The organism is Methylobacter sp. Wu1, assembly GCF_036553575.1.
GTDB lineage: Bacteria > Pseudomonadota > Gammaproteobacteria > Methylococcales > Methylomonadaceae > Methylobacter.
Window position 1 is genome coordinate 1 of sequence record NZ_JAZHOC010000046.1, and the last position, 47,533, is coordinate 47,533.

General features: G+C 51.7%; 44 protein-coding genes. 16 read left to right on the forward strand and 28 right to left on the reverse strand.

Annotation, left to right across the window (positions count from 1 at the left end; genetic code table 11):
• The 4 genes from V2P20_RS07170 to mnmG all read right to left on the reverse strand — a co-directional run.
• Nucleotides 1-254 (reverse strand): hypothetical protein (locus tag V2P20_RS07170; RefSeq protein ID WP_331817537.1); only part of this gene is annotated, 254 nt, incomplete at its 3' end.
• Between the two features lie 3 nt (nucleotides 255-257).
• A complete protein-coding gene (locus tag V2P20_RS07175) occupies nucleotides 258-1,025 on the reverse strand; it encodes a ParA family protein (protein ID WP_194971749.1) in 768 nt (255 codons plus the stop codon).
• A gap of 17 nt (nucleotides 1,026-1,042) precedes the next feature.
• Nucleotides 1,043-1,663 carry a 16S rRNA (guanine(527)-N(7))-methyltransferase RsmG gene (gene rsmG / locus V2P20_RS07180; RefSeq protein WP_331817539.1) on the reverse strand — a complete coding sequence of 207 codons (621 nt, stop codon included), beginning with the start codon at nucleotides 1,661-1,663 and terminating at the stop codon, nucleotides 1,043-1,045.
• A complete protein-coding gene (gene mnmG / locus V2P20_RS07185; RefSeq protein ID WP_331817541.1) occupies nucleotides 1,663-3,534 on the reverse strand; it encodes a tRNA uridine-5-carboxymethylaminomethyl(34) synthesis enzyme MnmG in 1,872 nt (623 codons plus the stop codon). The genes rsmG and mnmG overlap by 1 nt, the downstream gene beginning before the upstream one ends.
• An 81-nt stretch (nucleotides 3,535-3,615) precedes the next feature.
• On the opposite strand from mnmG, the gene V2P20_RS07190 reads away from it, so the two are divergent.
• Nucleotides 3,616-3,867, forward strand: a complete 252-nt coding sequence (locus V2P20_RS07190; RefSeq protein WP_331817543.1) for a hypothetical protein — start codon at nucleotides 3,616-3,618, stop codon at nucleotides 3,865-3,867.
• Here V2P20_RS07190 and V2P20_RS07195 read toward each other — a convergent pair.
• The gene (locus tag V2P20_RS07195; RefSeq protein ID WP_331817545.1) at nucleotides 3,824-4,177 is read right to left on the reverse strand and encodes a TraR/DksA family transcriptional regulator; all 354 of its coding nucleotides are present in this window, start codon (nucleotides 4,175-4,177) and stop codon (nucleotides 3,824-3,826) included. The genes V2P20_RS07190 and V2P20_RS07195 overlap by 44 nt on opposite strands.
• A gap of 123 nt (nucleotides 4,178-4,300) precedes the next feature.
• Between V2P20_RS07195 and V2P20_RS07200 the strand changes: the two genes are divergently transcribed.
• Genes V2P20_RS07200 through V2P20_RS07210 form a run of 3 tightly spaced genes read left to right on the forward strand, consistent with a single transcriptional unit; the run spans nucleotide 4,301 to nucleotide 8,111 of the window.
• Nucleotides 4,301-5,206, forward strand: a complete 906-nt coding sequence (locus V2P20_RS07200; protein WP_331817547.1) for a MoxR family ATPase — start codon at nucleotides 4,301-4,303, stop codon at nucleotides 5,204-5,206.
• Entirely contained in the window at nucleotides 5,203-6,144 is a 942-nt protein-coding gene (locus V2P20_RS07205; RefSeq protein WP_331817549.1) for a DUF58 domain-containing protein, read from the forward strand. Before V2P20_RS07200 ends, V2P20_RS07205 begins: the two co-directional genes overlap by 4 nt.
• On the forward strand, nucleotides 6,117-8,111 hold the full coding sequence (locus tag V2P20_RS07210; protein WP_331817551.1) for a DUF3488 and transglutaminase-like domain-containing protein: 1,995 nt from the start codon (nucleotides 6,117-6,119) through the stop codon (nucleotides 8,109-8,111). Before V2P20_RS07205 ends, V2P20_RS07210 begins: the two co-directional genes overlap by 28 nt.
• Before the next feature lie 56 nt (nucleotides 8,112-8,167).
• Here the strand turns inward: V2P20_RS07210 and V2P20_RS07215 are convergent, their stop codons facing one another.
• Nucleotides 8,168-8,611 carry an NfeD family protein gene (locus V2P20_RS07215; protein WP_331817553.1) on the reverse strand — a complete coding sequence of 148 codons (444 nt, stop codon included), beginning with the start codon at nucleotides 8,609-8,611 and terminating at the stop codon, nucleotides 8,168-8,170.
• Between the two features lie 10 nt (nucleotides 8,612-8,621).
• Entirely contained in the window at nucleotides 8,622-9,542 is a 921-nt protein-coding gene (locus V2P20_RS07220; protein ID WP_331817554.1) for an SPFH domain-containing protein, read from the reverse strand.
• Nucleotides 9,543-9,789: 247 nt separating this feature from the next.
• Here V2P20_RS07220 and V2P20_RS07225 point away from each other — a divergent pair, with 247 nt between their 5' ends.
• Nucleotides 9,790-10,062 carry a hypothetical protein gene (locus V2P20_RS07225; protein WP_331817555.1) on the forward strand — a complete coding sequence of 91 codons (273 nt, stop codon included), beginning with the start codon at nucleotides 9,790-9,792 and terminating at the stop codon, nucleotides 10,060-10,062.
• 107 nt (nucleotides 10,063-10,169) lie between these two features.
• Here the strand turns inward: V2P20_RS07225 and V2P20_RS07230 are convergent, their stop codons facing one another.
• Nucleotides 10,170-10,595, reverse strand: a complete 426-nt coding sequence (locus V2P20_RS07230; protein WP_228778924.1) for a heme-binding protein — start codon at nucleotides 10,593-10,595, stop codon at nucleotides 10,170-10,172.
• A gap of 192 nt (nucleotides 10,596-10,787) precedes the next feature.
• On the reverse strand, nucleotides 10,788-11,390 hold the full coding sequence (locus V2P20_RS07235; protein WP_331817559.1) for an arylesterase: 603 nt from the start codon (nucleotides 11,388-11,390) through the stop codon (nucleotides 10,788-10,790).
• Between the two features lies 1 nt (nucleotide 11,391).
• Here V2P20_RS07235 and V2P20_RS07240 point away from each other — a divergent pair, with 1 nt between their 5' ends.
• From V2P20_RS07240 to V2P20_RS07250, 3 genes are all read left to right on the forward strand, one after another.
• Nucleotides 11,392-12,081, forward strand: coding sequence for an ABC transporter ATP-binding protein (locus V2P20_RS07240; RefSeq protein ID WP_331817560.1), 690 nt, complete (start codon nucleotides 11,392-11,394; stop codon nucleotides 12,079-12,081).
• On the forward strand, nucleotides 12,078-14,561 hold the full coding sequence (locus tag V2P20_RS07245) for an FtsX-like permease family protein (protein WP_331817562.1): 2,484 nt from the start codon (nucleotides 12,078-12,080) through the stop codon (nucleotides 14,559-14,561). Before V2P20_RS07240 ends, V2P20_RS07245 begins: the two co-directional genes overlap by 4 nt.
• 96 nt (nucleotides 14,562-14,657) lie before the next feature.
• Nucleotides 14,658-15,080 (forward strand): glycine zipper family protein, encoded by a 423-nt coding sequence (locus tag V2P20_RS07250; protein WP_331817563.1) that lies wholly within the window; start codon nucleotides 14,658-14,660, stop codon nucleotides 15,078-15,080.
• An 18-nt stretch (nucleotides 15,081-15,098) separates the two neighbouring features.
• Here the strand turns inward: V2P20_RS07250 and V2P20_RS07255 are convergent, their stop codons facing one another.
• The 4 genes from V2P20_RS07255 to V2P20_RS07270 all read right to left on the reverse strand — a co-directional run bounded on the left by V2P20_RS07255 (nucleotide 15,099) and on the right by V2P20_RS07270 (nucleotide 21,870).
• Nucleotides 15,099-15,848: a methyltransferase gene (locus V2P20_RS07255; protein ID WP_331817564.1), complete on the reverse strand. Its 750-nt coding sequence runs from the start codon at nucleotides 15,846-15,848 to the stop codon at nucleotides 15,099-15,101.
• Nucleotides 15,849-16,068: 220 nt separating this feature from the next.
• Nucleotides 16,069-20,076 carry a hypothetical protein gene (locus V2P20_RS07260; RefSeq protein ID WP_331817565.1) on the reverse strand — a complete coding sequence of 1,336 codons (4,008 nt, stop codon included), beginning with the start codon at nucleotides 20,074-20,076 and terminating at the stop codon, nucleotides 16,069-16,071.
• A 204-nt stretch (nucleotides 20,077-20,280) separates the two neighbouring features.
• Nucleotides 20,281-21,633: a UDP-N-acetylmuramate:L-alanyl-gamma-D-glutamyl-meso-diaminopimelate ligase gene (gene mpl, locus V2P20_RS07265; RefSeq protein ID WP_331817566.1), complete on the reverse strand. Its 1,353-nt coding sequence runs from the start codon at nucleotides 21,631-21,633 to the stop codon at nucleotides 20,281-20,283.
• Nucleotides 21,634-21,648: 15 nt separating this feature from the next.
• Complete coding sequence (locus V2P20_RS07270) at nucleotides 21,649-21,870, reverse strand: hypothetical protein (protein WP_331817567.1); 222 nt, start codon at nucleotides 21,868-21,870, stop codon at nucleotides 21,649-21,651.
• A gap of 72 nt (nucleotides 21,871-21,942) precedes the next feature.
• On the opposite strand from V2P20_RS07270, the gene apaG reads away from it, so the two are divergent.
• Entirely contained in the window at nucleotides 21,943-22,320 is a 378-nt protein-coding gene (gene apaG, locus V2P20_RS07275; RefSeq protein ID WP_194968935.1) for a Co2+/Mg2+ efflux protein ApaG, read from the forward strand.
• A 4-nt stretch (nucleotides 22,321-22,324) separates the two neighbouring features.
• Complete coding sequence (locus V2P20_RS07280; RefSeq protein WP_331817569.1) at nucleotides 22,325-23,152, forward strand: symmetrical bis(5'-nucleosyl)-tetraphosphatase; 828 nt, start codon at nucleotides 22,325-22,327, stop codon at nucleotides 23,150-23,152.
• 144 nt (nucleotides 23,153-23,296) lie between these two features.
• On the opposite strand, the gene V2P20_RS07285 is transcribed toward V2P20_RS07280, so the two are convergent.
• Nucleotides 23,297-25,021, reverse strand: coding sequence for a multicopper oxidase domain-containing protein (locus V2P20_RS07285; RefSeq protein WP_331817571.1), 1,725 nt, complete (start codon nucleotides 25,019-25,021; stop codon nucleotides 23,297-23,299).
• 81 nt (nucleotides 25,022-25,102) lie between these two features.
• Nucleotides 25,103-25,597, reverse strand: coding sequence for a dihydrofolate reductase (locus tag V2P20_RS07290; RefSeq protein WP_331817572.1), 495 nt, complete (start codon nucleotides 25,595-25,597; stop codon nucleotides 25,103-25,105).
• Nucleotides 25,598-25,659: 62 nt separating this feature from the next.
• Between V2P20_RS07290 and V2P20_RS07295 the strand changes: the two genes are divergently transcribed.
• Complete coding sequence (locus V2P20_RS07295; protein ID WP_331817573.1) at nucleotides 25,660-26,676, forward strand: asparaginase domain-containing protein; 1,017 nt, start codon at nucleotides 25,660-25,662, stop codon at nucleotides 26,674-26,676.
• A gap of 68 nt (nucleotides 26,677-26,744) precedes the next feature.
• On the opposite strand, the gene thyA is transcribed toward V2P20_RS07295, so the two are convergent.
• From thyA to dnaA, 8 genes are all read right to left on the reverse strand, one after another.
• A complete protein-coding gene (gene thyA / locus V2P20_RS07300; protein WP_331817575.1) occupies nucleotides 26,745-27,578 on the reverse strand; it encodes a thymidylate synthase in 834 nt (277 codons plus the stop codon).
• Entirely contained in the window at nucleotides 27,562-28,356 is a 795-nt protein-coding gene (gene lgt, locus V2P20_RS07305) for a prolipoprotein diacylglyceryl transferase (protein WP_331817577.1), read from the reverse strand. Before lgt ends, thyA begins: the two co-directional genes overlap by 17 nt.
• A 404-nt stretch (nucleotides 28,357-28,760) precedes the next feature.
• Entirely contained in the window at nucleotides 28,761-32,918 is a 4,158-nt protein-coding gene (locus V2P20_RS07310) for a hypothetical protein (protein ID WP_331817579.1), read from the reverse strand.
• A 59-nt stretch (nucleotides 32,919-32,977) separates the two neighbouring features.
• Nucleotides 32,978-33,202: an addiction module protein gene (locus V2P20_RS07315; protein ID WP_331817580.1), complete on the reverse strand. Its 225-nt coding sequence runs from the start codon at nucleotides 33,200-33,202 to the stop codon at nucleotides 32,978-32,980.
• A gap of 39 nt (nucleotides 33,203-33,241) precedes the next feature.
• Nucleotides 33,242-35,656: a DNA topoisomerase (ATP-hydrolyzing) subunit B gene (gyrB, locus tag V2P20_RS07320; RefSeq protein ID WP_331817581.1), complete on the reverse strand. Its 2,415-nt coding sequence runs from the start codon at nucleotides 35,654-35,656 to the stop codon at nucleotides 33,242-33,244.
• Nucleotides 35,657-35,702: 46 nt separating this feature from the next.
• Nucleotides 35,703-36,779, reverse strand: a complete 1,077-nt coding sequence (gene recF, locus V2P20_RS07325; RefSeq protein ID WP_331817582.1) for a DNA replication/repair protein RecF — start codon at nucleotides 36,777-36,779, stop codon at nucleotides 35,703-35,705.
• A gap of 8 nt (nucleotides 36,780-36,787) precedes the next feature.
• The gene (gene dnaN / locus V2P20_RS07330) at nucleotides 36,788-37,888 is read right to left on the reverse strand and encodes a DNA polymerase III subunit beta (RefSeq protein WP_194968946.1); all 1,101 of its coding nucleotides are present in this window, start codon (nucleotides 37,886-37,888) and stop codon (nucleotides 36,788-36,790) included.
• Between the two features lie 182 nt (nucleotides 37,889-38,070).
• Complete coding sequence (gene dnaA, locus V2P20_RS07335) at nucleotides 38,071-39,387, reverse strand: chromosomal replication initiator protein DnaA (RefSeq protein ID WP_331817583.1); 1,317 nt, start codon at nucleotides 39,385-39,387, stop codon at nucleotides 38,071-38,073.
• A gap of 169 nt (nucleotides 39,388-39,556) precedes the next feature.
• Between dnaA and rpmH the strand changes: the two genes are divergently transcribed.
• The 5 genes from rpmH to mnmE are packed head-to-tail and all read left to right on the forward strand — an operon-like array spanning nucleotide 39,557 to nucleotide 43,335.
• Complete coding sequence (rpmH, locus tag V2P20_RS07340; protein WP_194968948.1) at nucleotides 39,557-39,691, forward strand: 50S ribosomal protein L34; 135 nt, start codon at nucleotides 39,557-39,559, stop codon at nucleotides 39,689-39,691.
• Nucleotides 39,691-40,071 (forward strand): ribonuclease P protein component, encoded by a 381-nt coding sequence (gene rnpA / locus V2P20_RS07345; protein WP_331817592.1) that lies wholly within the window; start codon nucleotides 39,691-39,693, stop codon nucleotides 40,069-40,071. Before rpmH ends, rnpA begins: the two co-directional genes overlap by 1 nt.
• Nucleotides 40,053-40,289, forward strand: coding sequence for a membrane protein insertion efficiency factor YidD (gene yidD / locus V2P20_RS07350; RefSeq protein ID WP_331817584.1), 237 nt, complete (start codon nucleotides 40,053-40,055; stop codon nucleotides 40,287-40,289). Before rnpA ends, yidD begins: the two co-directional genes overlap by 19 nt.
• Nucleotides 40,282-41,976 carry a membrane protein insertase YidC gene (yidC, locus tag V2P20_RS07355; RefSeq protein ID WP_331817585.1) on the forward strand — a complete coding sequence of 565 codons (1,695 nt, stop codon included), beginning with the start codon at nucleotides 40,282-40,284 and terminating at the stop codon, nucleotides 41,974-41,976. Before yidD ends, yidC begins: the two co-directional genes overlap by 8 nt.
• Before the next feature lie 9 nt (nucleotides 41,977-41,985).
• A complete protein-coding gene (gene mnmE / locus V2P20_RS07360; RefSeq protein WP_331817586.1) occupies nucleotides 41,986-43,335 on the forward strand; it encodes a tRNA uridine-5-carboxymethylaminomethyl(34) synthesis GTPase MnmE in 1,350 nt (449 codons plus the stop codon).
• A gap of 95 nt (nucleotides 43,336-43,430) precedes the next feature.
• Here mnmE and V2P20_RS07365 read toward each other — a convergent pair whose 3' ends face one another.
• From V2P20_RS07365 to V2P20_RS07385, 5 genes are all read right to left on the reverse strand, one after another.
• Nucleotides 43,431-43,817: a hypothetical protein gene (locus V2P20_RS07365; RefSeq protein ID WP_331817587.1), complete on the reverse strand. Its 387-nt coding sequence runs from the start codon at nucleotides 43,815-43,817 to the stop codon at nucleotides 43,431-43,433.
• A gap of 352 nt (nucleotides 43,818-44,169) precedes the next feature.
• Nucleotides 44,170-44,361, reverse strand: a complete 192-nt coding sequence (locus tag V2P20_RS07370; protein WP_331817588.1) for a CPXCG motif-containing cysteine-rich protein — start codon at nucleotides 44,359-44,361, stop codon at nucleotides 44,170-44,172.
• 2 nt (nucleotides 44,362-44,363) lie between these two features.
• Nucleotides 44,364-45,194, reverse strand: coding sequence for an SDR family oxidoreductase (locus V2P20_RS07375; protein ID WP_331817589.1), 831 nt, complete (start codon nucleotides 45,192-45,194; stop codon nucleotides 44,364-44,366).
• Between the two features lie 7 nt (nucleotides 45,195-45,201).
• Nucleotides 45,202-45,849: a DUF4124 domain-containing protein gene (locus V2P20_RS07380; protein WP_331817590.1), complete on the reverse strand. Its 648-nt coding sequence runs from the start codon at nucleotides 45,847-45,849 to the stop codon at nucleotides 45,202-45,204.
• Complete coding sequence (locus V2P20_RS07385) at nucleotides 45,833-47,173, reverse strand: POT family MFS transporter (protein WP_331817591.1); 1,341 nt, start codon at nucleotides 47,171-47,173, stop codon at nucleotides 45,833-45,835. The genes V2P20_RS07380 and V2P20_RS07385 overlap by 17 nt, the downstream gene beginning before the upstream one ends.
• Nucleotides 47,174-47,533 lie beyond the last annotated feature (360 nt).

Sequence of the window (47,533 nt, forward strand, 5' to 3'; positions counted from 1 at the left end):
TCCTGCTTCCCTGCAGTCGTCGGCAACTGCTCCCTGCGTTGCTCTATCTCCTGCTTCCCTGCAGTCGTCGGCAACTGCTCCCTGCGTTGCTCTACCCCTTGCTTCCCTACTGTTGCTGACAACTGCGCCTTGAGCCGTTCTACCTCCTGCATACTTGCGGAGATATCCGCTGCATTCTCACGATCGTCCTTGGCAGGCACATCAACCAGCAAGGCTTCCAATCCTCTACCCAGTCCACGTTTTTTTGAAGTCATGACTTATTTTTTTTCTTTCTTGATCATTTCATTTGCCAATGCCATATAGGACTTGGCGCCCCGCGATGTTTTATCATAAGTCAATACCGGCACGCCATGGCTTGGCGCTTCGGCCAAACGAATATTCCTTGGTATGCAGGTCCGGAATACCTGATCGCCGAAATACCGGATCAATTGCTCTGAAACATCCTTGGTCAGACGGTTTCTGTCGTCAAACATCGTGCGCACTATGCCTTCCAGATGCAATTCCGGATTGACGGTTTCCTGAATGTTTTTCAGCGTACTCATCAATGCGGACAGGCCTTCCAGGGCATAATATTCACATTGCATCGGAATCAACAGACTATCTGCCGCCACCATCGCATTCAACGTCAGCATATTCAAGGACGGCGGACAATCGATCAGAATATAATCATATTGCCCTTTAATCTGTATTAGCGCATCGGCAAGACGCTGCTCCTTGCGCTCCGCCTTCATCAGCTGCACTTCGGCGGCGGTCAAATCGGCATTGCCCGGGATAATCGAAAAACCGATAGTCGGCATATTAATCACCGTTTCCGCTACCGGCACATCTTCCATCAATAAATCGTAACTGGAATAGCTGACGTCCTGCTTGTCGACGCCGCAGCCCATGGCTGCATTGCCTTGCGGATCAAGATCCACCAGCAGCACGCGCCGCTTTAAGGCCGCCAATGATGCCGCCAGATTGACGCTGCTGGTTGTTTTACCGACGCCGCCTTTTTGATTGGTTACGGCTATTACTTTTGCCACTACTTCTTTACCTCAGTCTATTCTAGTGATTCTATTCGAACCAGACATCTTTCAGCTTCTATTCCCGGAACTTGTACAGGTATCACCGTTGTTTTTTGCGGCATGTGCTCCAATTCCGCATCCGGGCTTTGACCTTTCATCGCCAGCACCACGCCGCCCTTGCCGAGCAGATGTCCCGTCAATTCAACAATGGCCGGCAAACTAGCAAACGCGCGCGTGATCACGGTATTGAATCTGTTCTCAGGACGATACTGTTCCACGCGGCTGTGGCAAACGGTTACGTTTTTAAGCTTTAATTCCAAAACTGCCTGCTGCACGAATCGGGTCTTTTTGGCATTGCTGTCCAGCAGGACAAATTCGATTTCAGGCAGGCAGATTGCCAATGGAATGCCAGGCAATCCGGCTCCGGTTCCGATATCGATCACGCGTTGGCCTTCGACGAACTCAAGAACAGCCAGGCTATCGAGCAAATGCAGCCGAACCATCTCTTCCCGGTTGCGTATCGCGGTCAGATTATAGGCTTTATTCCACTTTTCGATCAGCTTTATAAAGCCGAGCAGGCGCTCGATCTTATCCTCATCAACGGATAGACGCAAAGACTCGACCCCTGCAGTCAGGATTTCACGGCAGGCATCCATCAGGCGCTTTTCTTCTTCAGGTAAACCAACAACAGCGAAATGGCAGCCGGCGTAATGCCGGGAATACGCGATGCCTGACCTAAAGTCTCAGGCCGGTGATTCTTAAGCTTTTCGCTAACTTCATTGGAAAGGCCCGGCACGCCTTTATAGTCGATTGCCTCGGGCAGCCGCAGGTGATCATAGCGCAGCGCTTTGTCTATCTCCGTTTGCTGCCTGTCTATGTAACCGGCATATTTGGCCTGAATTTCAACCTGCTCGGCGACCTGCTCAGGCACGGCCTCATCAGCCCCTAAAAACGACAACAGCCGGTTGATGTCGACTTCCGGCCGGCGCAGTAAATCCATCAAATTGCTTTCGCGCAGCAAAGGCTTGCCCCAGTATTCGGCGACTTGTCCGGCTGCCTCGGTTTCAGCCCTGACCCATCGCTTTTTCAGGTCGCCCTGCAGCTTGGCGATGGCTTCGCGCTTGGTTTCGAAAGCCTGCCAGCGCTCATCGTCGACCAGACCGAGTTCACGGCCTTTCTCCGTCAAGCGCAGATCGGCATTGTCTTCCCGCAACAACAGCCTATATTCGGCACGGCTGGTGAACATGCGGTACGGCTCTTGCGTGCCGCGCGTGATCAGATCGTCAATCATGACGCCGATATAAGCCTCGTCGCGCCCTGGGCACCAGCTCTCCAGTCCCTGCACCAGGCGCGCCGCATTTAGGCCGGCGATCAGCCCCTGCGCAGCCGCTTCTTCATAACCGGTCGTGCCGTTGATCTGTCCTGCGAAAAACAGCGCCTGCATGTGTTTGGTTTCCAGCGAGAATTTCAGATCTCGCGGGTCAAAGAAGTCATATTCAATGGCGTAGCCGGGGCGCAAGATCTCGGCATTCTCAAAGCCCAGCATCGAACGCACGAGTTCATACTGGACATCGAAAGGCAAACTGGTGGAGATGCCGTTCGGATAGATTTCATGCGTATCCAGCCCTTCCGGCTCGACAAAAATCTGATGCGAATCCCGATCGGCAAAACGCACGATTTTGTCTTCGATGGACGGGCAGTAACGCGGGCCGATGCCTTCTATGATGCCCGAATACAGCGGCGAGCGATCCAGGCCGGAGCGGATGATGTCGTGGGTCCTGCCGTTAGTGCGCGTTATGTGGCAGGGGATCTGCCGCGGGTGTTGTTCGCGCTTGCCTAGAAAGGAGAACACCGGCACCGGGTCATCGCCGTGCTGCACTTCCAATTTGCTGAAATCGATCGTGCGGCCGTCGATGCGCGGCGGCGTGCCGGTTTTCAAACGGTCGATGCGGAAGGGCAATTCGCGCAGGCGCTCGGCCAGGGCAATCGAGGCCGCATCGCCGGCCCGGCCGCCGCTGTAATTTTCCAGGCCGATGTGGATTTTGCCGGCCAGAAAAGTCCCGGCCGTCAAGACTACGGCTCTGGCTGCAAAGCTCAAGCCCATTTGAGTTTTAACGCCGACCACTCTGTCGCCTTCCACCATCAGATCGGATACGGTCTGCTGAAATATGGACAGGTTGGGCTGGTTTTCCAGCGCGCTTCTGACCGCCTGCTTATAGAGTTTACGGTCAGCCTGAGCGCGCGTGGCTCTAACCGCAGGGCCTTTGCTAGCGTTCAGGGTACGGAACTGAATGCCGCCGAGGTCAATGGCCTGCGCCATAATCCCGCCCAGCGCATCCACTTCTTTGACCAGATGGCCCTTACCGATGCCGCCGATGGCGGGGTTGCAGCTCATTTGCCCGAGGGTGTCGATATTTTGCGTCAACAGCAGTGTTTTCGCGCCGCACCGGGCCGCCGCCAGCGCAGCTTCGGTACCCGCATGACCACCGCCGACAACAATGACATCAAAATCTTTTTTGAATTTCACAAGCGTTATGTACTCTAATAAAAGCTATAATAATGCGTTGTATATATTATACAAACTCTACTCTATTATAAGGGGAAAATCATGAAAAAACGTAAAAATCGGAGCGAACTTGAAGCGCTGCCAATGCAGAACCCTGTCGCGAAGTTCGCGCATCAGTTCAACAAGGCGCAAACCTTTCGCGATAAAAGCAAATACAGCCGTAAAGCCAAGCACGCAAAACAGGAGGTTTTTCCGATAACATGGTTCAGTGCTATCGGAAAAACCTCCTGTTTCAATCCATCAACCGCTCTTAGCGTCTTCTGGACTGATCCGCTTTTTGGCTGGCGCATTTGATGCACATAGTGGAATAAGGCAAGGCTTTCAGCCGCTCCTTATTGATCGGTTCTCCGCACACAACACAGATGCCGTATTCGCCGCTGTCTATTCTGGCAATGGCCTGCTTGACCTTTTCTATTTCCGCCCGAGTCACGTTGCCCAGATAATCCTGGACTTCATCATCTTCCTTCTGCGTCACCTGTTCGGCAAAATCCTTTTCCAAAGGCTCATCCGCATGTTTGACATGATTGGTAATTTTGGCCAGACGCTCATCCAGATCTTCCAGCATTTCTATCAGATTTCTGCGTATCTCTTCGTATTCTTTCATATAAATCCTTGCTTCTTCGCTTTGAATCCTGCTTAAATCAGAAGCTTGCTCTATACTACAAAACAGGCTTTACCCTAATGGAGTCATATAAGACCTCATTCAACCCAGCATGTATCACCACTTATGCAAAATGCAATCAATCAGCTACTGGATGCAGCCAATCAAATTATTCTCGGCAAGCAACGCCAAATCCGCCTTGCATTGTGCTGTCTGCTAGCGCGCGGCCATCTGTTGATCGAAGACATGCCCGGCGTCGGCAAGACCACGCTGGCGCATACGATGGCGACACTGCTAGGGCTGAATTATCAACGCATACAATTTACCAGCGATATATTGCCAGCCGACATTCTAGGCAGCTCAATCTTTGATACCCAAAACCACGCGTTTAAGTTTCATGCCGGCCCGATTTTTAATCAAATGATATTGGCCGATGAAATTAACCGTTCTACGCCCAAAGCGCAAAGCGCGCTGTTGGAGGCGATGGAAGAGCGCCAGGTTACGATTGAAGGCAAGACCTATGAATTGCCGCAACCTTTTTTCGTTATTGCCACACAAAACCCGTCGCACCAGATCGGCACGTTTCCTCTGCCCGAGTCGCAACTGGACCGGTTCCTGATGCGCATAGAGCTCGGTTACCCTGATCCTGATGCCGAAAGAGCCCTGCTGACCGGCAAAAGCCGGCACAGCCTGATCGAGTCGCTCGAAGTGCGCTTGCCGCCCGAACAACTGTCGCAAGTGCAGCAGGCTGTCACGCAAGTTTATGCCTCTCCCGCCTTATTGGATTATTTACAAGCCATTATCGCCTATACGCGCGAATCGCCGGATTATCATTGCGGCTTATCCCCACGCGCCGGGTTAGCGCTGCTTACCGCCGCAAAAGCCTGGGCTTTTATGGACAGCCGTGATGCAGTTATTCCGGAAGATATCCAGGCCGTACTGGCCGCCGTGGCCGGCCATCGCTTGAGATCCGGCCACAGCCATTCGGAAACCATCGTTGCGCCTTTGTTAGAAAAAGTGGCAATCCATTGAGTTCAATATCATTCAATGAACGTTGGCGCCGCAGCCGGTTTATCGCTGGTGAAAAAGCCACCGATGAACCTGTGGCGCTGAATCATCGGCGCATCTTCATTCTGCCGACACAACGCGGACTGGGCTTCCTGGCATTGAACCTGCTGTTATTGCTTGTGGCCTTTATCTATAACAACAACCTGGCCTATCTGCTGACTTTTTTGCTGGCCAGCGTCTTCTTTGTGACCATCCTGCACAGCTTTAATTCACTGTCCGGCCTGGTTCTGCAGAAAGGTCACAGCAAACCCGTGTTTGCGGAAGAGGCCGCAGGGTTCGACATTCACATCAATAATCCAACCCCGATCGAGCGCCACAACCTGCAACTGACACTGAAAAAAACCGCAGCCCTAACACTGGCGGCACACAGCAAAGGCTTGGTTACGCTATATTCGACGACAGAAAAAAGAGGCTGGCATGAAGCCGGCGCCGTCACGATAGCGAGCACTTATCCCTTGGGGCTGTTTCGCGCCTGGTCGCCGGTGCGGCTGAATCTCAAGGTGCTGGTTTATCCAAAGCCCGCCGGCGCTGACCGCCCGTTACCGGAGTCATCATCGCTACAATCCGGGCAAGGATTCAATAAAAACGGCGCGGATGATTTTTACGGTATACACGAATATCAGGCCGGTGACCCGATCAAGCACATACACTGGAAAGCCTTTGCCAAAGGGCAGGGCCTGTTCAGCAAGCAATACGGCGGAGAAGAACCGACCGAAATCTGGCTCGCATACGATGCGGCGGCGGGTCATGTCGAAGAGCGCTTGAGCCAGCTGTGCCGCTGGGTGATCGATGCCGACAGAGCCGGCATCGATTATGGCTTATCGCTTCCCGGCCATAAGGTGGCGCCCGGCCATGGTCCCGTTCATAGCCAAAAATGCCTGGAAGCACTGGCGCTGTTTTGAACATCATGCGCAGCAAATTCAATAAGAGCGTTCTGATTTTCCTGCTTTCGTCCATCGGACTGATCGTTTTTCCGCATGTTTATCACCTGCCTGCTGCCGTCCTGAGCTTTTTTTTCCTGATTTTGAGCTGGCGTTTTGCCGGCATCTGGAAGCCCGACTGGCTGCCTGGAACCTGGTTTGTCCTGCTGCTGACTATCCTCGGCGTAGGACTGCTGTACAGCCAGCATCACAGCCTGCTCGGACGTGATCCGGGCACCAGCCTGTTCGTTATCGGCCTGGCGCTCAAATTACTGGAAATCAAGACCGAACGCGACATCTATCTGATTACTTATCTGGCTTTCATCGTCGCCGCCTCGCAGTTCTTGTATGAGCAAAACATCCTGGTGGGCGTTTATATCGTGGCCGTCTGCTGCGTGCTGTTTGCGACGCTGGTCAGTATTAACAGCCTGCGGCCGCGGACACTGCCGGCCTTGAAAACGGCGGCCGTGATCATGGCGCAGGCCCTGCCGATTGCAGGCGTGCTGTTCATTCTGTTTCCGCGCATTGAAGCGCCGCGCTTGCTGCTGCTTAACGAAAATCATCAAACCAAATCCGGCTTGAGCGACAGTATCGAGCCGGGCTCCATCAGCAATCTCGGTTTATCGGACGAACTGGTATTCCGGGTTAAATTCAAAGGCGCCTTGCCGCCGCCGGCACAGCGCTACTGGCGCGGGCCAGTCATGACCCATACGGATGGACGGCTTTGGACCCAGTCAGTGCACAAGGATTTTAAAAGATTTCTCGATAAGCCTAAGTTTACCGGTGCCGGCTATCAATATACTTTGCTGATGGAGCCGCAAGACAAACCCTGGGTTTTTGCGCTGGATATAGCAGCCGAATACCAGTCGCCCGCAAGCCTGAACGCCAACTATCAACTCGTCAGCGAAGAAGCGTTTGGTAAACGCGCCGAGTATAAAGTGACGTCATATACGCAATACAACACCGGCTATATCACGAAAACCGAATATCAAGACGCAACGCAGCTGCCCGGCGAACCGTCCGAGAAAATCAATCAACTGGTCCGGCAACTGCACGGTTTTGACAGCCCGCCCGAAACCTATATTCAGCAATTGCTGAGTCATTTCAAAAAAGAAGACTTTCATTACACGTTGACGCCGCCGTTGATGGAGGAAAATCCGATTGAAACCTTCCTGTTTGAAACGCGCTACGGCTTTTGCAGCCATTATGCGGCGGCATTCGTTTATTTAATGCGTGCCGCGGATATCCCGGCGCGCATCGTAACCGGCTATCAGGGCGGCGAACTGAACAAGATCGGCAATTTTCTGGAAATAAGACAAGCCCATGCCCACGCCTGGACTGAAGTCTGGCTGCAGGACAAAGGCTGGGTTCGGATTGATCCGACGGCGGCCATTGCGCCGGAAAGAATCGAGCAGGATGTCAATGTCGATCAACAGGTCGCCAGCGGCATTGTCACGTTTGTCAGTCCCAATAGCCAAAAATTGGTGGCGTCCGATTGGCTGAAACAGGCGCATCAGCTTTGGAATAGCGCCGATTACAGCTGGCAGCGCTGGGTCATCAACTATAACAGCATGAGTCAACTGCAACTCTTATCGTGGTGGGGCATACAGAACGCCAAAACCATGCTGTACAGCATGCTCGGCCTGATCGCCTTGATGACAGCGGTACTGAGCTGGTTTCTGCTGCGCCGGAAACCCAGAAAGACCGACAGAGCTTTGCGCCTCTATCACCGGTTCTGCAACAAGCTTACCCACCAGGGCTTCGCCAGAAGCGAAAGCGAAGGCGCAAGGGATTTTGCCGAACGGGTGAAAGCAAAGCTGCCCGAAAAGTCGGCACAGATCGACCAGATCACAGACGTGTTCATCAAGCTGCGCTACGGCCAGGCTTCAGGTCCGGAAGACCTGAAGCAGTTGCATAGGCTGGTCATGCGGTTCAAGGCCGGCGATTAGCTTCGTAGCCGGGTTTAAGGGCGACTGTCCAAAAAGCCGCCCTTATCATTCAACGGCTATTCGACTTTTTCGACCTCGAAGACAATACCGCGGATAGCCGTGATTCTTACCTTGGTATTGATATCGCAGTCTTCGCCATGCACCTTCCAGATCGAGTCATCGACTTTGATCTTGCCCTGCCCATTCACGATCGGCTCATACAGGCTGAATACCCTGCCGATATACTGCGCGCCTCGCCTGTTCAGCAAGGGCTGATCCGATACGATAGGATGCTTTTTTGCATAATACTGACCGGCGACGATGGCCAATACCGACAATACCGAGAATACGCCCAGCTGAATGTCCAGGCTGATGGACGGCATCAGCAACAGCAGACAGCCCGTTACGAACCCCGCGGCCGCCATCCACAGAAAGAAAAAGCCGGGCGCCAGCACTTCGATGATCAGCAGTATCAGCGCCGCCACCCACCAATACCAAAAAACAATTTCCAGATTCGCCATGCTGCAACCTCTAGGCCGGAGGATTGGCTTTCGCCATCGCTTCTTTCGCCAGTTCCGAAATGCCGCCGATAGCGCCGATCACGTTCGATGACTCCAGCGGCATGAAAATCAGCTTGCTGTTGCCGGCCGCGGCGATATGCTGCAAGGATTCGATGTATTTTTGCGCGACGAAATAATTCACGGCCTGGATGTCGCCCTGGCTGATCGCTTCCGATACCATCAAAGTCGCTTTGGCTTCCGCCTGAGCCAGACGCTCCCGGGCCTCGGCCTCGCGGAATGCCGCTTCCTTCCGGCCCTCGGCTTCCAGAATGGCGGCCTGCTTCTCGCCTTCGGCGCGCAGGATTTCCGACTGTCGCGCGCCTTCCGCCTCGAGAATGGATGCGCGTTTCAAGCGCTCGGCTTTCATCTGCCGGCCCATTGCTTCAACCAGATCCTTGGGCGGCGCGATATCCTTGATTTCAATGCGCGTGACCTTGATGCCCCAGGGCGTCGTGGCATCGTCGACCACGGTTAATAACCGCGCATTGATATCATCGCGGCGCGACAGCAATTCATCCAGGTCCATCGATCCCATGACCGTACGGATATTGGTCATGACCAGATTCAGGATGGCCCAGTCCAGCTTGCTGACTTCATAAGCGGCTTTCGCGGCATCCATGACCTGATAAAAAACCACGCCGTCGACCGTGACCATGGCGTTATCCTTGGTGATGACTTCCTGCGAAGGCACGTCCATGACCTGCTCCATCATGATCATCTTATTGCCGATGCGGTCTATGACCGGCATGATGATATTCAGTCCCGGCGTCAGCGTAGTGGTGTATCTGCCGAAGCGCTCGACCGTATATTCCATGCCCTGAGGCACGGATTTAACGCTCATGAACACCAGCACCACGGCAAAAGCCAGTAACGCTAAGAAAAACCCACTCATACACCCCCCTTATTTTATTTGCGAAAAAACTTGCCCGGCGCTCTGTTTGACATCTCTGTGCCGTTTCATGAACTCTTGCCGGCAAAGCCGGATACCGGGTTTTGAAATGCGGCCGTTCTGAATGAAGCCACAGTAAATTTTCGGAATCAAATCGATGAAACCTTTAAAATAATCGGCTGTGGTGAAATAACCGCTTGATTAATAATAATGCAACTTCATCGAAATGTAAGTTAATGGGTAAACAGCAATGATGATATACGCCGCTTTTAATATCGGAATCCTGACGATACTCTTTTTCGTTATCGGCATGATTAAGCCGCAATGGCCTTTATTCTTTCTGAAGAAACCGGATCGCTTCCTGATTCTCATGATCACGACCGTATTATTCATGATAACCATGACGCTTTACGGAGAAGGCAACCGGCGGGCAAAACTGGAACAGACCCCCAAACATTCTCTGTCTCAAGACGCCGCGCCGGTTCCGGTGCCTGAACCGGCGCCAGCCAAACCGGCCGAATAAAACTAAAATAAATCGGCCAATCTTTAAGAAGAACACAGAGTCTGACTCTGCGTTCTTCTTGGACAGACACATTCTTTATATGGCGCCGCACGCAGTGCCTGAACAGCCTAAATGCCGGCGATAAATCCTGCCGCCTCTATCCCGGCAATTGCGCAACGCTCGTCCTGATCGGACACATCGCCGCTGATGCCGACCGCGCCTATCAGGTTATTGCTCTCATCGCGGATCAGAACGCCGCCCGGAACCGGCATGATTCTGCCATCGGTCATGCCGACCAAGGCGCTCATAAAATCCGGCCGCTGTTCCGCCACGGCTTCCAGGCTGCGTGATGAAATACCCATGTTGACCGCGCCCCAGGCTTTGGCTGTGGCAATCTGCTGCCTGATCACGGTGGCGCCGTCTTCTCTCTGCATGGCTTTTAAATGACCGGCCTCATCCAGAACGACTACGGTCAGCGGCGCCAGCTTTAATTGCCGGGCTTTACGGGTGGCTCCTTGTATGATTTGGTTGGCTTTTTCCAGTGTCAGTTTCATAGGCAAATCTCTCATTGAATACCTGTTGTTGTTATAGAAAAACACCTTAGATGCCGGCTAAGCTATCAGCAAGCCGGATTAGCTGTAATATAACGCGATTATTCCGTCTCGGCCAATGATTGGAGTCAGTACCAAGGCAGGGTTGGTCATTATCAATATTAGCAAAGGCTTCAATTTGCGCGTTATCCTGGGCTACTTTAACAACGACTGCAAATGCTCCCAGACTTTATCCGCAATCATCGGCTGCGCTTTGGCATTGGGATGCAGGCCGTCCGGCTGCATCAATTCCTTCACCAGCGCGACATCCTCGAGAATAAAAGGCATATACGGCACACCCAGTTCTTTCGATAATTGCGGATAAACATCATAAAACATCTCGGTATAGCGCTTGCCGTAATTCGGCGGAATTCTCATGCTCAATAGCAGGACTTTTGCGCCGGCGTTCCGGGCGCGCTGCGTGATTTCAGCCAGATTGTCTTTCATCAGCTTGGGCGGCAGGCCGCGCAAGCCGTCATTGGCGCCCAGCTCCACGAGCACGACATCGGGTTTATGCGCAGCCAAAATCTTATCTATGCGCGCCAGACCGCCGGCCGTCGTATCGCCGCTGATGCTGGCATTGATGACTTCGTAAGGGCTGTCTGCCTGAGACAGCTTGTTCTGCAACAAAGCCACCCAGCCTTGTTTGACTTCAATTCCGTAGCCGGCACTGATACTATCTCCGAGTACGACAATCGATTTGGCCAAAGCCGTCATGGGCATTAGCGAAACTATCAAGGCAAATAAAAACCTAATCATTATGCATCCTCAAGCTGATAAAACATCCACGCATCTTATAGTAACGAAACAGCTCGGTAAATCGGTCCAGACTTCCGATGGCCCGTTACAGATCCTGTCCTCGATCGATTTAGCCATCAGCGCCGGCGAAAGCATCGCCATTATCGGCGAATCCGGTTCGGGCAAATCCACCTTGATCAGCCTGCTGGCCGGCCTGGACACACCCAGCGAAGGTTCCATTACGCTGAACGGCAAGATCATCACGGTCATGAACGAAGACGGCAGGGCGGCCCTGCGCAACGAGCTGATCGGCTTCGTCTTCCAGTCCTTTCAATTGCTGCCCGGCCTGACGGCGCTCGAAAACGTCATGCTGCCGCTGGAGCTCAGCGGCGACAAGAACGCCAAAGCCTCGGCCACGGCCCTGCTCGACAGGGTCGGCCTGTCGCACCGGTTGTCGCACACCCCCAAACAATTGTCAGGCGGCGAACAGCAGCGCGTGGCCCTGGCCCGGGCGTTCGTCACGGAGCCGGCCATTCTGTTCGCCGACGAACCGACCGGCAACCTGGACAGCAAAACCGGCGAGCACATCATTGATTTGCTGTTCGAGCTGAACCAGGAAAACCGGACCACACTGATCCTGGTTACGCATGACCCGGCACTGGCCGCACGCTGCCAGCGCACCATCAGACTGGAAGCAGGACGTATCCTATGAGCCGTTTTACTTTGGCATTGCGATTGTTATGGCGGGACAGCCGCTCCGGCGAACTGACCATACTGGTATTGGCCCTAATCATTGCGGTCACGAGTTCGACGGCCATCTCGCTGTTCGCCGACCGCCTGCAGCGCACGATGACCGGCCAGGCGGCCGATTTTCTGGCCGCCGATCTGGTCATCTCAAGCACGGCCCCGATTCCCGACCTCTGGCTCGCCAAGGCCAGCCAGCTCAAGCTGACCCAGGCCCAGACAGTCGAATTTTCCAGCGTGCTGATAGAAAACGATGAATTGCTGCTGGCCGGCCTCAAGTCCGTCAGCGCCTTATATCCATTGCGAGGCCATCTGAAAACCACGACTTCGGATTACTCGGCCGAAACGAGCGTCGATAAAGGCCCGGACCCCGGCACGGCTTGGGTCGACAAGCGTGTTCTGTCTGCGCTGAAACTCAAACTGGGCGATCCCTTGACCGTCGGCGAAAAAAAACTGACCATCAGCCGCATCATTACTTATGAGCCCGACAAACGCGGCGATTTTTACAGCTTCTCGCCGCGCGTCATGATCAACCAGCAGGACCTCGAAGCCACCGGCGTCATCCAGCCCGGCAGCCATGTGCATTATTTCTTTCAGTTCAGCGGCGACAGCAAGTCCCTGGCCGCCTTCAACCGCTGGGTCAAACCGCTGCTGAATCCGTCGCAACGGCTGATGGACATCCATGAAGACCGGCCGGAGCTGGGCTCGGCACTGGAGCGCGCCGAGCGTTATCTGGGCCTGTCGAGCATCGTCGTGGTTCTGATCGCGGGCGTCGCCATCGCCATGGCGACGCGCCGCTATACGGAACGGCATTTCAATACCACGGCCATACTGCGCTGCCTGGGCTGCAAGCAACGCGAAATTCTCTGGCTGTACAGTTGCCAGTTCATCGTGCTGGGCATACTGGCCAGCGCCACGGGTTGCCTGTTGGGCTGGTTTGCCCAGGAAGCGCTGTTCCATCTGTTAAGAAATCTGCTGCCCGCGCAGGTCGCCAGTCCCGGCCTGCTGGCAATTTTCTTCGGTTTCATTACCGGCATGGTGATCTTGCTGGGCTTCGCATTGCCGCCCATCCTGCGCCTGAAGCAAGTCTCAGCGCTGCGCGTTTTGCGCCGCGATCTTGAGCCTTTGCCGAGCAGCGCATGGCTGATCTACGGTCTGGCCGTCGGCCTGATGTCGGTGCTGATCTGGCGTTATACCGACGATATCAAAATGACGGCGACGATTATCGGTGTCGGCCTGCTGGCGCTGCTGCTCCTGGGCCTGCTGGTTTATGGCTTGCTGATAATGTCGCACCGATTGCTGCCGCACATGAATCTGACCTGGCGCTTCGGTCTGCAGGGCTTGTTCAGGAACAGCCGGGGCAGCGTCAGCCAGATACTGGCTTTCAGCATGACGCTGGTAGCCATGGTGCTCAGCTTCACCGTGCGCACCGATCTGCTTGAGAACTGGCACAAGCAGCTGCCCGAGCATGCGCCCAATCATTTCGCATTGAACATTTTTCCGGATCAGCAACAGGCGTTTCAGAAAGAGCTAGAACAACAGCAAATCACCGGCAGCTGGTTTTATCCTGTCGTCAGGGGCCGCCTGGTCGAAATCAACCAGACGCCGGTACAGCAGATCGTCAGCAAGGACACGCAGGGCGAAAATGCCACGCACAGGGAATTAAGCCTGACCTGGTCAAAAGAACTGCCCGAGGACAATAAAATCACGGCCGGCCAATGGTGGCAATCGGACCGGGCCGGGCTGGTTTCCGTCGAGCAAAAACTGGCCAAGAGCCTGAAAATCAAAGTGGGCGACAAGTTGACCTTTACCGTCGGCAGCGAGCAGTTTGAAGCGACCGTGTCCAGCCTGCGCGATCTGCAGTGGGACACGATGAAGCCCAACTTTTACATGATTTTCTCGCCCGGCACGCTGGAGCATTATCCGAGCACCTTCATCACCAGTTTTTATCTGCCCGAAAGCCGGAAAAACTTTTTAAACGATCTGATAAAAAAATTTCCCAGCACCACCCTGCTGGAAGTCGATCTGATTCTGCAGCAGTTCAAAACTATCCTGACCCAATTGACGGCGGCGATCAATTACCTGCTGTATTTTGCCTTGCTGGCCGGTTTCACGGTGTTGTTCGCAGCGGTTTATTCGACGCTGGACGACCGGATTTACGACGGTGCCTTAATGCGCACGCTGGGCGCAAACCGTGCGTTTCTCAGGAAAACCCACCTGATCGAGTTTACCTTGCTGGGATTGATATCCGGCTTGCTGGCTGTGTTGATTTCGGAAATTATCCTCTATACTTTATATACGCAGGTCATGCATATGGAATATACGCCCAATATCTATTTGTGGGCTGTCCTGCCGCTGATAGGCGCACTTTTCGTAGGCTTGGCCGGATATTGGGGCGTACGGGATGTGGTTAATAAATCGCCGCTGCTGGTTTTAAGAGAACTCTAATAATTATTGTTTAAATTACGCCGCCGCCATTCATGCGCTATTCAGAAAATATTATCTAAACTCTAAGTGAACAATCACTCAATACAAGGCACTACAATGAAGAAATTAACAACCGTCGGTATCGTTTTCATGGCCAGCACACTCATCACAGCCTGCGCCAACCAGGGCGGCGTGATGAACAGCTTAGGCGGTGGATGGACACCGACTGTCGACGCATACAATGATCCTAACGCTTACCGTCTCAATCAGGACATGGCTGAGTGCGGACAAATCGCGGACCAAAGCTCCGGCGGCATGCTGAAAGAAGGCGCTAAAGGCGCTGCGGTAGGCGGTCTGCTCGGCGGCGCCAGCGGCGCGGCTTTAGGTGCGCTCACAGGCGATGCCGGCAAAGGCGCGGCCATCGGCGCAGCGGCAATGGCCCTCGGAGGCGGCGCCTATCAAGGCTATCAGGCAAGAGATGCTTACAAAAGAGCTTACTCCAGCTGCCTGAGACAACGTGGCCACCGCGTACTCAACTGATCCGATTTACACTTCTGATCAATCGGATGCACAGGGATGTGCGTCGATCGCTTTTCCCGCTTTTGAAAACCGCAGCAGAAAAGCCGACAAATACCGTTCGCTGGCCTGTGTGTAAATGCCTGCAGATTCATAAACGATCAACCTCTCCTTTGCCAATGCAGCGGCCGTACGGCTGAAAATCAGCGCGGCAACCTTGGCTTTGCTGTGTGCAAAGCCAAGGTAATCGGTCTGCCTGATCAGATGGAAATCTGCCGCCGATGCGGCAGCGGCAAACTTCGGCACGGCATGGACGGGCAGCAGCAGATACAGCAACCCCTGCGGCGACACTAAGCGGTCGGCAATCTCGATCAAGTCGGCATAGCCAAGCTGATCATTATGCCGGGCGGTATGCCTGAGCGAATCTTCGGTCCCGAGGTGGTTTTCGAAAAACGGCGGATTGCTGATGACCAGATCGTAAGGCTGCCCGGCCTTGAGGGCAAAGCTCTGGATGTCCTGATGCACCGCCTCCAGGCGATCCGCCCACGGGCTCGCGCCGAAATTGAAGCTGCATTCCCGATAAGCCGCTTCAGTCAGCTCCACAGCCGTCACGCACCCGGCGCCCAACTGCGCCGCCATCAGCGACAGCAGTCCCGTGCCCGCGCCGATATCGAGCACCCGCTCGCCGCCGTTAACGGGCGTCATGGCGCTAAACAGGATACTATCGGTGCAGACTTTCATGGCCGACTGTTTCTGCTGCACCGAGAACTGTTGAAAATGAAAAATTGACATACCGGGCTTTGAATTACTATCTTTTGAATTACTATTTGATGTTACGCACGAATCGATCTCTGTGCTGTTTTAGTGTTACTGCGATGCAGTGTAGGTGCGAATTCATTCGCACTTAACCTTCCGTAAAAAATAGCAGCGTTTCGGGTCGAATACCCTCAAGGGGCACAAGTGAATTCGACCCTACAACTTCGTGGTAAATATTTCGTAACATCTTGGATAATTACTTCTCCGGCTCAACCACTGCCTTTTCCTGTTTAGCCGGTTTTTTCTTCCAGAAACCGCCGTGCGAATAACATTTCCAGCCCCATTTGAGCCAATTCAGCAGCGCAAAGGCCAGCCATATCGACCACGCCAGCATAAGCAACCGGTACACGAATAACGGCACCGAAACCAGCGTCGCGGTCGGCAGGGTCGATGGGCTTCTGTCCTGATACCAGTTCAGATTGAAGGCCGATGACTGGTTGCCGGTAATCTGCATCTCGGGCGATCCGAGCAGTCCCTGTTGGACGGCATCGAACAACAGGCTCAGCGATATCAACGTCAACAGGCCGATGGTCACCTGCATTATATTGAAATAGTTGGCCTGCGCAATCGGCTTGTCTGAGCGCCAGCCCAGGATCATTAACCAAGCGACCACAATCACGGCCGATTCGATCGGTATCTGGCTGAGCCCAACCAGCAACAAAAACCAGTGCCAGCTCTTTAACGGCGTCAGACGGACTCTGCCCAGGCCGATCGATACGATCACGATGACGGCCAGAACGCCCCAGAATAAAACGGCAGGCCCGAATTCGGGGCCCATCGTGAACAGTACCCAGCGGTCCTGGCCCAAGCCCATGCTCAGACTGGCGTTGACGCTGCCCTGCCCCAGATCCACCTGAGGCGTGGTCATGACGGGCGCCATTTCGAGCGCCTGCTGCCAGTTCAGCAGGATATCCTGCCTGCCGGGATGAATCGGCACGGTCAGCGTGCGGCCTTTTTGCCGCAACGGCTGAATCGCGCCGTCTATCATCACCGACTGCAGCACGGCGTTTTCGGGCAGGGTCAGCGTATGCTGCACGCCTTGCGAGCTGCGCAGGCTGATTTTCAGTTCGGCTTCCTGCAGACGTTTGCTGGGCTTGATTATGAGTCGGCTGTCATCAATCGTCAGCGTTTGGCCTTCCACCGGCTGCGGCCGCGTGATTTTCAGCGTTACTTTCTCGCCAGGCCAGGGCCGCCATTCAGGCAGCCAGCGCCCTTCATGATTCTGATGGATCATGGCAATGCCCGACGCTTCGATATGCCAGATGGGGCTGACATCGGCTGCCCAGATTTCCCGCCAGCGGTCCGTCGGCGCCGCCGTCAATTCGATCTGTCCGGTTTTTTTCAGAACCGATTGCCATTCCATAAAAGTCTGCTGCGGCGGCATATTGACTTCGACTTTGCCGTCCCTTACCCGCACGCCTGCCGTCGTGACCGATTCGCCCGGCAGCAGCGGCACGGCGATGACCACGGCCGAATCGGCCGGTGAAATCCTGCTGATCTGCGTGATGACGCGCCAGTCCAGGCCCAGCTGCAAGGTGCGCTTGATGCTGACAAACGGCGGCAGGACGCCAGGCTCCAGGGCTGGCTTGCCGGCTTCCTGCGCCTGGCTGACGCGGCTGAATTGCAGCTGGCCGTCGACGCGGCCGTCTTCCTGCGTGCCGCTGACCTGCCAGCCGGCCGCTTCAATGGCGACGTGATGCGGCTTCAGCGGCAGCGGCAGCGTGAACCGGTTCAGCAATGGCGCAGCGCTCAGCACCACCTGATGCTCGCCTTCGCTCAGATTGAGCCATAAACCGTTGCCGCTGCGGTAGAGCCCTTGGGCGGCTTTGCCGTCAACCGAGACCTGACTTGGAAACCATTGTTCGTATTCGGCAGGCAACGGCACGGCCACGGCTTGCCGGGCATGAATTTTTAACGTCAGCGTCAACGCCTTGTCCGTGATCGCCAGGTGCATCTGCGGAATCTGCGCGCAATCCGGCAGGCAGTCGGGCGCTTCCAGTAGTCTGTTGCGCAGTTCATCGAGCATGGCCTGATCGGGGAAATCGGCATGAGCCGGCTGCGGCGACAGCATCGGCAGCACTAGGAACCCCAGCAGTACCGGCATCACGGCTTTCAGGTTGAATCTGAATTTTTCGGCAACGCCGAACATCAGCAAGGCCAGCACAGCGATCAGCCCTACGCGCAGAAAATTGAGCAGCATGGTCATGACCGGCGGCTGATACCATAAATGCAGTTCCTGCCCGCTGTCCACGGCGCCGTTCCAGGACAGCTGGATCTTGGTCCATTGCCATTGCGGCAGCCCCGGTCCGGTCTGGATTCTGGCGTTGGGATCGATGCGCTCGAAATTGACGGCTTCGTCTTTTTCAACGGCGGCCCCGGATGCGACCTGCTCCGGCATCGATTTCCTCATGGCCTGTTCCTGCATGATCATCGCTTCCGGCGCCATAGCGGCCGTAGCCGGATACTCCCTCGGCAGGATGGTTTGCCAGGGCTGTTCCAGCTGCGGGTAAAGCCCCATGCGTATCTGGTCGACCATGAACGGGATTGCGGCCAGGACCAAAAACAGGCAAGTAACAGCGCGATACCCGTTCATGAAGCTCAGAAATCTGCCCGGCGGCAGCACTTTAATCAGCGCCGTCGCAGCCAGGATATTGAGCCAGACAAAATGGGGCGCGTCGGGCTCATGCCAGATAATCACCAACGTCAGCAGAGCGAACAATCCCCAGGCCGGATTCCACAGATGCCTGATCGCCAGCGCCGCGATCAGCACCAGAAACAAGTCCAGCAGCGTCCAGCGCGCAATCCAACTGTCCGGCACGTTGTCGACGCCGGAGGCCGCCAAAAGACGCCAGCCCGGCGGCAGGTTCAGCTCGGCATTGACGTTATGAAAGTTCTGCTCCCAGCCGACCGCGCTGAGAGTGCCGATGCCGTCCGCTAGCCGGCTGTCGGCATCCAGCGTTATGCGGCCCTGCCTGACTTCCACGCCTTGCTTGTCGGCATCGCGGGTGATGAGCTGGCTTTGGCCGTCCAGCATGACCTTGCCCAGCTGCGTCCTGGGCAAGGCATTAAGCCGCCAGCCCCGGGTCATGCGGCCCGTGATCAGGTCATTGACCGTATAACCGGTTCCGTCAAAATCCAGCCACAATTTCCGCGTCAGGTTGAGCTGGTTCGGCTCGGGTTCCGGATCACCCCGGCGTATCAGCTTGAAATGCATGGCCTGCCCCTGGCTGATGCGGTAGGCGGGCAGACTTTTCCAGTCCTCGGGCAGATTGGTCTGGCTGGGGTCGAGCGCGCTTAAGTCTTCAATTTCAACCACGCGCAGTTGCGGAACCGCATTGAACACCCAGACTTCCTCAGCCGGCCAGTCTTTGCGTACTGCAAACGGTATCGCGTTCAAATCGGCCGTACTTCTGGCCAGCAGCTCGATCTGCCAGCGGCCGGGGCGCACCTGGACCAGCAATTGCCCGTCCGGCTCCAGCCGGGCCGGCAGCGGACTTTGCAGTTGCAGCGGGATGAAGCCTTCCGGCAGCGGCAGCGCCAGTTTGATTTCGCGTTGCGCGCCGGAGACTTCCAGATCCATGCGTGTTAAAACCTGTAACGGCGCGTCATCGATGATTTTACGGAACACCTGCAGATCAAGGCTGTCCCGCTGGTCTTCGAGCTTTTTCCGGCCGCTGTCGCTGTCTTTCAGCCACAGCTGCCCATTTTTAATGATGGGCGTCTGTATGGCATTGCCGTTGATACGCAGACTGATCAGTCCGGTGTCTTCAGGAATGGCCAGATTGTCCGGCAGCTTGTCCCAGAGAAATTGGCCCTTGATCTCATAAACGCCGGCTTCGAGCAAAACCTTCGGCCTGCCGTCTTTGTCCATGACCAGCGCCGGTTTGTCGTTAGCCGTTACGTTAAGCGGCCAATAGTTATGGTCGCCCGGCAGGCTGAGCCAGCTTTCCTGATAGACTTTCCAGCTGATTGTGAACGCGCCTTTTTCAGGTGTGATATCGAGGCTTAGCTGAGTCGGCCAACTGCAGCGTTTTTGCTCATAGCTGTTGTATAGGAAAGGACAGATGCGCTCCTGATCATGCTGCAGCACCCAGTTGACCCAGGGCTTGAGCGGCTCCGGCACCTGCTCCGGCGTCAAGGGTTTGGCCGGTACGGCCGGGGAAAGAAATAGCGTAATTAGTAACAGCCAGATGATACGACTCATGATGCGCTCCCGGGTCAATCCATGTTGTTTTTATTTACTGCGAAGCCTCCAAAAGCTTCGCGGCATTTATAGTTAAGGATTCGGCTAAAAATAACATCCCGTTTTTATGGTCCCGTGGGAGCGATGCCCACATCGCGACTAAAGACCGCCGCAAGTCGCGATGTGGGCATCGCTCCCACAGGCGCCGTTATTGATTGCCGAATCCTAACTCAATTCATGCTGCAGGCGCTGGTAGATGCCGCCGAAGCTGCCATTGCTCATCAGCACGAAATGGCCGCCATGGCGTGCTTCCAGTTTAAGTTTAGCGATAATTTCATCCAGCGACTGGCAGATTTCGATATTGCCGGCGTATTTCTTCAGCGCGCTCAGATCCCAGCCCAAACCCGGCGGCTGATAGATCAGGGCCTGATCGGCGCCGCCCAAAGATTGCGCCAGCGTTTGCGTGTGCACGCCCATGCGCATGGTGTTGGACCTGGGCTCCACGATCGCGATGATGCGCTCGCCTCCGACCTGTTTGCGCAGGCCGTCCAGCGTCGTCGCGATCGCGGTAGGGTGATGGGCAAAATCATCATAGATCGTGACATCGTTGATGCGGGCAATGACTTCCATGCGCCGCTTGACGTTCTGGAACTTTGCCAGCGCCGTTATGGCATCGGCAGGCAGAATGCCGACATGTTGGGCCGCCGCGATCGCAGACAAGGCATTGTAGACGTTGTGCCGGCCGGTCAAAGTCCAATCGACCGTGCCCTGCTCCTGGCCGTTCAGCAATACCTTGAACCGGCTGCCGTCGGCTTGTATCAGCCGGGCATTCCACGGCGCATCGGCGTCGATCGAGGTGTGCGTGACCGGCGTCCAGCAGCCCATGACCAGCACGTCGTTGATGTTGGCTTCGCTCTCGGGGCTGATGATCAGGCCCTCGCCCGGCACTGTGCGCACCAGATGATGAAACTGGCGCTTGATGGCGTCGAGATCGGGGAAGATGTCGGCATGATCGTATTCCAGATTGTTCAGTATGGCCGTGCGCGGACGGTAGTGGACGAACTTGGAGCGCTTGTCGAAAAAGGCACTGTCATATTCATCGGCCTCAATGACAAAAAACGAGGATTCGCCGAGCCTGGCCGAAATGCCGAAATTCAGCGGAATGCCGCCGATCAGGAAGCCGGGCTTGAAGCCCTGGTGCTCGAGTATCCAGCTCAGCATGCTGGTGGTCGTGGTCTTGCCGTGCGTACCGGCCACGCCCAGCACCCACTTGTCCTGCAATACGTGCTCCGACAGCCATTGCGGTCCCGATACGTATTTCAGGCCCCGATTCAGCACCGCTTCGACTTCCGGATTGCCGCGCGACAGGGCATTGCCGATAATGACCAGATCGGGCTTGCCATCGAGGTTTTCGGCGCGGTAGCCTTCCATCAGTTGTATGCCCTGCTGTTCGAGCTGGGTGCTCATGGGCGGATACACGTTCTGGTCCGAACCGCTGACCTGATAGCCCAGCTGCCTTGCGATCAGCGCAAGACCGCCCATGAATGTGCCGCAAATGCCTAAGATGTGAATATGCAATGTCTTATCCTATAGCTAGTAATTATTGCTTCTGCTCCGGTTTACCGGCATCCCGATGGACAGGCTATCCTCTTGCAGAAGCTTGGAGATGATTTCGTGGGTAGTTTTCTGGCCGGCCATGACGTTTTGCTTATCGGCCGCAGACATCGCCGCCGCGGACAGTTCTTTGCTATCTTGCGCGTAAGCCATGCCGGACAATGCGAACGATAGAATAAAAAAGCCGGCTTTGCGTTTCATGCGGAACAGGTGCTTGCGTTTGGCGGTAAGTTACGATCAAATAACCACATTATCAATTTATATCATCTAATAATGAGCGAAAAAAACAAAATATTAGTTGAAGCCAAGCCGCGTTTCGTGGAAGCGCAATCTTCTCCTGATGAGAACCGCTATGTTTTCGCCTACACGATCACCATTACCAATGCCGGCGAAGTCCCTGCCAGGCTGCTGACGCGCCACTGGCTGATTACCGATGCCAACGGCAAGGTCCAGGAAGTCAGGGGCGACGGCGTTGTCGGCGAACAGCCTTACATCAGGCCCGGCGAAACCTACAGCTACACCAGCGGCGCCATGATAGCGACGCCGGTCGGCACGATGCAGGGCAATTACACGATGCATTCCGATGACGGCAATGATTTCAATGCCTATATTCCCCGATTCACACTATCAATCCCCAGGACCCTGCATTAATAAAATGTCTATCTATGCCATCGGCGATATCCAGGGCTGCCATGATGAGCTATTGCGGCTGCTGGATACAATCAATTTCAACGAGAACACGGACCAGCTCTGGTTCGCCGGCGATCTGGTCAACCGCGGCCCCAAGTCGCTGGAAACGCTGCGGTTTGTCAAGGCCTTGGGTGATGCCGCCATAACCGTGCTTGGCAATCATGACCTGCATTTGCTGGCCGCCGCCTGCTCGCCGGAACAGGCCGGCAAGCACGACACGCTGGCGCCGGTTTTGAAGGCGCCGGACCGCGATGAATTGCTCGATTGGCTCAGGCACCGTCCGCTGTTTCATTACAACGACGATTTCTGCCTGCTGCATGCCGGCCTGCCGCCGCAATGGGACTTCAACAAGACCCGGAAAATGGCCTTATTTGCCGAGAGAGCGCTGAGAGGCCCCGATTATCGGCGGCTGCTGACGCACATGTACGGCAACAAGCCCGACATCTGGTCGCCCACGCTGACCGGCATGGCCAAACTGCGGTTTATCCTCAATTGCTTCACGCGCATGCGTTATTGCGATGCTTACGGACGGCTCGATCTCATCAATAGCGGGCCTTTGGGCTCCCAGCCTGAAAAACTGATGCCCTGGTTCCAGGTACCCAAACGCAAAAACGCCAACCTGCGCATCATCTTCGGCCACTGGTCCACGCTGGGCTACTATGAAGGCAATAACTGCTATGCCATCGATACCGGCTGTCTTTGGGGCGGCCAGCTGACCGCCTTGAAGCTGGACGGGCAGGTGGAGCGTTTCAGTATCGACTGCCCCGGCGCCAGGAAGCCCGGCAAGGTTTAGGATAGGGCGAGAAATCACTTCCCGAATCTTGACGAGCGACAAGGTGTGGGGGCGAATACCCAAAGGGCACAAGTGAATTCGCCCCTACATCGCGATTTAAAACCACCCCGCCAACGCGACGTAGGATCGCTCCCGCCTCGGCTTTCAGTGCACGTAAAAATTCCTCATCATACCCAGATCCTCATGTTCCAGGTTGTGGCAGTGATAAAGATACAAGCCTTTGAAATCCTGGAACGGCTTGATGATCTCGACTTCTTCCCCGGGCATGACCAGCACCGTATCTTTCAAGCCGGAGTCGACAAACCCGTGTCTGACGGTCTCGTAGTCTTCCCTGTCGACATGCCCCTCTTTGCGCGACAGCACCTGGAATTGCTGGCCGTGCAGATGGATCGGATGCGCCATCGCCATCATCATGCCCCCCATCATGCCGCCGCCCATCTCATCCCTCATGCCCATGCCTCCACCTCTGCCGCCCATGCCGCCGTGGTCCATACCTTCCATGTCATGACCGCTGGTCTGCGAAGCCATCTCATGCTCTTCATGAGGATGGAAGATCTTGATCTTCTTGATCGAACCCACTTTGACCTTCTCAATCTCCATGACTTCATCCAGTGAAAAAGGCCTGCCGTTCACCAGCGGCCTCATATGCCTCTCGGTAATCGCAATCGGCAGCGGGTTATCGGCGTTATCGACATCTTTTTCGGTCAGCCGCTGACGGCGCACTAATTGCACCGGCAGTTTGGGGGAATCGCCGACTTTTTCGGTGACATGGAATATCGCAATCGGAAATTTCTCGCCTTGCCCTAAGCCGCCCGACATCATGCCCATGCCGCCCATCATGCCTCTGCCGCCTTGACCGCCTCCGCGCATACGCTGCATGCTCTCAAACATGGGCGGCATAGTCCCGCTGAAAGGCAGGCTGTACATGGCGAGTTTCGAGCCGACCGGACGGCCGCTGAAATCCAGCCATAAATCGACCCGGTCGCCCGGGGCGAGCATGACATAGGGCTTGGTTTCCGGCTTTTCCAGCAGACTGACATCGGTCCCGATCGCCGTCAGCGGCGTACCGTCATCCCAGCCCAGCTTATAGATGCGCGATGTCGAGCCATTCAGCGCCCGGAACCTGTAAGCGCGCGACTTGACGGCAAACTCGGCATTGGGCTTGCCGTTGACCAGAATTGTATCGCCCAGAAAACCCATCATGCGGTCGTGCATGCCGCGCACATACTGCAGCTGGCCGTTTCTATTGAATTGCTTGTCCTGGATGACCAGCGGCAGATCATATTCGCCGGTCGGCAGGCCCAGCTTTTTTTCCTCCTCATCGGTCACTTTCAGCAAACCGGCGAGTCCGAAATAAACCTGCGAGCCTGTCAAATTATGCGCATGCGAATGATAAAAACTGGTGCCGGCGTTGTTCAGGACTTCATATTCATAGACAAAGCGTTCGCCGGGCTCGATCGAATACATCGGATGGCCGTCGCTTTTCTGCGGCACATGCAGGCCATGCCAGTGCATGATCGAATGTTCCAGCAGATTGTTGTCGAAGTAAATTCTGACTTTCTGGCCTTTGGCAAAATTGAGAGTCGGACCCAAATAGTTGTCTTCGAACGACTGCACCGTGTTTTCAGGGCCTTTCAATAATTTTGCGAAGTATTTCTGTACCTTGGTTTTAGAGCCGTTGTTCAGAATAGGCACGAACACTTCGCGCGCCGAGAATTCGATTTCCACATCGGGCTTAAAGCCCGGCGTCGGGCTTCTTCTTGCCGACGTGGGATTGGCCAGCAGCAGTTCGGGAAACAACGCGGCCGCTGCGCCGAAAGCGGAATACTGTAAAAACTGACGTCTGCCGTAATTGATTGAGTGAGTCATTTTTACCCTTCCTTATGCCTGATAGTATTGGTTAACAGACCAGCCTATGCCCTTTAATCCCGCCTCGCTATCAGCATTAATTCAAGTTGTTGATTTTTCATATTTTATAAAACTGTAGCTGAATCCCGCATCGGGGTCGTTGTCAATATCCTCGCGCGACACCTCAGCCCAATGCCGGGCATCTATTTCCGGGAAAAAAGCATCGCCTGAAAATTCTTTATTGATCAAGGTCACATAAAGCGCATCGGCCCTAGGCAGCATCGCTTTATAAAGCTCCGAGCCGCCGATTACAAAAATCTCCTGGAACTTTTGACCGCAACTTTCTATCGCTGTTTCAATATCGTTGAAAACCAGGCAGCCTTCCTGTTTGTAGGCCGGGTCCCTGCTGATGATCACGTTCGTGCGGCCGGGCAAGGGTCTGCCTATCGATTCGTAGGTTTTCCTGCCCATCACAATAGGCGACCCCATGGTGATTTGCCTGAAGCGTTTAAGATCGGCCGATAAGTGCCACGGCAGTTGATTATTGATGCCGATGACGCGGTTGCTCGCCATCGCGACGATAAGTGATATTTTCATTTGAATGCGCAAATCGCTTTGATATTCTTTAAGGTATTATTAATAAAACACTGCATCATACTATGAAAAATATTCTGGTTGTATTCACAGGCGGAACCATCGGCTCCACGGCGGTCGGAGGCACCATCAACACCTCCGATGCGGCGCCGTACAAATTGATTCAGTTGTTTCAGCAGCACCACGCCAGCCGGGAACAGATCAGTTTCCACAGCGTCCAGCCCATGCAGATCCTGAGCGAGAACCTCGCGCCGGTGGTCTGGGAAAAGCTGATCGCCGTCATTGAGGCTGAAGATCTTGACCGCTACGACGGCATCATCATCACGCACGGCACCGATACGCTGGCTTTCACCGCATCGGCGCTCGGCTTGTACTTTAATGCCTTGGACATTCCGATTCTGCTCGTTTCCAGCGACAGCCCACTGGATGATCCTCATGCCAACGGCCTGCCCAATTTCATCTGCGCCGTTGAGTATATCCTGCAAGGACGCGGAGCCGGCGTTTTTGTCCCTTACACCAACCGCAACCAGACCACGCAACTGCACCGGGGCACGCGCCTGGCGTCCTCCCTGCAACTGGGCGGCGATTTCATGAGCGTGCAGGGCAAAAGCCATTGCCGGTTCGTCAACGGCGCCTTTACCCGAAACGGCTTCATCGATACGGAAAAACTGCGTCAGCCCGTGCCGCTGAAAGCCGATTTCTCCAAGCGCGTGCTGCTGATCAGGCCGTATCCGGGGCTGGATTACCGCTACATCAACCTGGATGCGGTCGATGTGGTACTGCACGACTTATACCATTCCGGCACGGCCTGCTCCTCGACGCAGTGGGGCGATCAGTTTTCGCTGCTGGCCTTTATCAGACAATGCCGGGAGCGCGGCATCAAAGTCTATCTGGCGCCGGCGGTCAAATCCGACAACGCTTACGAAAGCACGCGCGAACTACTGCAGGAAGGCGCGGAAATGATCTGGAACATATCGCTGGAGACGGCTTACGTGAAACTGCTGCTGGCCTATGGCAATTTCAGCGATGAGCAGCAGATTATGGACTTTATCAATCAGGATGTGGCTTGTGAGCATGTGTAGGCCGGGTTGGAGCTTTAGCGGAAACCCGGCATAGGCATTTTCGAATACTGGGTTTTTATCAACCCAGCTTACACGGAAATTGGCGCTCTGATAGCCTCATGCGCCTGATAATCGACAATCTCGAAATCGTCATACTGATAATCGAATATCGATGCGGGCCTGCGCTTTATTTTCAACGTCGGCAGCGCATAGGGCTGACGCGTCAATTGCAGTTTGGCCTGCTCCTGATGGTTCAGATAAAGGTGCACATCACCGCCGGTCCAGATGAAATCGCCGACTGCCAAATTGCTCTGCTGAGCCATCATATGCGTCAATAACGCATAACTGGCGACATTGAAGGGCACCCCCAGAAACGTGTCGCAGCTGCGCTGGTAGAGCTGGCAGGACAGCTTGCCGTCGGCCACATAGAACTGAAAAAACGCATGGCAGGGCGCCAGAGCCATCTTGCCCTGCGCGACATTCTGCTGCGGACTTATGCGCTCATCAGGCAGTTCGGCCACATTCCAGACCGATACGATGATGCGCCGGCTGTTCGGCGTCTCTTTCAGTTGATCTACAACCTGCTGGATCTGGTCTATATGTCGGCCATCAGGTGTCGGCCACGAGCGCCATTGCCGCCCGTACACAGGCCCCAGTTCTCCCTGCTCATCGGCCCATTCATCCCAGATGCTGACTTTATGCTGATGCAGATAAGCCAGATTGGTGTCACCTTTCAGAAACCACAGCAATTCGTGGATAATCGATTTCAGATGGACTTTTTTGGTTGTGACCAGCGGAAACCCTTGATCCAGGGCAAAACGCATCTGATGACCGAAAATCGACAACGTGCCGCTGCCCGTTCTGTCGCCTTTCAGGTTACCTTCCTTCAGAATTTTATCGAGCAGATCAAGATACTGTTGCATGCACTTTTCTATGGGCAAAATAAAACATCAAGGCGCCGATGATGATCATGGGCATGGACAGTATTTGCCCCATCGTGACCCAGTCCAGCGCCAGATAGCCGATATGCGCATCGGGCATTCTGAAAAACTCGACAAAAAACCGGAAGCAGCCGTACAGCATAACGGCCAGCCCGGTCGCCGCCATGGTCGGACGGGGCTTGCTGGTGTAAATCCACAGAATCGTGAATAACACGACGCCTTCCAGAAAGGCTTCGTACAATTGCGAAGGATGCCGCGGCAACGGTCCGCCGTTCGGGAACACCATGGCCCAGGGCACATCGGTGGTCCGGCCCCACAGTTCCGCGTTGATGAAGTTGCCGATACGGCCGGCGCCCAGGCCGATGGGCGCCAGCGGCGCGATGATATCGGTCAGTTGCAGCATCGTGCAGTGCTGCTTCTTCCCGAAAATCCACATGGCGATGAATACGCCCAGCATGCCGCCGTGAAACGACATGCCGCCCTGCCATATCTTGAACAGGATAAGCGGGTTATTCAGGAACTCGCCGAAGTTGTAAAACAGGATGTAGCCGATTCTGCCGCCCAGAATCACGCCCAGGGCGCCGTAGGTAACCAAGTCTTCTATCGCCTCAGGCTTGATAGGCGACCACGGCTTTTCGGCTCTTTTTTTGCCAAGCACCCAGACGGCGGCAAAGCCTAGCAGATACATCAGGCCGTACCAGTGAACTTTCAAAGGGCCGATACTGATGGCGATCGGATCGATATTCGGATAAGTTAGCATGATTTATTAAATGTTGTAGTCAGTGATTAAAAGATATTGATTTTTAAGCATTTTTATATTTTATTTGCCATAGATAATTTGAAAAATGACGCAAATAATGACAAATTTCAGAAATCGTGACAAAAAATAATGGTCGACGTTGCGATTGACCTGCCGCGGACCTTCCTGGCGAACTATCCGGAATTTCCGGATAGTTCCTCCCAGCTCCAGTTCGCCTTCCTCGTAAATATTGTGCAAGTCTCGTTGATGGTTCGCACGTCCTTCTGAAACAGTTCAGCCATCAGGGCTTGTGTTAGCCATAGCGTGTCTTCCACGAACCGACATTCAACTCGGGTTTTACCGTCTTCAGTTTCGTACAACAGAAATTCTCCTGAAATCATTGATTACTTCCCAAGTTAAACACACTATGTTACCGATTCAAGATTAGTTAATCTGACGGGTTCGGTATCCAAACACACCGGCCGGAGTGGATGTGAAATATCCAGTACTACAGAACGTACTGTGATAGCATCATTGGAATTTTGTTGAGCTTGGTTTTCAGCATCTTGTCGAAGTCCAGCAATATGTCTTCGTTGTGACTGCCCAAACCAGCCAATCAGATAAATTCCGCAGGTTCGGCTAACACCATCCAAGTATTGAGCAACTAATTGCTCGGCAATATCTTTTGACGGTTTGGCTTTATTATCAGGTTTAACTTCAATAACCACACAGGGATTAGGCAGATTTGTATTTCCATTTGGAGCAACAGTTTGAATCAGTAAATCAGTGCGCTCACCTATTCCGAAATCTCGTAAATTTCTAATCTCGACTTCCCGGTTAATGATAATGCGCCGTCCACGCCATTCCCTTTCCAAATAGAACTTCAAAAAATCGGATAAGCGCTGTTCAGAAAAAGGCTTACTTTGCTTTTCATTCCAAAGAAAAACCGCTAAAGGTGGCGAGCCGTGTTGGGCTTCATGCGCAAAACGTTGCAAAGCTGCTTCTACGGCATCCATCAATTCCCGGCTATTGCGAACGACCGAAGTGTGATCGTCCGATAATAATGTTATCGAATCGGTAAAAGACAATTGAGTGCGCTGTTTCTGCCAAAGATTTTTACAAGCATCCGCTCTGGCACGGGTTAGCCATAGTTCATCAGGATAGGCTAGGCAAATTCGGTCCAGTTCTTTGATTGATTCTGTGTTACCAAGCCCTTTAAGCCAGCCGATCATACTGTCCCTAAATCTACCCGCATCATGTCTTGGGGTGACTGTGTAGACTCCATCGTTGACCGGCGGGTCTTCCAAAGGAGGAAACAAAAACTTTAGGCGGTCATACAACCAACCCAGTTGCCCCACATCCAAGTGTGAATAAATTTCGTCCGTATATCCTCCAGAATAGGCAACCGACAAAATGACTTGCCGTGCAAACTCAGCATCTTCGGTCAAAAAAAGCTTTATGTTGTCCCAAGCTTGCTCTGGAGCATATCTAAACAAGGCTATTGCTGTGGAGCAACGATTGGTAGTGTCAGGTTCGTTTTCCAACCAATAAATCAGTTGTCCAATAACATTGTCTGCATTATTTTGAATCAGTAACTCAGCTAATTTTAAGCGGCTATCAAATTTCCAATTTTCAGCATTTAATCGAGTTTCGGCCAGTTTCTGTAAAAAATCAGGATGCCAAATTTCGCGACAAGATTGTAATAAGTAAACAGAAGCAGTTTCTCCTTCTTGGTCTATCACCTTCAATACCGCAGTATCAAACGCCTCAGGAACCAATGCTCTTACTTGGCGAAACAGCTGCCGCTGGGTTTCAGGCTCAAAGAAATGGGTAACCACTACTAAACACCAACGGCTCAAGTGTTTTGGAGGTAAGAGGGATAAACGGTTGGTATCAGCGAGAATAGCAACAGCTAGTCCACAGGCTGCTTGGGCAAGCGTGCGAGAATTTTTCAGCAATATTTCATCTATAGGGGGTGTTGCTTGTTGTAAATATCTTAAGGCGGCCTCCGCAATCCGACTACGCAGACTGTCATCGGCTTTTTGCCAACCCGGTAAAGAATCTGGATCATGAGAAAATACCTGAGAACCATCCTCTTGTAGTGCCAATGATGCAATCAAATCTCCCCAACCACTAAGATTACCAGCCTCACAAGCAGTTAGATTGGTTTGAATATAGAAGTCAGGCGGATTAGGTAGGTTACTTTGAGCTTCTGAGCGCTCATTAAACCTCAACTCCAATTCTTTATTCTCAAAATACTGTTTTCGGTAATCAATGGTTTGTTGGCTAGTTAAATCTGTAGGTTTAACCAACCATGCCAAATGCTCAGCTAATATAGGATCAGGTTTAGTAGCTTCTAAACCGGCCCTGATTAATACTTCTTCAACGGCGTTACGATTTTCATACCGCCTAATGAGTAGGTGAATTGAACTGGCAATGACGTGACGTTCTGATTCTAAACTAGTGTTATCGAACTGTTCAAATAACCACATACAATCTTCTTCTCTAAAACAATTGATAGAGAAAAATTTCCAAACATCGCTTGCGTCAATTTGTTTTATTAGTTCTGTGAGAACAATGCGCCGGTTGAAGACATCGCCGAAAAAATCTTGCCGCTCACTATTTTCTAAATCGTCAAACAAATGATCATAGTAACTACGCAGTACTTTGATAGCGCCAACTAAAGCTTCGGCTACACTTTGCTCATTCAGATAACCAAAAGCCTTGGTTAACAACTTACTTTTCAGTTTGTTCGAAGCGAATTGATCATGTCTTATTGGCGCGTATTTGGCTATCCATTGCAGTCCAACAATTAGCCCATCAGCATCCAACTCATTTAAAAGCGAGTCCTGATAAATTTGGAAGCGCAGTTCACCGGAGACATTTTCAAGAAAATCCGGTGAAATTTGCTTAAAAAACGCTTCCGCATCCATCAAATGCAAACCAAGTGTTGAAAGAGCTATTGCTTTTAGCGGTGACTCTTGTACAGATTCAGCTAACGGAATTAACAGCCTTTTCGCATCGTCATCCATGTTATCCATATAAGAGGCAGCTAACTTACGGAGTTTCATATCTTCCTGCTGATTTAAAGCCAACTCCGCTAATACCGTCCCTAACTCTTGCAGCTCACAGGCATTAACAATTTTGATTGCCAAGACACGGGCAACTAATGGGTTATGTTTATTGGTAATAAAACTCCGCAGCTTTTCTTCTAAACCCGGATATTTAAGCTTGGCCAGTCTCTGCCAACCGTAAGAAGCTCTTTGCTCTTCTACGGCAAGCTGTAACAATCCATCAACCAAAACCGGTAAGTCGCCCTGCGCTAATGTGGCAAAGTCGGCTTCTAATGCGGCTTCCGGTTCATGTTTAACCAACCAATCCAAAAATCCAGAATCGAGCGCAGCCAACCATGCTGCTGCTTCATGTAGGTCTGGAAGCAAACGTTGGCTATCGGGGTGTAGCATTACCTTTAATTTTTGCGTGATGGACACATTACTATTAGCAATAAACCACGCCATCAAAAACTCGCCGAATGTTCTGCTGGCGAATTGAAAGCGCTGGCCGTCAAGCCGGGCAAAAATGCCGGTTTGTTCCAATGTTTCGCTAACAGCGAGTTCAGTGAGTTCGAACTTCTGTTCTCTGCAAGTTACTTGCTTGGCATCGAATAACCCGCTCGGGCACACAACGCTGGGCCCATTCCAAATACCGTTACTTCCTTGCAGGATATAGCCCAATGCGATTCTTGCGGCGGTTTGAAACCGCATATCAGCTGAGATTTGGCTTTTAATCGTGGAGTTTTGTCGTTCAGGACTATCTACGCAAAGCAGTTTTAAACCTTTTTCGAAAATCTCGGTTCGTTGGCTGGGCAGTTTGCCTTGTTGGTAAAGGCTTAAAACAAATTGCAGAGTAACCGGCAGTGCTGCCAATTGCTCAATATGCCGTTCGGCAATAGTCTTGAGCAATGATTCTGCATCGATGTTTCTAAGCTGCGCGGCAGTACAAACATCATCTTTTAGCAAGGGACATAAGCGCCATGTTTCAACCGCTGTTTTGGTTATGGATCTCCACCTATCTTGAAATGCAGTTTGCAATTGTTCCGGCCAATGCGATGGTCGGCAAGTGATGCGAACAAAAACCCGCTCCGGGTTTTTGATTTTATTTATAAACCGATCAATCAACCAATTTGCCGGACTTGGCAGTGTGCATTCATCAAGACCGTCAAGCAATATCCATAATCGCCGACCTTGCTCAACCAAGCGAAATTTATCTTCATCCAATAACTGCTTTTCATCTCCGGGAACAGCAGTTTTTAAATCAAAGAATATGACTAAATCATTAGGTTGATGATCAGTTAACCGGTTTTTCTCATCGTTCAGAGTTTGACTTTTTCCATAACCCGGTTCGCCCATAAGAACTAAAACCGGCATTTCGGTTAAATCGGCTAGCTGCTTGGGAACAGCAGGGTAAAAGGGCTTATATTCTTCAGGCGGCAACTGTAAAAACCCACCTCGAACAAAATCCTGATAGTGGTCACTCTCTTCAGGGAACCAATAACGTTTCCAGGGAAATATAGGGTTGTTCATTGTTATATCGAATTTTTTACGTCAATAAAACCATTCTATATCCTGGTGAAACGCGAAACTCATTGCCCAAATCGCTGCCATATTTTTTCGAATACCTGCTCTCCGGGTACTGCTTCTACCGACTTAGATCGCAATTCCGTTAACCGCCGCTTTGCCGTAACTGCCCATTTTTTATCGATTTCCGATTCCGGCTGGCTAAGACTGAGAAGTAGTGAATCTACGACTAACGCACGTTCTTCCACTGGAAGTGAAATCGCTTCATCAATTAGGTCTTGTGTATTCATTTTATTACCTATGGTTGATAGCCTTAAAGCTAGGTCTAACTAAACATCCAAATTAGTAACATCCAACGCATTCTTCACAATGAAATCCCTGCGCGGCTCGACCACATCGCCCATCAACGTCGTGAAAATCTCATCGGCGGCAATCACATCTTCGATCCTGACCTGCAGCAGCCTGCGGTTATTGGCATCGAGCGTGGTTTCCCAGAGCTGTTCCGGGTTCATTTCGCCCAAGCCTTTGTAGCGCTGAATATGCTGGCCTTTTTTGACTTCCCGCATCATCCATTCGAACGCTTCCTTGAAGCTGCCGACATGCTGCTGCCGTTCGCCCATCTGAATAAAGGAATGCTCGCCGAACATGCCGGCCGTGTCTTGCGCATATTGCGCGATCTGCTTGTAGTCTTTGCCGACAAAAAACGCCGCCTGCACGATAAAGGTTTTCGTGATGCCGTGCTGGCGCTTGTTGACGATGACTGAGAAATCATTGCCGTTCTTGTAGTCGAGCTCGATCGAGAACAGCGCTTCGCCGGCATTTTGATTCAGTCGGCGTTCCATGTCCGCAAACCAGGTCGCCAGCTTTTGCTGGTCTTGCTTGATCTCATCATCCAGCACGCCCATAACGGACAGTTGCTCCAGGAAACTGTCATCGTAGCGTCTGAACAGGCGATTGATCGTGCTGACCACGCCGGTAAACTCGCGAGCCAGTTTTTCCAGGCCCTGTCCTTGAATCGGCGGCGCCGAGGCATCGGTAAACAGTTGCGCCTTGTCGAGCGCCAATTGAATCAGGTATTCGTTCAATTGCGCATCGTCTTTGACGTAATGCTCCTGCTTGCCTTTCTTGACTTTGTACAGCGGCGGCTGGGCGATATAGATATAGCCTTTCTCGACGATTTCAGGCAACTGCCGATAGAAGAACGTCAGCAGCAGGGTGCGGATGTGCGAACCGTCGACGTCGGCATCGGTCATGATGATGATGCGGTGGTAGCGCAGCTTGTCCAGGTTGTATTCGTCCTTGCCGATGCCGCAGCCTAGCGCCGTGATCAGCGTGCCGACTTCCTCGGATGAAATCATTTTGTCGAAACGCGCTTTCTCGACATTCAAGATCTTGCCTTTCAGCGGCAGGATGGCCTGAGTCCTGCGGTCCCTGCCCTGTTTGGCCGAGCCGCCGGCCGAGTCCCCTTCCACGATAAACAGTTCGGACAGGGCCGGGTCTTTTTCCTGGCAGTCGGCCAGTTTGCCCGGCAAGCCGGCGATGTCCAGCGTGGTTTTGCGCCGCGTCATTTCGCGCGCCTTGCGGGCGGCTTCCCTGGCCCGGGCCGCATCGACGATTTTGCCGGCGATGGCTTTGGCGATTTGCGGCCGCTCCAGCAGAAATTCCTGCAATTTCTCGTTCATGGTCGATTCAACCAGCGGTTTGACTTCCGACGAAACCAGCTTGTCCTTGGTTTGCGATGAAAACTTCGGGTCCGGCACCTTGACTGACAGCACGGCCGTCAGGCCTTCACGGGCGTCGTCGCCGGTCGTGGCGACTTTCTCTTTTTTCGCCAGACCGCTGGATTCGATGTATTGATTGATCGTGCGCGTCAGCGCGCTTCTGAAACCGGCCAAATGCGTGCCGCCGTCGCGTTGCGGGATATTGTTGGTATAGCAGAACACGTTTTCCTGATAGGAATCATTCCACTGCATCGCCACTTCGACGGTGACGCCGTCTTTTTCCGCGACGAAATGAAACACTTCCGGAAACAGCGGCGTTTTATTCTTGTTCAGATGCTCGACAAAGGCGCTGATGCCGCCTTCAAACTCGAAAACATCGCTCTTATCGATACGTTCGTCTTCCAGGCTGATGCGCACGCCTGAATTCAGGAATGACAACTCCCGGAGCCTTTTCGCCAGAATATCGTAGTGAAATTCCACATCGCTGAACGTCTGGCCGCTGGGTTTGAAATTGATCAGGGTGCCCGTGCCTTCGGCAGCCCCTACGGCTTCCAGAGGCGCTACCGGCTCGCCCATGATGTATTTTTGTTTATGCAGCAGGCCGTTCTTGCGGATTTCCAGATTCAGCTCCTCCGACAAGGCATTCACGACCGAGACGCCGACGCCGTGCAGACCGCCCGATACTTTATAGGCATTGTCATCGAACTTGCCGCCTGCATGCAGCACGGTCATGATCACTTCCGCGGCCGACCTGCCCTCTTCCTCGTGGATATCGACAGGAATGCCGCGGCCGTCGTCGGCAACCGAAACCGAACCGTTATTATGAATAATCACTCGGACTTCCTTGCAGTAACCGGCTAACGCTTCGTCGATGGAGTTGTCGACGACCTCGAAAACCATATGATGCAGGCCGGAACCGTCATCGGTATCGCCAATATACATGCCCGGCCGTTTTCTGACTGCATCCAGCCCTTTTAAAACTTGAATGTTGGAACTGTCGTATTGATTGTTAGGGTTACTCATGTAGTTGTCCGCTTTCTAGTGTTGCCGTAATGTTCCACGTGAAACATTACAAGGGTTTTATATGTCCATGTTCCACGTGGAACATTTTATATTCTTTCAACCGGCTCAATTCGCCAAGGTCAGCCTGTTCGGTGGCTGTGATAAAAACCTGGCATTGCAATTCAGCCAGATAAGCCAGCAGTTTGGCCCGGTTAGCCACATCCAGCTCGGCCGCAAAATCATCGATTAAAATGCAGCCGATATTGCCGCGCTCATTGGCCAGCAACTGAACCTGCGCAAGCTTTAAGCTCAGTACCAATAATTTCAACTGCCCACGTGAAACAAAATCTCTCGCCAGCCTGTCATTAACCATCAGCTGAAAATCGGCGCGATGGGGCCCGCTGTGGGTGAAGCCATAACGCAGATCTTTATCCCTGTCCTCGGTTAAAACCTGCTGAAACGGCTTGGCGCAATCCCAGCCCGATAAAAGCGTGATGTCTATATGACCAATGTCGAGAAATCGGTTGAGAATTTCAATAAAGACAGGCTTGAACTTCTGTAGGTACTGCTGGCGGCAGTTATTGACTATTGTACCGTAATAAACCACTTCTTTATCCCAAACATTGATTTGTTCGAGATGCTTCGTTTTTAACAAGTGATTACGTTGAGACAACGCTTTTTTGAATTTGCGCCAGGCTGGTAAAAAATTATTCTGATCATTGAAAACGCCCCAGTCGATAAATTCGCGTCTGACTTGCGGACCGGCATCGAGCAGCTCATAACTCTTCGGATGAATCAATTGCAGAGGCAGCGCGTAGGCCAAATCCGATTTCTTTGGCGAAGCTTGATGATTGACGCGAATTTCAAAATCTTTTCCGTCCAGCCGAATGCCCAGGTGTCGATGACTGCCATCCGGCTGTAAGGTTTGGGCGGACACGATTAAATCCTGCTGATCCAAACTGATGGCGGGTTTGATCGATACGGAACGAAAAGACCTGGCCCGGCCCAGAATGAAGATAGCTTCTATCAGTGAGCTTTTGCCGCTGGCGTTTTCTCCAACAATAAAGTTGATTGCTGGAGAAGGCCTGATAGATTCCTGTCGGATATTTCTGACATGGTAAATATCCAGTTTCAGCAAGCTCATTCGTAATATTACAGCCTCATCGGCATGACGATGAATTTGTACGACGTATCGTTGGGCTCATCGATGAAGCAGGTGCTGGCATTGCTGGCGATGGTCAGTACCGCCAATTCGGAGTCCAGGTTTGAAACGGCGTCCAGTAAATATTGGGCATTGAAGGCGATCGACAAAGGTTCGCCCGTGTATTCGATAAAAAGCTCTTCCTCGGCTTCATCATGCTCGGGATTGTGCGTGCTGATTCTTAAACTGTCCGGCACAATGTCAAGCGTGACGCCTTTGAATTTTTCATTCGACAGAATCGCAACGCGGGTCAAGGCTTCTTTTAACGACTGCTTCTGGATATGGATCTGGTTAAAAAACGACTGCTGGAAAACCTTGCTGAAATCAGGGTACTTTGAATCGACCAATTTGGCTGAAAACACCAGATTCTTGATAAAGATGCGGATATTGTTGCCGGAAAATTCGACTCTCAGCTCGGCGTCCGGGTCGTCGAGCAACCGGACTAGTTCCAGAACGCCTTTTCTGGGCAGAATAATCCGCGCTTCATAGCCGGTTGCCTGATCCAGTTGATCTTCATAAATGGACAAACGATGGCCGTCGGAAGCGACCAGCTTCAATTTGCTGTTGGAAATATGCAGCAGCAGGCCGTTCAGGTAATAACGGACATCCTGATTAGCCATACAGAAGGTGGTTTTCTCCAGCGCTCTTTTAAATTTGCCGGCATTGATAAAAAACTGGTGCTCAAACTCCGATTCGGCAAATTCTGGATAATTGTCGGCCGGCAGACAGCTCAAGGAAAAGCGACTGCGGTTGGACAGAATTTTGACTTTATCGTCTTCCTGCTCAAACTTGATCTCAGCGCCGCTCGGCAATAACCGGCAGATATCCAGGAATTTTCTGGCCGGAACCGTAATGGCGCCGGATGTTGCCGTGCCGATCTCGATTTTGGCCACAATCTGAATTTCCAGATCGGTACCGGTCAAGATCAGCCGATTATCTTCAATCACCAACAGGACATTTGAAAGAATCGGCATGGTTTGCCTTTTCTCTATGACGCTGACTATCTGCTGCAAGGGCGTTAAAAGTGCTTCTCTATTTATAATAAAGTTCATATAAAGAATTTTCTTGTTATTACTAGCCGGTATAACACTGTTGAAAACTCGTATTTTACCTTAAAAATCAATGAGCTAGCTTGTTAAAAACAATGTGGTTAAAGTTGTAACTGCATGTGTTCTGGCTGTAGCTAAATCGAGCCTGTTAATAACGGCTTTTTTTATCCACAGCTTTATCACGCTTAATGCGATAAAGTTCTCAACAGGTTCGAATAGTCTTCAGCAACCTTGCTGTCGGCTTCCTTGAGTTCGCTGATGCGTTTGCAGGCATTCATGACGGTCGTATGGTCGCGGCCGCCGAACGCCTCGCCGATCTCGGGAAAACTGTGCGAAGTCAATTCCCGAGCCAGGCACATGGCCATCTGCCGCGGCCGGGTAATGGACTGCCGCCTGTTTTTGGACGACAGATCGGCTACGCGGATTTTGAAGTATTCGGCGACGGTCTTTTGGATGTTATCTATATTGACCAGCTTGTCCTGCAGGGAAATCAGGTCATGCAGCGCCTCTTTGGTGAATTCGGTCGTGATCTCGCGGCCCGTGAATTGGGCATTGGCGATCACGCGCCTTAACGCGCCTTCCAGGTCACGCACGTTGGACGGAATTCTTTTCGCGATAAAAAATGCGACTTCCTGGGGCAGATCCACATTCGCCAGATGGGCTTTCTTCATGAGGATAGCGGCGCGCGTCTCCATGTCCGGCGGTTCGATCGAAACGGGCAGTCCCCAGCCGAACCGCGATTTCAAGCGGTCTTCGAGTCCGATAATCTCTTTCGGATATTTATCGCAGGTCAGCACGACCTGGTGTTTCTTTTCCAGCAAAGTATTGAAGGTGTGGAAAAACTCTTCCTGCGAGCGTTCCTTGCCGGCGAAGAACTGGATATCGTCGATCAGCAGCACGTCAACGCCGCGGTAATATTCCTTAAAAGTATTGATGGAGTTCTGTTGCAGTGCCTTGACCATGTCCTGCACGAACTTTTCCGAGTGCAGATAAACAATCGTGGCCGACGGATTTTTTTGCAAAACGGCATTGCCGATCGCATGCATCATATGGGTCTTGCCCAACCCCGAACTGCCGTAAATCAGCAGCGGGTTATAAGCCTTGCCGATGTTTTCGGACACCTGGATCGATGCGGCCTTGGCCAATTGATTGGATTTGCCTTCGACAAAATTATCAAACGTGAACGCTTTATTAAGGAAGTTGGGACTGGCTTTCTTGGTTTCGGCCGGTTTGGCAATCGTTGCGGCGGCAGGCGCTGCCGATTTTTTGGAACCGATTTCAAGAATCAGGTTTAAGGCGCCGTTGGAAAACTCATGGATGGTTTCTTCAATTTTGGCAAAATGATGCTGCTTGACCCAATCCAACACAAACCGGTTAGGTGCCAGCAATTTAATTTGTCCGTCGCTTTCTATGGCCTGAAGCGGCCGTATCCATGTACTGAAATCGGAACTGGAGATTTCATTTTCAAGTTTAGAAAGGCAGTTATTCCAAATTGAGCTCATCGATGTATATAAGATATTGATTTTTAAATGTAAGGAATTTTTGCTTGGTTGCCACTATACAGCAATAAAACAATGCACTACAGAATTGACAGGCTAGAACCTTTATTTTATCATCCACCGTCTTTTTTATCCGTTTTTGTTAACATTTATCTGATCAGGTCTTAAGCCAATGAAAAGAACATATCAACCCAGTAAAATCAAACGCGCCAGAACTCACGGTTTCCGCGCAAGAATGGCCACACGCAACGGTCGTAAGGTTTTGAACGCTCGCAGAGCAAAAGGTCGCGCCAGATTAACGGTTTAATTGACCGGTGCGTGATTGAGAAAGATTTCAGTTTTCCCCCACAGTTACGGTTAAAAAAACCGGCTGAATTTAAAAAGGTTTTTGCTAAGCCTGTAAAATCAAGCGACCAATATTTCACGCTGTTGGCCATCAGGAATGATCTCGATCATCCGAGGCTAGGCTTGGCAATTGCCAAAAAAAATATAAAAAAGGCAGTACAACGGAATTTGATTAAACGTATTGTCCGGGAAAGCTATCGGTTAAAACAACAAAACCTAGGGAATATAGATATTGTTGTTTTGGCTCGCAGGGAAGCTGCAGATGCTCCGCCGGACTTGTTAAGAAAGTCTTTGGAAAGGCATTGGCTTAAGTTGGTAACCCGATGCGATTCATACTCATAACACTCATAAAGTTTTACAAGTACTTTATTAGCCCCTTGCTTGGCAATAATTGTCGCTTCTATCCCAGCTGTTCCGCCTATGCCGTGGAAGCGCTTCAGCTTCATGGCGTTATAATCGGCTCCTATCTCACGCTCAGAAGATTATCAAAATGCCACCCTTTCCACGAAGGTGGCATTGATCCCGTTCCAGAAAAAATTGGTAATAATAAAAATGGATAACATTAGATTTATATTGATCGTTGTTTTTGCAATGCTCGTCTTTATGCTATGGCAAGCCTGGCAAGTGGATTATGGTCCAAAACCTCCCGTCGCAGTGACAGATACGACAAACACTAAGGAAGATCTGCCTTCCGCAGCCGGCACCCCTGCCCCGGCAGAAACTACCCAGCAGGAAACTTCGGCCGTACCGGCTGCAACCCTGCCCTCAGGCAAAATCATCAAAGTAAAAACCGACTTACTGGCCTTGGAAATTGATACTCAAGGCGGCACATTGCGCAATCTGGATCTGCTGGCTTATCCGGTGGAAAAAGAAAATACAATTGTCATTCGCCTGCGCGACATGCTTGGCTTGCCGGCTTCCGAAAAAAACCTTGCTCCGACACGCCTATTTGACAGCAATCCGGACAAATTATTTGTGGCGCAAAGCGGCTTGATTTCCGAAGGCGGGTCAGCAAACGCGGCTACGCACCATACCATTTTCAATAGTGAGAAAGACAGCTACGTGCTGGAGCCCGGTCAGGACACACTGACAGTACCATTGACCTGGACCGACAACAATGGTCTGGTTGTGACCAAATTATTTACGTTTAAACGCGGCAGTTATCAGATCGGCCTGGAACAGAAAGTACAGAATAACTCTGCACAAGCCTGGACCGGCAGACAGTATAGCCAGTTGATGCGCAAGCCTTATCAGGATGAAAAGAGTAACACCTTTATCAGAACCTATTCAGGCGGCGTACTTTATACCGAGGCAGAAAAATATCAGAAAGTCGATTTTGACGATATGGCCGAGGAAAATCTGAACGTCACGGCTAAAGGCGGCTGGACGGCCATGATTCAACACTATTTCGCTGCCGCTTGGATTCCTCCCGTCGACCAGGAAAACCATTTCTATACTAAAGACTTAAAAGACCAACATTATGTGATTGGCGCCTATTCCGCCCCCGTCATGGTAGCCAGCAATACCAATGCCCAGTTTGCTACGCAATTATTTGCCGGTCCTAAAATTCAGCCGATGATGGAAAATATCGCCAGCGGTCTGGAACTGACCGTTGATTATGGCTGGCTGACCATTATCGGCAAACCTATTTACTGGTTGCTGAATCAAATATACAACGTGGTCGGCAACTGGGGATGGGCGATTATCGGCGTGACTTTGTGTATTAAGCTGCTGTTCTTCCCGCTGTCGCAAGCCAGCTACCGGTCAATGGCGAAAATGCGCAAAATCCAGCCGCGTCTTAAAGAGATGCAGGAGCGTTTCGCCGATGATAGACAGCGTTTCAATAAAGAAATGATGGATATGTACAAACGCGAGAAGGTTAACCCCTTAGGCGGCTGTCTGCCGATTCTGATCCAGATCCCGGTTTTCATTTCCCTTTACTGGGTGCTGGTTGAAACGGTTGAAATCCGCCAGGCGCCATTCATGCTGTGGATACAGGATTTATCGGCCATGGACCCTTTCTATGTGCTGCCTGTGCTGATGGGCATTACCATGAAAATCCAGCAAGGTTTGAATCCGCCGCCGATTGACCCTATTCAGGCCAAGATCATGAAAATGTTCCCTATCGTATTCACCATTTTCTTCCTGTTCTTCCCGGCAGGTCTGGTTCTGTACTGGGTAGTCAATAATACCTTGTCTATCCTCCAACAATCGTATATTACTAAACAGATCAACGAAGCAAAGTAACGTGTATTAGTGGACATCGAAAATTTTGATACCATTGCAGCAATTGCAACACCGCCAGGGAACGGCGGTGTCGGTATTATCCGCATTTCAGGCCCTGACATTCCGGTCATAGCCAAACAACTTCTCACCAAACCGCTGCAGCCCAGGTTTGCGCTGTTTTCTTCTTTTCTCGGTGAAGACGGCTCGGCGATTGATTCCGGCATCGCGCTTTATTTTCCTGCTCCCGCTTCCTATACCGGTGAAGACGTGCTTGAGCTTCAGGGGCACGGCGGCTCTGTGGTGCTGGATATGCTGCTGCGGCGCGTTTTATCGCTGGGCGTTCGATTAGCCAACCCCGGCGAATTTACCGAGCGCGCCTTCCTGAATAACAAACTCGATCTGGCACAAGCTGAAGCTGTCGCCGATTTGATTGAAAGCAGCACCGAACAATCCGTGCGCTCCGCACAGAAATCCATGCAGGGTGTTTTTTCGCAACAGGTCAACGCGCTGGTTGACGAGCTGACAGAACTTCGGACCTATGTCGAGGCCGCTATCGACTTTGTCGATGAAGAAATCGATTTCCTGAGCGATGGCGTCGTGGAAAACCGCATCGTTCATTTATTGGAGCGCATCGAACAGATTCAGGCCACCGCGCAGCAAGGCCGCCTGTTGCGCGACGGCATGACGGTCGTCCTGGCTGGCAAACCTAATGCCGGCAAATCCAGCCTGCTCAATGCCCTGGCCGGACACGATGCGGCCATTGTCACCGATATTGCCGGCACTACGCGAGATGTCTTGAGAGAGCGCATACAACTCGATGGCATGCCCTTGCATGTAATCGACACGGCCGGCCTGAGAGAAAGCGAAAACGTTGTAGAAAAGGAAGGCATCCGCCGGGCCCAGGAGGAAATCAAGCAGGCCGACAGGATTTTGTTATTGCTGGACAGTCGCGAAAGCGAGGATGAACAGCAATTGCTGTCTTATTTACCGGACAATGTCAGCATCACCAAAATTTACAACAAAATAGATTTAATCGGTAGGGAGCCTGAAATACGGCAGACAGCGGCAAGCTTTGAAATTCACCTGTCCGTTAAAACCGGCGCCGGCATGGAATTGCTAAGTCAACACCTGAAGCAATGCATGGGCTACCATGAACAAACCGACAATGTATTTATTGCCCGAAGACGCCATATTGAAGCTTTGAGAAAAGGCCATGAATTTGTTCTGAGCGCTTTGCACCAACTCCAGGACAGCCAGGCCGGCGAACTGGTCGCAGAAGATTTAAGACAGGCCCAGAACAGTCTGGGTGAAATCACCGGTAAATTTACGTCGGATGATTTATTGGGAAAGATATTTTCCAGTTTCTGTATCGGAAAATAACCAGAAATTATTGAGAAATTAAAAGGAAGAGCTTCGGGGAAAAGGAGCAGCTATACCAGAACGCCAAGAGCTTTTCTGGTATAGCTTAATGATTATTAAATCATTCCTTTCAGATCGTTGAAAGCTTTTTCAGCGCTTTGCAATTCTTGCTCTGCTTCTTGTAAAGAGTTGTTTTTAGCATGATTGCGAGCATTTTTCAGCATGGTGTTCGCTTTTGAACGTGCTCTGTCTACTTTATCATTAGCATTGATTTCTTTGCTTATATCTAATGCTCCTTTAATCAGGTCAGCAACAGCAGCGCCTTTTTCTCCGTTTTTGATAGCATCTTGTGCTGCTTTAATTTTATCCACAGTCATATTAATCGCTTCAGCAGGCGCGTACTCGATTCTGCCTTTTTCTGCTTCAGCCATTGCTGAAGTTGAAACAGCTCCCATTGATGCAGCAATCAATAAAGACAGTAAGACTTTTCTTAAGATTTTCATATTGCACTAATTCCACAAGTTGTAGTTATTTCGAGTTATATTGGCAGTATAACTATCGATTTTCATGGTTAAGAGTTATCTACCGGCGGTAATTCTAACACATTTTGAAGATTTTCAATCGTTAAGGCGATTGAAAAAGATTAGATTATGTAGGGAAATTTAAAGTCTTAAAATTTAGCCGCTCAATCACAGGGATAATTAAACCTGATCTGATAGGACATTAGCGGGTTTTAGCCATCACTTCTTGAAAACCGGCTAGCTTTTTTCAACAATTGTTTTGAGGCTGGCATGTGATTTTTGCCGGCTACAACGCGCCGCTTCCGACTTTATTGCGCTGAAATCGGGTTGAATATTATTCATCATCCCTTTTAATATCGAGGAGGATCTCTCCGCTTTCGTCGACAGACAATAAAAATAAAATAGGCGCGCAACAAACCGGACAATCTTCATAATATTCCTGTGCGCCGGAAGAAGCATCCACAAGCATATCAATGGTTTCGCCGCAATAAGGGCAGATCACATCGACTTCTTTCAAGTCGTTCATGTTCACGCCTTTCGCAGCAGTCCGTCCATCCAGGACACAGGCAGTATGCGTTTGAGAAAACCGAACAAATAAGTCGGGAAAGTCACGTAATAGCGCAATTTAGGGCGTTTGGCTTCCAGCGCATGAATGACTTTTTCGGCGACAGCTTCGGCAGGCAAAGTAAACGGCGCGACAGGGCCTTCTTTCTGCAGGCGTTCTTCCATGTTTTTATAGATTTCCTTATGCACGCTGTTTGCCGAATCGATATTTTTCTTATACAGCTCGAACGCGTTTTTTCTGAAATTGCTCAGGATCGGCCCGGGCTCTATCAGTGAAACATGAATATTGCTGCCGTGCAGCTCGAGCCGCAATGTGTCGGCCAGGCCTTCCAGCGCGAATTTGCTGGCATTGTAAGCGCCGCGGTAAGTCATCGCGACGAATCCCAACACCGAGCTGTTATAAATAATGCGGCCATGACCCTGTTGGCGCATGATTGGAATCAGCAGATTAGTCAGCTCATGGGTGCCGAAGAAATTGGTTTCAAACTGGAAACGCAGCACATCGCGGCTTAGATCCTCAACAGCGCCGGGTTGGCCGAAAGCGCCATTATTGAACAATGCGTCGATCCTTCCGTCCGTCAATGCCACAACTTGCCGGACCGCCTGGCGGATACTGTCACTGTCAGCCAGATCCAGCTGCACGGCGGTAAATCCTTCCTGGCTTAATCTGGCGACATCTTCGGGCTTTCTTGCCGAAGCGATGACGTTGTGGCCGCGCTTTCTTAATTCGACGGCCGTGACATAACCGATGCCGCTGGAGCAGCCCGTGATCAATATGGTTTTCGATGGATTCATAGAACGATTATTGGGTTAATTCCTGCTCGTTATAATAAAAGCTTTTGCCGCTGCTGCAGTTGATCAAGAAGACCAATGCATCCTGGGTGCTTCTTGCATTGAGCTCAGACGCTTCGACGCGGCTGCACGCCCCGGTCGCCAGAGCCCGTTCTGCCGCCTGCCTTCTGAAACGCTCTATATCCGGCAAACGGTTCTGGTGATTCTTAACCACAACAGGTAATTGGTCAAACTGATACGGTGGAATTGCATAAGCTGAAAACTTCCCGGGATTATTCTTGATGAGAAACTGATTTTTGGCGCTTTCATCGGCAGCCGCCTGCTTTAACTGTGCCTGCCTTTGTTTTAATCTCTCTTGTTCAAGCTTGTCCTGATCAATTTTTTTCTGCTGTTCCAGCTGTTGTTTTTGTTGCTCATCCAGATCGGTGGAGCCGCCGGTTTTGACATTCAGTTCGATGTTCCGTTGCCCTGCTACACAGGGCGTTGATTGATAAGCTGTTTTGCCGTCAGTTCCCGTGCATTTGTAAACGCCGGCGGACGCATGGGCGGAAAAAAGAATTCCCAGAAAAATCACTGCAAATCGCATCGCACTCCCCAGTATATTATGTATAAAAGTAAGATTGAAAAGATTATAGGTGATATCAGGAACTTTGCTCATCCTGCCAATAGGATTGCTCAGTGTAGTAACGGCTCGAAAACAAAAACAGTACAGCATTAACCAACATTAAGCCGGTAAAAAACCAGAAATAATCCGCGCCGGCCAGTTTGCTGGAACCGTCGGCATTCTGGATCAGAAAATTGACGGCGCTGGTCAGCAGATTGCCGGCAGCTACCGACAGAAAATAAAGCGCCATGACAAATGACTTCATGGTTTTGGGCGCCTGTGTATAAGAAAATTCCAGGCAGGTCACAGAAACCATGACTTCGGCCGATGTCAGCAATAAATAAGCCAGCAACTGCCAGGTGATAGACGGAGACAAGCCGTTATCGATGTCGATTTGTATGAAGCCGGCAATGGCGAAAGCCAACGCAGTCAGGAACAAGCCGATCGCCATTTTTCTTAATGCCGTCAATTCAACGAACCGGCTTAAAAACGGGTAAACGCCATACGAAAACAGCGGCGTCAGCAGCATGATCAATAAAGGATTAGCGGCCTGGATTTGTGATGGCAACAATTCAACTCCGAAAATCATTCGGTCCATTTTTTGCGCCTGCAGTATCCACGATGAGCCGGTTTGATCGAATAAGGCCCAGAATATGGCAATAAAAGCATAAACGGACGCCAGTTTTTTCAAAGCCGTCAAACCGGCAGCGCTGAACATGTCTCTGACAAATACCATGCCGGCCGGCGGCACATGCACATAGCGGTAGCGGCCCGCCCAGAACGTAAGCGTAGCCAGCAGCATTAAAAGACCGGGAACGGCAAAGGCCACCGAAGAACCGTAATGATGCAGCAGCCACGGAATAATCAGCATCGAAGTGAAAGCGCCCAAATTGATGGAGAAATAAAACCAACTGAAGACCTTACCGACCAAATGCCGGTTATTTACGCCAAACTGGTCGCCGACATTTGCGGAAACACAAGGTTTTATGCCGCCTGAGCCGATCGCAATCAACCCCTGCCCGATCAATAAACCGAGACGCGTATCGTCAATCGCCAAAGAAAAATGGCCCAGACAATAAATCAGAGATAGATAAATGATCGTACGGTATTTGCCCAGCAGGCCGTCGGCCAATAAAGCGCCGAATAGCGGCATTAAATACACAGCCGAGGTAAACAAATGAAAATAACCCTGGGCTTCATTTTCAGACATGACATCAGGCCGGCCCGAAGCGTCTACCAGATACTGTGTCATAAAAATCACCAGGATGGCCCGCATTCCATAATAACTGAAGCGTTCAGCCGCTTCATTGCCGACGATATAAGGAATGCCGGTAGGCAGCGAATCAGATGGGTCTGGTTTGGTTTTATAGATTTCCATGATCATGCTCCTTTGCGTTTTCCGCCGATAATCATAACAAAATAGAATATTTAAAACCTATTGTTACTATTACCTGGAAAAATTCTGTTGATAAGTCTTAATTTTTATTTAATATCAATTTCTTATAACAAGTAATATTTTGCGCCTAACGTTATCCACAAGTTGTGCGCAGATTGTGGATAACTTGCTTGCTGAAATTGTTTGCACAGTAATCCACAGGTAACTCATAGTTATACCCAGAAGCAGGGCAAGCGCATATAAATCTCAAGAAGAAAAAATGACCTGCTCCCTAAATTGATCATTTAATGCCGCTCGAAACCGCTTGCGTTTGATACTCAATTGGGAGGGTTCATTTTTCAA

Coding starts and splice junctions, on each gene's coding strand:
- rsmG (WP_331817539.1), bottom strand. CDS start 1,663: ATGGATGCCTGCCGTGAAATCCTGACTGCAGGGGTCGAGTCTTTGCGT.
- V2P20_RS07190 (WP_331817543.1), top strand. CDS start 3,616: ATGAAAAAACGTAAAAATCGGAGCGAACTTGAAGCGCTGCCAATGCAG.
- V2P20_RS07195 (WP_331817545.1), bottom strand. CDS start 4,177: ATGAAAGAATACGAAGAGATACGCAGAAATCTGATAGAAATGCTGGAA.
- V2P20_RS07200 (WP_331817547.1), top strand. CDS start 4,301: ATGCAAAATGCAATCAATCAGCTACTGGATGCAGCCAATCAAATTATT.
- V2P20_RS07210 (WP_331817551.1), top strand. CDS start 6,117: ATGCCTGGAAGCACTGGCGCTGTTTTGAACATCATGCGCAGCAAATTC.
- V2P20_RS07215 (WP_331817553.1), bottom strand. CDS start 8,611: ATGGCGAATCTGGAAATTGTTTTTTGGTATTGGTGGGTGGCGGCGCTG.
- V2P20_RS07220 (WP_331817554.1), bottom strand. CDS start 9,542: ATGAGTGGGTTTTTCTTAGCGTTACTGGCTTTTGCCGTGGTGCTGGTG.
- V2P20_RS07225 (WP_331817555.1), top strand. CDS start 9,790: ATGATGATATACGCCGCTTTTAATATCGGAATCCTGACGATACTCTTT.
- V2P20_RS07230 (WP_228778924.1), bottom strand. CDS start 10,595: ATGAAACTGACACTGGAAAAAGCCAACCAAATCATACAAGGAGCCACC.
- V2P20_RS07235 (WP_331817559.1), bottom strand. CDS start 11,390: ATGATTAGGTTTTTATTTGCCTTGATAGTTTCGCTAATGCCCATGACG.
- V2P20_RS07240 (WP_331817560.1), top strand. CDS start 11,392: ATGCATCCTCAAGCTGATAAAACATCCACGCATCTTATAGTAACGAAA.
- V2P20_RS07245 (WP_331817562.1), top strand. CDS start 12,078: ATGAGCCGTTTTACTTTGGCATTGCGATTGTTATGGCGGGACAGCCGC.
- V2P20_RS07250 (WP_331817563.1), top strand. CDS start 14,658: ATGAAGAAATTAACAACCGTCGGTATCGTTTTCATGGCCAGCACACTC.
- V2P20_RS07255 (WP_331817564.1), bottom strand. CDS start 15,848: ATGTCAATTTTTCATTTTCAACAGTTCTCGGTGCAGCAGAAACAGTCG.
- V2P20_RS07260 (WP_331817565.1), bottom strand. CDS start 20,076: ATGAGTCGTATCATCTGGCTGTTACTAATTACGCTATTTCTTTCCCCG.
- V2P20_RS07270 (WP_331817567.1), bottom strand. CDS start 21,870: ATGAAACGCAAAGCCGGCTTTTTTATTCTATCGTTCGCATTGTCCGGC.
- apaG (WP_194968935.1), top strand. CDS start 21,943: ATGAGCGAAAAAAACAAAATATTAGTTGAAGCCAAGCCGCGTTTCGTG.
- V2P20_RS07280 (WP_331817569.1), top strand. CDS start 22,325: ATGTCTATCTATGCCATCGGCGATATCCAGGGCTGCCATGATGAGCTA.
- V2P20_RS07285 (WP_331817571.1), bottom strand. CDS start 25,021: ATGACTCACTCAATCAATTACGGCAGACGTCAGTTTTTACAGTATTCC.
- V2P20_RS07290 (WP_331817572.1), bottom strand. CDS start 25,597: ATGAAAATATCACTTATCGTCGCGATGGCGAGCAACCGCGTCATCGGC.
- V2P20_RS07295 (WP_331817573.1), top strand. CDS start 25,660: ATGAAAAATATTCTGGTTGTATTCACAGGCGGAACCATCGGCTCCACG.
- thyA (WP_331817575.1), bottom strand. CDS start 27,578: ATGCAACAGTATCTTGATCTGCTCGATAAAATTCTGAAGGAAGGTAAC.
- lgt (WP_331817577.1), bottom strand. CDS start 28,356: ATGCTAACTTATCCGAATATCGATCCGATCGCCATCAGTATCGGCCCT.
- V2P20_RS07310 (WP_331817579.1), bottom strand. CDS start 32,918: ATGAACAACCCTATATTTCCCTGGAAACGTTATTGGTTCCCTGAAGAG.
- V2P20_RS07315 (WP_331817580.1), bottom strand. CDS start 33,202: ATGAATACACAAGACCTAATTGATGAAGCGATTTCACTTCCAGTGGAA.
- gyrB (WP_331817581.1), bottom strand. CDS start 35,656: ATGAGTAACCCTAACAATCAATACGACAGTTCCAACATTCAAGTTTTA.
- recF (WP_331817582.1), bottom strand. CDS start 36,779: ATGAGCTTGCTGAAACTGGATATTTACCATGTCAGAAATATCCGACAG.
- dnaN (WP_194968946.1), bottom strand. CDS start 37,888: ATGAACTTTATTATAAATAGAGAAGCACTTTTAACGCCCTTGCAGCAG.
- dnaA (WP_331817583.1), bottom strand. CDS start 39,387: ATGAGCTCAATTTGGAATAACTGCCTTTCTAAACTTGAAAATGAAATC.
- rpmH (WP_194968948.1), top strand. CDS start 39,557: ATGAAAAGAACATATCAACCCAGTAAAATCAAACGCGCCAGAACTCAC.
- yidD (WP_331817584.1), top strand. CDS start 40,053: ATGCGATTCATACTCATAACACTCATAAAGTTTTACAAGTACTTTATT.
- yidC (WP_331817585.1), top strand. CDS start 40,282: ATGGATAACATTAGATTTATATTGATCGTTGTTTTTGCAATGCTCGTC.
- V2P20_RS07365 (WP_331817587.1), bottom strand. CDS start 43,817: ATGAAAATCTTAAGAAAAGTCTTACTGTCTTTATTGATTGCTGCATCA.
- V2P20_RS07370 (WP_331817588.1), bottom strand. CDS start 44,361: ATGAACGACTTGAAAGAAGTCGATGTGATCTGCCCTTATTGCGGCGAA.
- V2P20_RS07375 (WP_331817589.1), bottom strand. CDS start 45,194: ATGAATCCATCGAAAACCATATTGATCACGGGCTGCTCCAGCGGCATC.
- V2P20_RS07380 (WP_331817590.1), bottom strand. CDS start 45,849: ATGAGCAAAGTTCCTGATATCACCTATAATCTTTTCAATCTTACTTTT.
- V2P20_RS07385 (WP_331817591.1), bottom strand. CDS start 47,173: ATGGAAATCTATAAAACCAAACCAGACCCATCTGATTCGCTGCCTACC.